Source organism: Streptomyces sp. NPDC030183 (assembly GCF_055573455.1).
Map to the genome: position 1 here is coordinate 57,672 of NZ_JBVIBK010000027.1, position 55,987 is coordinate 113,658.

Genomic DNA, 55,987 nt, shown 5'->3' on the forward strand with positions numbered 1-55,987 from the left:
ACTCCAGGAACGCGGCCGCGACACCCTCGACGCCAACCTCGAACTGGGCCTGCCCGCCGACGCCCGGGACTACGGCGCCGGCGCCCAGATCCTCCGCGACCTCGGCGTCCGCGGCCTGCGGCTGCTGACCAACAACCCCGAGAAGACCGACGCCCTCGTCCGGCACGGCCTCACGGTCACCGGCCGCGAGCCGATGCCCGTCCGCGCGGGCGAGCACAACCTCCGCTACCTGCGCACCAAGCGGGACCGGATGGGCCACGACCTGCCCTGGCTGGACACGGCCACCGTGACCACCTGCGGCGAGCAGTAACAAGCCGGACCACAAGAACCACCAGAACCACAGCACGACCGTCTCGTACCGAGATTCAGGAACCAAGGAGCAACGTGAGCGGCAAGGGCGCACCCGAACTGTCCGTCAGCAACGTCGGCGACCTGCGCGTCGCGGTCATCGCGGCCCAGTGGCACGAGAAGGTGATGGACGGCCTCGTCGACGGCGCCCTGCGCGCCCTGCACGACCTGGGCATCGACGAGCCGACCCTCCTGCGCGTCCCCGGCAGCTGGGAGCTCCCGGTCGTCGCCAAGGTCCTCGCCGGCCGCGGCTACGACGCCATCGTCGCCCTCGGCGTCGTCATCCGCGGCGGCACCCCCCACTTCGAGTACGTGTGCCAGGGCGTCACCCAGGGCCTCACCCAGGTCTCCGTCGACACCGGGGTCCCCGTCGGCTTCGGCGTACTGACCTGCGACACCGAGGAGCAGGCCCTGGACCGCGCCGGCATCGAGGGCTCCAACGAGGACAAGGGGCACGAGGCGGTGACCGCGGCCGTGGCGACCGCGGCCACGCTCCGCTCAGTATCTGAACCCTGGCGCTGAGGCAGGCCCGTGACGGCGTAGTGTGGGGCCCACCATGTCCAAGAAGACGTTCGAGGAGCTCTTCACCGAGCTCCAGCACAAGGCTGCCAACGGCGACCCCGCCACCTCCCGCACCGCCGAACTGGTCGGGAAGGGCGTCCATGCCATCGGCAAGAAGGTCGTCGAAGAGGCCGCCGAGGTCTGGATGGCCGCCGAGTACGAGGGCAAGGAAGCGGCCGCCGAGGAGATCTCGCAGCTGCTGTACCACGTCCAGGTGATGATGGTCGCCCGCGGCATCACCCTGGACGACGTGTACGCCCACCTCTGAGCCGTACCCCGCACACCCCTCCGCACCCACGAGAACGAAGGAAGCCCGCCTCATGCTGCGCATCGCCGTCCCCAACAAGGGTTCCCTGTCCGGCCCTGCGGGGGAGATGCTGCATGAGGCCGGCTACCTCCAGCGCCGGGAGTCCAAGGAACTGCGGATCGTGGACCCGGAGAACGAGGTCGAGTTCTTCTACCTCCGCCCCCGCGACATCGCGATCTACGTCTCCTCCGGCCGCCTCGACATCGGCATCACCGGCCGTGACCTGCTGATCGACTCCGGCGCCAACGCCGAGGAGATCCTGCCGCTCGGCTTCGCCCGCTCCACCTTCCGCTTCGCCGCCAAGCCGGGCACGGCGGGCGGCATCGCGGACCTCAAGGGCAAGACGGTCGCCACCTCGTACGAGGGGATCGTCGCGGGGCACCTCGCCGACCACGGCATCGACGCCTCCGTCGTCCACCTCGACGGCGCCGTCGAGACGGCCATCGAACTGGGTGTCGCCGAGGTCATCGCCGACGTCGTCGAGACCGGGACCTCCCTGCGCAACGCGGGCCTGGAGGTCTTCGGCGAGCCCATCATGAAGTCCGAGGCTGTCGTCATCCGCCGCGTCGACGCCGACACCTCCTCGGAGAACGAGCCCAAGGTCCAGCAGTTCCTGCGCCGCCTCCAGGGCGTCCTCGTGGCCCGCACCTACGTGATGATGGACTACGACTGCCGCGTCGAGCAGTTGGAGAAGGCCGTCGCCCTCACCCCCGGCCTGGAGTCGCCGACCGTCTCGCCGCTGCACAACGAGGGCTGGGTCGCCGTACGCGCCATGGTCCCGGCCAAGGAGGCCCAGCGGATCATGGACGACCTGTACGACATCGGCGCCCGGGCCATCCTGACCACCGCCATCCACGCCTGCCGCCTCTGAGTTCCGGGGAGTCGTACGCGATGTCGGATCTGCCCGCCCTGCCGGTCACCTTCCGGCCGGGGCGCACCCGGGCCGTCCTGCTGACCGCCGCCGCCGCGATCTTCGTGGTCATCACGGTGGTCGCCATGCTGCTGCCGACGCTCGGCCCGGGGGAGCGGCTCAGCTTCGTCTTCACGGCGGCCCTGCTCGCCGGGGTGCTGTGCCTGCTCTCCCGGCCCAAGGTGGTCGCCGACGAGTCCGGCGTGACCGTCGTCAACATCGCCGGCCGGCGCCGGCTCGGCTGGGCGGAGATCGTCCAGGTCAACCTGCGGGTCGGCGACCCCTGGGTCTTCCTCGACCTCACCGACGGCACCAGCCTGCCCGCGCTCGGCATCCAGCCCGGCATCGCCAAGCAGCACGCCATCGACGACGCCCGCACCCTCAGCGCGCTGGTCGAGGCCCGCTCCGCCACCGGGCCCGAGCAGTCCCGGGGCTGACACCGAGTGACCTCCGGCTGACAGGGAGCGCACCGGGGGCGACTCCGAGCCGGATCAGGACCCGCCCCGGGCAAGATCCGGGCCGACTCAGGGTGGTCGCCCCTGCCGTACCGGCCCATGTCTTGATTAATCTGTTGGCGGAGGCGTTTTCGTTGCGCCTCCGCCACTGTTGTGCCACCGGGTACGCCAGTGGCCCCCTGCTACTTCGAGGAGTGACTCCTTCCAGCGATGGACGGATCGTCCTGTAGTACCTGCGCCGCCCCCTCCCGACATATCGAGGTGGCGGCATGACCATCCCTCTGCTGCTGCTCGCAGCCGCCTTCCTGCTGATCCTCGCCAACGGCTTCTTCGTGGCCGCCGAGTTCGGCCTCGTGACGGTCGAGCGACCGGACGCCGAGAAGGCCGCGGCCGACGGCGACCGCCGGGCCCACAAGGTGGTGGACGCGCTGAAGGAGCTGTCCTTCCAGCTCTCCGGCACCCAGCTCGGCATCACCATCACGTCCCTCGTCGTCGGCATGCTCGCCGAACCGGCGCTGGCGGAACTGCTGCACGGCCCGTTCACCGCGATCGGCATCCCCGAGGGCGCGGTCTCCGGTGTCTCCGTCGTCGTCGGCATGCTGCTGGCCTCCGCCGTGCAGATGGTGATCGGCGAACTGGTGCCCAAGAACTGGGCGGTGTCGAGGCCGATGCAGGTCGCCCGCTTCGTCGCGGGCCCCCAGCATGTCTTCTCCCGTCTGTTCCGCCCGGTCATCGCCAGCCTCAACGCGGTCGCGAACCGGCTCGTCCGCGCCCTGGGCGTCGAACCGGCCGAGGAACTGGCCTCCGCCCGCACCCCCGACGAACTGGTCTCCCTGGCCCGCCACTCCGCGCAGGCCGGCGCCCTGGAACAGGACACGGCCGACCTCTTCGTCCGGACGCTGTCCCTCGGCGAGCTGACCGCGGAGAACGTGATGACTCCGCGCGTGAAGGTCAGCGCCCTGCAGTCCTCGGCCACCGCCGAGGACGTGGTCAACCTGACCCGCGCCACCGGTCTGTCCCGCTTCCCCGTCTACCGGGAACGGATCGACGAGATCGTCGGCATGGTCCACCTCAAGGACGCCCTCGCCGTCCCCGCCCACAACCGGCTGCACACCCCGGTCGGCCATATCGCCAAGGCCCCGCTGCTCGTGCCCGAGACGCTGCCCGTGCAGCCGCTCCTGGCCCGGCTGCGCAGCGAACAGCCCATCGCCGTCGTCGTCGACGAGTACGGCGGCACGGCCGGCGTGGTGACCCTGGAGGACATCGTCGAGGAACTGGTCGGCGAGGTGCGCGACGAACACGACGGGCAGGACCTGCCCGAACTCGCCGTGGCCCCGCCCGAGGACGGGCGCCCCGCCTGGGACGTCGACGGCAGCTGCCGGGTCGACGTCCTCCAGCGCATAGGCCTCGACGTCCCCGAGGGCCCCTACGAGACGGTCGCGGGCCTCGTCGCGGACCTGCTCGGCCGGATCCCCGCGCCGGGCGACAAGGCGGAGCTGCCCGGCTGGCGGCTGGCGGTGCGCCAGGTCGGGCACTACCGCGCCGAACGAGTGCGCCTCGTGCGCACCGCCACCGCCACCGAATCCCTCACCATGGCGGAGGCGGCCCGATGAGCCTGCTCCAACTCCTGTTCGCCCTGCTCCTCGTGCTCGCCAACGGGTTCTTCGTCGGCGCCGAGTTCGCCCTGGTCTCGGTCCGCCGCAGCCAGATCGAACCGCTCGGCACGGCACGGGCCCGGCAGGTCCTCCACGGCCTGGAGAACCTGCCGCGGATGATGGCGGCGGCCCAGTTCGGCATCACGATCTGCTCGCTGACGCTCGGCGCGGTCGCGGAACCGACCGTGGCGAAGCTGCTGGAGCCGGTGTTCGAGGCGATCCATCTGCCGCACGGCATGATCCACCCGCTGGGATATGTCATCGCGCTGGCCGTGGTGGTCTTCCTGCACCTCGTGATCGGCGAGATGCTGCCGAAGAACCTGGCGATGGCGGCGCCCGAGAAGACGGCGCTGTGGCTGAGCCCCGGCCTCGTGGCCTTCGCGCGCGTCTGCGGACCGGTCACGGTGGGCCTCGGCGCCTGCGCCCGCGTCATCCTGAAGCTGTTCAGCGTCGAGCCCAAGGACGAGGTGGAGGCGGTCTTCACCAGCGTCCAGCTCGGCCGGCTGGTCGAGGACTCGGGCCAGGCGGGACTGCTGGACCCCGAGGAGCAGGAACGCCTGGAGGACGCGCTGGAGCTGGGCTCCCGCCCGGTCACGGACGTCCTGCTCAAACGGGACTCGCTGGTGACGGTGGGCCCCTCGGTCACCCCCGCCCAGGTGGTGGCCCTGACGGCTCGCACCGGCTACTCCCGCTTCCCGGTGGTCGCGGAGACCGGCGCGTTCATGGGCCGCTACCTCCACGTCAAGGACGTCCTGGACGTGGAGGACTCCGACCGGGCCGTCCCCCAGCAGGTCTGGCGCCCCATGACCACGCTCCGCTCGGAGCTCCCGCTGGACGACGCGCTCACCGTCATGCGCCGCGCGGCCACGCACCTCGCGCAGGTCGTCGACGCGTCCGGCAAGGTACTCGGCCTGGTCGCCCTGGAGGACGTCCTCGAACTCCTCGTCGGCGAGGTCCGCGACCCGGCCCACCGTCAGGCTCCGCCGGTACGCCTGGCAGAACCGAGGACGACGGGATCCCCGGAGAACGTCCTGGCGAGCTGAGGGCAGAGCGCGGGTGCGGGTGCGTTGTGGTTTCTCGCGCAGTTCCCCGCGCCCCTGAAAAGCGACCGGGGCTGCGCCCCGTGCTTTTCAGGATGAAGTGCGGGCCGCAGGCCCGTTCCCTTCAGGGGCGCGGGGAACTGCGCGACCAGCCCCCCACGCACCCGCACCCGCCAACGAACCGCGCGCCCCCGAGCTACTAGGCACCCCAGCCCGCCCCGGAGGTCACCGGCCTGAAGGATCCTGCGGCCCCCGCCCCGACAAGACCTCCCCGTACGCCTGCATGAGATCCGGCAACCGCAACGTCGACAGGTCGTCCCGCGTCGGCACACTCGGATACCCCGACAACCGAAGATCCCGGTACGCGCAGCTCTTCTCGTACAGCGTCCGCAGGAACCGCCCGTTGCCCAGCTCGTCGATCCACCCCTGCTCGACGACATGCCCGGCGATCGAGCGCAGCTCCTCCAGCGCCTCCTCGTCCCACACGTCCCCGTTCTCCGCGGCGAGCACCTCACCGATCGCGGTGAGCTCCAGCGGCCGGTACGAGGGGAAGTCGACCCGCGTCGTGAACCGCGACGACAGTCCGGGGTTCGCGGCGAGCAGCCGGTCCATCCCCTCCGGGTACCCCGCGAGGATCACCACGAGATGGTCCCGGTTGTCCTCGGCCCGCTTCAGCAGCACCTGGAGCGCCTCGTCGCCGTACGCGTCGCCCTTGCCGTACCCGGAGTTGGACAACGAGTACGCCTCGTCGACGAACAGCACGCCGCCGATCGCCGAGTCGATCAGCTCGTTGGCCTTCACGGCGGTCTGGCCCAGGTACTCGCCGACGAGGTCCGCCCGCTGGGCCTCCACGAGGTGGTCGCCGCCCAGCAGTCCGAGTGCGTAGAAGACCCGGCCCAGTATTCGGGCGACGGTCGTCTTGCCCGTCCCGGACGGCCCGGAGAAGACGAAGTGACGCTTGGGGGGCTGCACGGGCAACCCCTGGCCGGCCCGCAACCGCGCCATGTTCAGCTGCGCGGACAACGCCTTGACCTGCCGCTTCACCGGCTCCAGCCCGACCATCCGCTCCAGCTCGGCGAGTGCCTCCTCCAGCAGCTCGGGATCGGTCGGCCCGGCCGGCAGCGGATCCACCCGCACCACGGACTTCTGCCGTACGAACGTGTCGCCCGCCTCGGGCGGCAGCCCGCCCGGCGGCACCGGGTCCGGGTCGGAGACCTTCAGGTCCCGACCGTCGGTGTCGAAGAGCGGGTCGAGACCGTCGCCCCCGTCGAGCGTGTCCTGCCCGATCCCGGCGAGCGCGATCGCCGCGAGGTCGGCCGCGTCGTCGTACCCGTCTCCCTCGGCGATGGCCGCGAGCCGCGCGGAGGTGTCCATGAAGGCCGGGTCGACCCGGTGCACGGCCCGGTACAGCGGCAGGGCGGCGGCGCTGCGCCCGGTGCCCTCGTGCGCCCGGGCCAGCCAGTACCGCAGTTCCTTGCGCTGCGGCTGCTCGCTGCGACAGCGCATCAGCGCCGCGGACAGCAGCGGCTCGGCCTGGCCGTACGTCTCCAGCCGGACCCGGGCCATCCCGCCGAAGAGGCCCGCCTCGATCCCGAGCAGGGGATCGTCGAGCAGGGGGTCGGTGTGCCGGACCAACTGCTCCCAGTCCTTGACGAGGTAGGCGCGGCATGCGTGCAGAAAGCGCACCTGGGAGTCGGCGTCCACCGGCGGCAGCCCCGCGAGGGCCCGGTCCAGTTCGGGGACGTGCCGTCCGTCCAGCCAGTGCGACGCATGGGCGAGGAGCAGGTCACGCGGGGTCTCCAGGACCGGCTGGACCCACCAGCCGAGCCAGTACCAGGAGTTGAGGGTGCGCCGATGGCGGGCGCGCTGCTCCCCGAAGCGCTCCCGGTGCCGGAACATCCGCAGGAGGGCGGTCGTCGTGTCCACCCGCAGTGCGTGCAGCCCCAGCCAGCCGTCGGCCATGCCCGGATCCATCCGCACCGCCGCGCGGAACTCCTCCTCCGCCTGCGGATACGCGCCCATGGTGTAGGCGTCCACGCCTCGCAGCCAGGCGAGGTCGGCCGGAGCCTCGGGGCCCCGCGAGCCGAAGTCCATCACGTCCCCCACAAACCGTGCCCCCGTGTGGAAACCGTACGGGCCGGTGCCCGTCGGCAGCCTTCTCGAACCGCTGTGCCGCGGACGGGAGTTGCGTGGTCACGTTGCCGCAACCGTCCGAAGGTCGCACCCAGGGCATCGTACCCGCGGGTCGGGCGCCCATCGAAGGGTGCCGCAGGGCTCGAATTGCGAGGTGGGAGCGGACGGGGCGCATAGCGCACGGTGACCGAGGGTGAAGGAATCGTGCTCCGCGGGGGCCCGGAACGCCGGATCAGGGCAGAACGAAGCCCCCGATCACGGGGGAACAACCGGGGGCTTCGCGTAGAGGGGCGGCTCTCATAGTCCGCACATTGAGAACGTAAGACCTGTACGGCCCCCCGGTCAAGCCGAGTTGAAGCACTCGGGGAACTTCTCCGGCAAGGCTCTTCACAAGTTCAGCACATTGCCGATGGGTCGTCACCCTGAGTGATGTCGGGCCTCGAACGTGCAGCTGTCCCGGGTCCCGCCAGCATCTCGTATCCCGTCCTTCCCCCGCGAACCAGAAGATCCGCGAAGGGCCGGGACGGGTCCGAGGCGAAGTGCCGGCGTTCCGCCCGGACCCATCCGGCCCAGAACTCACTCTGCTCCGCCCCGTCCCGCTGCCGCCCCCGCGCCCATGCCTCCTCGTCGGGCAGCTCCATCCACACCAGGCCCGCCAGATACGGCCGCAGCGCCCGGCGGCCCGCGCCGACCCCCTCGACGACGATCACGGGCTCCGGCGGCAGGGTGACGGCGGGGCCGAAGGCCCGCTCCCGCCAGTCGTACGGGGCGTAGCGCGCGGTTCCGCCGGTCCGCAGCGGTTCGACCACCTGGTCCAGCAGTCGACCGGTCCACGCGAACAGCTCCTCGTGGGTGGCGATGTCGTCCAGATGGAGCACCGGGGCGCCCCCCAGCGCGCGGGACAGCCGGCCGGCGAACGTGGTCTTCCCGGAGCCCGCGTGTCCGTCGACCCCGATCAGCCGGACCGGACCGCAGGAGGGCGGCAGCCCTCGCAGCCGGTCGGCCAGGTCGCGGACGGCGGGGTCCTCGGGGGTGGGGGAGGTGCGCATGGGGCGATTGAACACCGGGACGGGCGATACCGGAACGTGCCAGTGGTATCGACCAATATTGGAGGGCGTGGCGCGACGCGAGGTGCTGGCAGAAGTCCCCGTCCGGCGTCCATAGTTGGCGAACAGTCGTGCGTCTGAACTGTCTTTCCCGGACCACTGGGGGTCACCCGCCCATGTCGAGACTTTCCGAGCCGTCCCGCAGGACCGTCCTGACCGCAGCCGTCGCCACCGCCGCCGCGGCGGTCGGCGCGGCCGCCGTCCCGGCCACCGCCGCACCGCCGGTCCGCACCGAGGCCCCGGCGCGCGCGCCGGAGCGCCTCGTCGACCACCGCGGCTGGACGTCGTACGCCGACTGGTGCGGCGGCAGCGCCGAGGGCACCCGGGCGAAGGCGGGGAAGCGGCCCGGGCTGGTGATCGGCTCACCGGCCGGCATCACCGACTACACCGACCCGCACACCGGCCGCACGGCCACCTGGGAGTACGCGACCTGGACGTCGCCCGAGCACCGGCTCGCCGTGCCCGCCACCGAGGTCATCCCCTCCTGGAACGCGCACACCCCGGACGGCACCTGGATCCAGATCGAGCTGCGGGGCACCTACTCCGACGGCACCGACACGCCCTGGTACGTCATGGGGCGGTGGGCGGCGGGCGACCAGGACATCCGGCGGACCTCCGTCGACGGCCAGAAGGACGGCAGGAGCAGCGTCTGGACGGACACCTTCGCCATCGACGACCCGGCCACGGGCCTGCGCCTGGCCTCCTACCGGCTGCGTCTCACCCTCCACCGCACGCCCGGCACCCGTCTGACCCCCATGGTCTGGCGGGTCGGCGCCATGGGCTCCGACATCCCCGACCGCTTCACCGTCCCGGCCTCCACGCCCGGGCTCGCCCGTGAACTGGACGTCCCGCGCTACTCGCAGGAGACCCACAAGGGCCAGTACCCGGAGTACGACAACGGCGGCGAGGCATGGTGCAGCCCCACCTCCTCCCAGATGATCATCGAGTACTGGGGGCGGAAGCCCAGCGCCGAGGACCTGGCCTGGGTCAATCCGGAGTACGCGGACCCCCAGGTGTGCCACGCCGCCCGGTTCACCTACGACTACGCCTACGAGGGCTGCGGCAACTGGCCCTTCAACGCCGCGTACGCCGCCACCTACCGCGACCTCCAGGGTGTGGTGACCCGGCTGGGCTCGCTCACGGACCTGGAGAAGCTGATCGCGGCGGGCATCCCGGTGATCACCTCCCAGTCGTTCCTCGCCACCGAGCTGACCGGGGCGGGCTACGGCACGCCCGGCCACCTGATGACCGTGATCGGCTTCACCGCCGACGGGGACGTCGTCGCCAACGACCCGAACTCCCCGACCAACGAGGCGGTGCGCCGCGTCTACCGGCGGCGCGAGTGGGAGAACATCTGGCTGCGGACCAAGCGGTACAACGCCTCCGGCAAGGTCGTCTCCGGCACCGGCGGTGTCTGCTACCTCTACTTCCCGGCGCGGCCCACCGCCCGCCAGCGCGCGGCGCTCGCGGCGGTCGGGGTGCGTGTGTGACCAAGCTCTCGGCCGCGACCGCCCCGGCCGGTGGCAAGGTGGACGGACGGTAGGGGGGAAGTCCACCGCACAGCGATCACACCAGCGAGCTGCCATGACCGCGACCTCTGCCACCGCCGGCGTCCGTACCCGCACGGGCGGCCCCCAGGACGACGGCCCCGAGATCGTCGAACACATCATGGGCTGGACCCTCGTCGTGGTCGTCGCGATGCTGGTGGCTCAGCTGGGTCTGCTGTGACCCGCCCCCCTGCCGATCCCGAGGCCTGATCCACCGCCCGACCCTGTCGATTCGGAGTCGAACAAGCTGGTGGTGCGGGTCTGCCATACTGCGGGTTGTCCCGCTGGCAGTTGGAGACCAGGACCGAAATTGAATAGCAGTCAACAGCGTGGGATCGAACGTCCGCGGGCCCGGGGCACCGACCGATCCCTAGCGCGCCGCGCCGAACTCATCTCCATCGGGCGCAAGTTGTTCGCCGACACGTCGTACGACACGCTGTCGATGGACGACATCGCGAAGCAGGCGCATGTGGCCAAGGGACTGATCTACTACTACTTCAAGTCCAAGCGCGGCTACTACCTCGCGATCGTCGAGGACTCGGTGGCCGATCTCATCACCCACGCGGCCAGCGGTCTCCAACTGCCCCCGGTGGAGCGGGTGCAGCGCACCATCGACTGCTATCTGCGCTACGCCCAGGACAACCAGGCCGCCTACCGCACGATCGTCAGCGGAGGCGTCGGCTTCGACACCCAGGTGCACGCCATCCGCGACGGTGTCCGCGAGGCCATCGTCGCCACCATCGCCGAGGGCGCCTACGGCAGGAGCGACATAGCCCCCGTGGTCCGCATGGGCCTGTTCGGCTGGGTCTGCGGGGTCGAGGGCGCCACCCTCGACTGGATCGACCGCCCGACGCTGGACCGCGACACGATGCGCGAGCTGCTGGTCAAGATGCTGGGCGGGGCGCTGCGCGCCATCGAGGAGATCGACCCCGCCTACGCCGCCCCGGCGCCCGCCCGCCGCGACGGCTGACCCGCCGGACCCCGAGGACGGGGCGGAGGCCCCTGTCGGCCCTCCGCCCCCGGGTTCGGCGCCGTGGAGGTCACCTGATCGCCCTGATCAGCTCACCGTCCGGGGTGTCTCCGCTGAGCTCCCAGAAGAAGGTGCCGCCGAGCCCCTGTGCCTTCCTGTACTTCATCTTCCCCTTGATCGTCGCCGGGGTGTCGTAGCTCCACCACTCGTCCCCGCACGTGGCGTAGGCGGTGCCGCCCACCCTGCCGTTCGCCGGGCACCTGGCCTTGAGCACCTTGTAGTCCTCGTAGCCCGCCTCGTAGGTGCCCGGGGCGGGGCCGGTGGCGGTGCCGCCGGGCGTCGATGCGGTGACCCCCCTCCAGCCCCGCCCGTAGAAGCCGAGGCCGAGCAGCAGCTTGGAGGACGGGATGCCGAGGCTCTTGAGCTTGGCGATGGTCGACGCGGTGTTGAAGACCGGGTTCGCGATGCCGGGGTACGGATACAGCGGCGAGTGCGGGGCGGTGGTCGCGTCCCAGGCGCCGAAGTAGTCGTACGTCATCGGGTTGTACCAGTCGACGTACTTCGCGGCGCCCGCGTAGTCGGCCGCGTCGATCCTGCCGCCCTTCGAGGCGTCGGCCGTGATCGCGGCGGTGACCAGCTCCTTCTTGCCGAATCGTGTGCGCAGCGCCGCCATCAGCTCCGCGAAGGACTCCCTGCCGCTGGTGTCGCAGGTCAGGCCGCAGGCGTTGGGGTACTCCCAGTCGATGTCGATGCCGTCGAAGACATCCTTCCACCTGGAGTTCTCGACGAGGTCGTAGCAGGAGTCCGCGAACGTCTCGGGGTCCTTCGCGGCCTCGCCGAAGCCGCCGGACCAGGTCCAGCCGCCGAACGACCAGACGATCTTGAGGTTCGGGTGGAGCTTCTTGAGCTTGCGGAGCTGGTTGAAGCTGCCGCTCAGGGGCTGGTCGGCGGTGTCCGCGACGCCGTCCACGGACTCCTCGGCGGAGAACGGCTTGTCCGTGTCGGCCCAGGGGTCGCCGAGTGCGCACTTGCCGTCGACGACGTTGCCGAAGGCGTAGTTGATGTGGGTGAGCCGGTCCGCCGAACCGGATGTCTCGATGTTCTTGACGTAGTACTGGCGGCCGTAGATGCCCCAGTCGATGAAGTATCCGACGACCTTGGAGCGGAAGGCGGCCTGCCGAGCGGCCGCACCGGCCGTCGTTCCACCGGCGGACGCGGGCCCCGCGCCGGCCAGGAGCCCCGCGCCGAGGGCGGCGCAACACGCGGTGGAGATCAGCGCCCGGGATCGGGTGCGGGGGCGGGACGGTCCGAGCATGGGGTCTCCTCGTGAGGGAGCGGGGAGCGGGGAGCGGGGAGCGGGGAACGGGGAGCGAGCGGGGAGGTATGCCGACCTGCGGGTGCCGCGCAGGCGCCGCCCTCGCGCCGTCGACGGGGGCCCCGGCTTGGCATGGACGCGCCGGCGCGTTCCCGGAACAGTAGGAGGACTAGACCAATGGGTCAATGGTTTGGACCACCTGACTTGCGCGGATCGCGCGTCGGCGTTTCTTTTAATTAGCGGTCGTTAACTGGTGACTCGGTGCCGCCGATCGGGCATACTCCAAGCGCCACAGCCGCTGACCAGCACACTTCCGAGATCCGGAGGGGCAGCATCGGCCGCGGCCGTAAGACCCGGCGGAGCCACCCCATCCCTGGTGTGCGCCGCCGCAGTGCCCGACAGGGAGGAGAGCGTCGCCATGCCCGACCGCGCCCCGCAGCCGGTGGACCGTCAACTGCCCACGGAAGAGGCCCGGGATCTGATCTCGCTCGTCCGTGAGATCGCGCAGCGGGAGATCGCCCCGTACGCGGCCGAGGAGGAGGACGCCGGTCGCTTCCCCCGCGAACTCTTCGGCCTGCTCTCGGAGTCGGGACTTCTCGGCCTGCCCTACGACTCCGAGCACGGCGGCGGCGACCAGCCGTACGAGGTCTATCTGCAGGTCCTGGAGGAGCTGGCCGCGGCCCGCCTCACCGTCGGCCTCGGGGTGAGCGTCCACTCCCTCGCCTGCCACGCGCTCGCCACGTACGGCACCAAGGAGCAGCAGGTCGAGCACCTCCCGGCGATGCTCGGCGGCGGTCTGCTCGGCGCCTACTGCCTCTCCGAGCCCTCCTCCGGTTCGGACGCCGCGTCGCTGCGGACGAAGGCCGTACGCGACGGCGACGACTGGGTGATCACCGGTACCAAGGCCTGGATCACACACGGCGGGATCGCCGACTTCTACACGGTCATGGCCCGTACGGGCGGGGCGGGCGCACGCGGCATCACGGCCTTCCTGGTGCCCGGCGACGCCGAGGGCCTGAGCGCGGCGGCGCCCGAGAAGAAGATGGGCATGAAGGGCTCACCCACCGCGCAGGTCCACTTCGACGGGGTGCGGGTCCCCGACAGCCGGCGCATCGGCGAGGAGGGTCAGGGCTTCGCCATCGCCCTCGCCGCGCTCGACTCCGGGCGGCTCGGCATCGCGGCGTGCGCCATCGGCGTGGCCCAGGCGGCACTGGACGAGGCGGTCGCCTACGCCACGTCGCGGCAGCAGTTCGGGCGTCCGATCGCGGACTTCCAGGGGCTGCGCTTCATGCTCGCCGACATGGCGACCCGGATAGAGGCGGGCCGGGCCCTGTATCTCTCCGCCGCCCGGCTGCGGGACGCGGGCCGGCCGTTCTCCAAGCAGGCGGCCATGGCGAAGCTGCTCTGCACGGACAACGCGATGAAGGTGACCACGGACGCCGTCCAGATCCTCGGCGGGTACGGCTACACGGCCGACTTCCCGGCCGAGCGGTACATGCGCGAGGCCAAGGTGCTCCAGATCGTCGAGGGCACCAATCAGATCCAGCGCATGGTCATCGCCCGTCACCTCGCGGGTCCCGAGTCACGCTGAACGAATTGACGAAACCGGCGGACGAGACGTCGAAGGGGCCGTGGAACCCGAGGGCCGAGCTGCCGTAGGAGCTGCTCGTGGCGAACGGGTCCGCGGCGGCACCGAACTGTCCGAGGCCGCTCGGCGGCGCCGCCAGTCGCACCCACTCCGGGTCATGACGGCCCGGCAGGGTGCGGCCCCCGTCGGCCCACGTCCGCATCAGGGCCCGGTAGATGGGCGGGTCCTGAGGTGACGCCGCCCCTGGGGAACCGATTCTGCCGGGGCCGGGACGAAGATGTGGTGGCGACGTCCGGCCGCCGGATACGTAGGGGTCATACCGGGTCAACGCGACGCTGGGCTCAGCGGTCACCGCTCAGGTGAATCGTGCCTGCGTTCGCGAGGGTCCCGGCGGGTGGTATGTGTCCCCCCGCTCGACGTCGTCCCTCGCCGGCACCCTTCCAGGTCAGCGGGGAGCCCGCGGACGGTGAGCGCCGGCGGAGGGCCGGGACGGCTCGTGGATCAGGCGGCCTGGCGCCGCGTCATCGGCACCCGCATCGGGCGCGAACCCGGGCCGCCGACGTGCGAGAAGGGCTGGGTCCGCCAGTCGAGTCCCTGCGGGAGCGTCAACAGAAGGGCGGTGTCCTGCTCCTGCGGCTCCACGGACTCGTCCGCGGACCGGGCGTCGGCGGCCGAACGGCCCGTACCGGCGCAGACCGTGAGCCCGAACGGGTTCCACGGCGACACGACCTGAGCGTGCTCCGGCAGGGCGTCCTCGTCGGACAGCAGGGCGATGGGCTGAGCGCAGTCCGGGCAGATGACCCGGTACATCTCGAAGGTGTCGTACGCGTCGAACTCGTCGTCCGGTTCGACGCCCTCCGGCTCGGGCTCGATGACCGACTGGAGCCGCTTGGGCGCGGTACGACCAGGGCGCTTAAGACTCTGCATGGGATTCTCCCCCTCGGGCTGGGCCGTTCGGGCACTGCGGCCTCGACCACAGCAAGCACTTCCCGCCCCGTCTCGGCGGTAATCACGAGATCATCACGAAGCCTATTCGGTTACTGTGGTCTTCGTCACATGCCGCTCGCAGATGCTCCGCCCACCGGCCCGATCACCCCGACGGCTCACGGTGGGCCCGCAGCCACATCACGAACCGGGCATGACCTGCGCCGCTGAGGTATCCGAGGAGATCAACCGCCCTGTAGGTTCTTGCGTCATGGAGGAGCTGGACCGACAAATCGTGCAGCTGCTCGTCGCGGACGGGCGGATGAGCTACACCGACCTGGGCAAGGCCACGGGCCTGTCCACGTCGGCCGTGCATCAGCGCGTGCGCCGACTCGAGCAGCGCGGTGTCATCCGGGGCTATGCCGCGGTCGTGGACCCGGAGGCCGTCGGGCTGCCGATGACCGCGTTCATCTCGGTGAAACCGTTCGACCCCAGCGCCCCCGACGACATCGCGGAACGCCTCGCGGGTGTGCCCGAGATCGAGGCGTGCCACAGCGTCGCCGGCGACGAGAACTACATCCTGAAGGTCCGTGTCGCCACGCCTCACGAGCTGGAGGAACTGCTGGCCCGGCTGCGCTCCCTCGCGGGCGTCTCCACCCGCACGACCGTGGTGCTGTCCACCCCCTACGAGGCCAGGCCGCCGAGGATCTGACCAGGGGTCGGCCGACGCGGGCCTGTGCGTGATCCACACGACAGGCCCTCGGTGCGGCCGGGTCGGCGGCAGGCGCGAGACTGTCTCCATGAGTGAACGCACCGCCTCGTCGGAAACCGTGTTGCTGCGCGGGGGAGAGGTCCACAGCCCCGCCGACCCGTTCGCCACCGCGATGGTCGTGGAACACGGACAGATCGCCTGGGTCGGCTCCGAGGGCGCCGCCGACGCCTTCGCGGAGGGCGTCGACGAGGTGATCGACCTCGAAGGCGCCCTGGTCACCCCGGCGTTCACCGACGCCCATGTGCACACCACCTCCACCGGTCTCGCGCTCACCGGCCTCGACCTCTCGGCCGCCCCCACCCTGGAGGCCGCACTCGTTCTCGTCCGGGAATTCGCGGCCGCGCGTCCCGCCGACCGCGTCCTGCTCGGCCACGGCTGGGACGCCGCCCGCTGGCCCGGCGGCCGCCCTCCGACCCGCGCCGAACTCGACGAGGCCACCGGCGAACGCCCGCTGTACCTGAGCCGTATCGACGTCCACTCGGCGGTCGTCACCACGGCCCTGCTCGACCTCGTCCCGGGCGCCGACCGCTTCGACGACGGTCCGCTCACCCGGGACGCCCACCACGCCGTACGGGCCACCGCGCTCGGCGCCATCACCCCCGCCCAGCGCACCGAGGCGCAGCGCGCCGCCCTCGCCCGCGCGGCCTCGCTCGGCATCGGCTCGGTCCATGAGTGCGCGGGCCCGGAGATCTCCTCCGAGGACGACTTCACCGGCCTGCTGCGGCTCGCCGCCGAGGAGCCGGGACCCCGGGTCGTCGGCTACTGGGCCGAGCGTGACGTCACCAAGGCGCGGGCGCTCGGCGCCGTGGGCGCCGCGGGCGACCTTTTCGTCGACGGCGCCCTCGGCTCGCACACCGCGTGCCTGCACGAGCCGTACGCCGACGCCCCGCACACCGGCACCGCGTACCTCGACGCCGACGCCGTCGCCGCCCATGTGGTCGCGTGCACCGAGGCGGGTCTCCAGGCGGGCTTCCACGCCATCGGGGACGCCGCCGTGACCGCCGTGGTCGAGGGAGTGCGGGCAGCCGCGGAGAAGGTCGGCCTGCCCCGGGTGCGGGCCGCCCGCCACCGGGTCGAACACGCGGAGATGCTCACCCCCGACACGGTCGCCGCCTTCGCCGAACTCGGCCTCACGGCCTCCGTGCAGCCCGCCTTCGACGCCCTGTGGGGCGGCGAGGAGGGCATGTACGCCCAGCGCCTGGGCGCCGAGCGGGCCCGCGCCCTCAACCCGTTCGCCGCCCTCCTGCGGGCCGGTGTGCCGCTGGCCTTCGGCTCCGACAGCCCGGTCACCCCTCTCGACCCGTGGGGCACGGTCAGGGCGGCGGCGTTCCACCGCACGCCGGAGCACCGGGTGTCCGTGCGCGCGGCGTTCACGGCCCACACGCGGGGCGGCTGGCGGGCGATCGGACGGGACGACGCCGGCGTCCTCGTTCCGGGAGCGCCCGCCGACTACGCGGTCTGGCGCACCGGCGAGCTGGTCGTCCAGGCCCCCGACGACCGGGTCGCCCGCTGGTCCACCGACCCGCGCTCCGGCACCCCCGGACTGCCCGATCTCAGCCCCGGCTCCGACCTGCCCGTCTGCCTGCGGACCGTGGTGGCGGGACGCACCGTCTTCGTACGGCCGGGCGAGTGATCTCCACGTCGGGCGCGGGCCCGGGGGCGGCCCTCCCCGGCGCCGCACGACCTGCGCATCCTCGGCGCTGACCAGGCGATAGAGGAAAAAACCGCAGTTCAGGCGGCAGTTGACAGCGGGCGGCCGGGGGCCGGTAGGTTCGGCCGGGTCCACCACCGGACGTCCGACCGACGAGCTTCCGCGCGGTCGCCGAAGCGCCGCTGGGTCAGGGGTGGTGCGCCGCACCGGCGCACCGCCGCTGGCAGCCAGGCCCAGGGTCAGCGCTCGGCGAGGGAACGTTCCGGCCCGGTCGGGTAGGTGTGACCCGGGTGGGGCCCGGGAGCTCAGTAGACAACGGCTTTCGGTCGACCCGCAGCCAGCGGGTCCCAGGTCGGCCCGAAGGGCACCGGGCCCCCATCCGCCGCGGCGGACGCACACCCGGTCGCGCGGCGCCAAGGCCAAGACAGGGCGCGCTCCCGCACACCCCCCGTTCGAATCGACACTCCTCTGGACAGGAGGCGACACTCCAGCGCAGACCGCGGCCACTATGGTGGACCCCTGCGTACGGACTTGAAGGGGCAGCAGTGAACGACGGCGACGGGACCCTCGCGGCAGCAGGCCAGGAGAGGCGCTTCGGCCCGCTCGGCACGGCCTTGGTGATCATTCCGACCTACAACGAGGCGGAGAACATCAAGGCCATCGTCGGCCGGGTGCGCAAGGCCGTTCCCGAGGCGCACGTCCTGGTCGCCGACGACAACAGCCCCGACGGCACCGGCAAGCTCGCCGACGAGCTGGCCGCCGAGGACGAGCAGGTCCAGGTGCTGCACCGCAAGGGCAAGGAAGGACTCGGCGCGGCGTACCTCGCGGGCTTCCGCTGGGGCATGGAGCACGGCTACGGCGTCCTGATCGAGATGGACGCGGACGGCTCGCACCAGCCCGAGGAACTGCCCCGGCTGCTGACCGCGCTCAAGGGCGCCGACCTCGTCCTCGGGTCCCGGTGGGTGCCGGGCGGGCGCGTGGTGAACTGGCCCAAGTCCCGCGAGTTCATCTCCCGCGGGGGCAGCCTCTACTCCCGGGTCCTGCTGGACGTCCCCGTCCGTGACGTGACCGGTGGCTACCGGGCGTTCCGCCGCGAGACCCTCGAAGGGCTCGGCCTCGACGAGGTCGCCTCCCAGGGCTACTGCTTCCAGGTCGACCTCGCCCGCCGGGCGATCAAGGCCGGCTACCACGTCGTCGAGGTGCCCATCACCTTCGTCGAGCGGGAGCTGGGCGACTCCAAGATGAGCCGCGACATCCTCGTCGAGGCGCTGTGGCGGGTCACCGCCTGGGGCGTGGGCGAACGGGTCGGCAAGGTCCTCGGCCGCGACGGCAGGAGCGTGGACCCGGACGGGAAGAGCTGATCGTTCCCTTATCCCGTCCTGAGACGGCGGCAGGCACACTGGGGGCATGACGACTGGCACTTCGACTCCGACCTACCCCGCCCGGCCTCGGCGCTCCCGGCTGCGCACGTTCCTGCCCCTGGGGGTCGCCGCCTGGGTCGTGCTGGAGATCTGGCTGCTCACGCTGGTCGCGGGCGCGGCCGGGGGGCTCGCGGTGGTCGTGCTGCTGGTCGCCGGGTTCCTCGCCGGGTCCGCGGTGGTCAAGCGGGCCGGGCGGCGGGCGTTCCGGTCGCTGGCCGAGACACTGCAACGGCAGCAGGCCGGCGGCGGTGCGGCGTCGGGGACCGAGGCCGGCACGAACGAGGGCAACGGCTTCCTGATGCTGGGCGGGCTGCTGCTGATGCTGCCGGGCCTCGTCTCGGACGTGGTCGGGCTGGTGCTGTTGGTGCCGCCGGTGCAGAAGGCCCTCGGGCAGTACGCGGAGCGCACCTTCGAGCGGAAGCTTCGGGAGGCGGGGGCCGGAGGGCTCGGGGACGCGTACGCCCAGGCGCGGATCCACCGGCCCGACGGCAAGGTCGTCCCGGGCGAGGTCATCAGGGACGGGGCGCCGGGTAGCGCCGACGAGCCGAGGGACGCGCGACCGCCTCTCGGGTACTGAGGGTTCAGGCAGGCAGCGCACAAAGACCGCGGGCGCCGTACGTGATGTACGGCGCCCGCGGTCTTCAGTCGCGCTGGGTATGCCGCCCAGCCCCCATGGGGGCTACGCGGACTTGCGGCTGTCTCGCGGATGGACCGCGATGTTCATCGCGCCGGAGCGGAGGACGGCCAGGCGCTCCTCGAGGACCTCTTCGAGTTCCTCACGGGTGCGCCGCTCCATCAGCATGTCCCAATGCGTACGCGCGGGCTTGGCCTTCTTCTCCTCGGGGCCGTCGCCGTCCACGAGGAGGGCCTGGGCCCCGCAGACCTTGCACTCCCACTCCGGCGGGATCTCCGCCTCCACCGAGAAGGGCATCTCGAAGCGGTGCCCCTTCTCGCATGCGTACTCCACGGCCTGGCGCGGAGCCAAGTCGATGCCGCGGTCCGTCTCGTAGCTGGTCACCACGAGGCGCGTGCCGCGAAGAGCTCGCTCACTCATGAATCGTGCCTCCCGGGCTTGTCGCCCACAGGACAGGTGTCGCTGTCGTCGTCATCCGGTCAACGTCCGGTCGGCGGTAAAGATTCCCGTTCCGTGTCCCGTTCCGGGTCATGCGTCGCCGTCGTAGCCGCAGCCTTGTCAACCAGTGCAGTACCCACCGGCGCCCGGTTTGTCACATCTGACAGCAGATGTCACCCAGCGTTTCGGCATCTTTGACGCGCAGTAACGGTACGCCTGGCAGGCCAAACGCGTACACTACAGCCCTTTCGCCCCCGGTGCTAAATCCTCTCGGGCACGGGATTGCCCGCGTCGCTGATCGCCCGGCGCACCGGAACCCTCGCGAGCAGGGCGAACCCGAGGACGAAGAAGAGGACCAGGGAGATGATCGCGTCGCGATAACTTCCGGTCAGCTGGTAGGTCAGACCGAACAGCAGAGGGCCGAGCCAGCTCATCCCGCGGTCGCTCATCTCGTAGGCCGAGAAGTACTCGGCCTCCTTGCCGGGCGGGACGAGGTGGGAGAAGAGGGAGCGGGACAGGGCCTGGCTGCCGCCGAGGACCAGGCCGATGCCGGCGGCCAGGACGAAGAACCAGACGGGGGCTCCCGCCGGGAGGAAGTAGCCGACGGAAAGGATCAGCGTCCAGGCGATCAGGGAGCCGAGGATCGTGCGCTTGGCGCCGTACCGCCGGGCCAGCCGGCCCATGCCGAGGGCGCCGCACACCGCGAGCACCTGCACCAGCAGCACCGCCACGATCAGCGTGGACTGCCCGAGGTCCAGCTCCTCGGAGCCGTAGACCGAGGCCTGGGAGATCACCGTCTGGATGCCGTCGTTGTAGATCAGGTACGCCAGGAGGAAGGCGAGCGTCAGGGGATGGCGGCGCATGTCCCGTACCGTCGCCGCCAGCTGGCGCAGGCCGGGGGCGGTCGCCTCGCCGGTGTCCGCCACCGGATTGCGGCGGTCCCGCAGACGGCGCAGCGGGATCAGGGCGAAGGCGCCCCACCACAGGCCCGCCGAGGCCAGGCAGACGCGGACGGCCATGCCCTCGGAGATGCCGAAGCTGTCGTGCGAGGTGAACAGGACCAGGTTCGCCACGAGGACCAGGGAGCCCGACGCGTAGCCGAAGGCCCAGCCCCGGGAGGAGACGGCGTCGCGTTCCTCGGGCGGCGCGATCTGGGGGAGGTAGGAGTTGTAGAGCATCATCGCGACGGACTGCGCCGCGTTGGCGACGACGAGCAGCACGCCGCCGAGGAGATAGCGGTCGCCGTCCAGGAAGAACATCCCGGCGGTGGCGGTGGCGCCCAGATAGGCGGCCGCGCCCAGGAGGGGCTTCTTGCGGCCTGTGCGGTCGGCGGCGGCCCCCACCAGGGGCATGATCACCACGGCGACGATCACCGACAGGGACACCGAGTACGCGAAGAACGAGCCGGCGCGGACCGGGATGCCCAGCGGATGCACGTAACCGTCGGTGTCGGCGGCGGTCTTGGCGACCTCGGTCAGATAGGGGCCGAGGAACACGGTGAGGACGCTGGTCGAGTAGACGGAGCAGGCCCAGTCGTAGAAGTACCAGCCGCGCTGTTCGCGTCGCCGGTCCGCGGCCTCGTCGGCCTCGTCCGTCCGCACGGTGTCGGTGCCCACCCGTGCCCCCTCGCTTCCCCGGGAAGGGCCGCGCGACGGCTCAGACCCAGGTCCCCCGGTCTTCGAGCACCGTGCGCAGCGTGTCGATGTGATCGGTCATGATGCCATCGACGCCGAGGTCCAGGAGACGGTGCATACGTTGCGGTTCGTTCACGGTCCAGACGTGGACCTGGAGGCCGCGCGCGTGGGCGGCCCGCACGAACCGCTGGTCGACGACCGGCACCCCCGACTGCGACTCCGGCACCTGCGCGGCGATCGCCGAGCGGCGCAGCGGGGCGGGGAGCCCCCACGAGCGCAGCCGCAGCCCGAGGACGCCGCCGGTGCCGTACGAGGTGGCCAGGCGGGGGCCGGCCAGGCGCTGGGCGCGGGCCACGCGCGGCTCGGAGAAGGAGCCGACACAGACGCGGTCCCAGGAGTCGGTGCGGGCGATCAGGTTGAGCAGGGGGTGGAGCGCCGACTCCGCCTTGACGTCCACGTTCCAGCGGACGTCGGGGAAGGTCTCCAGGAGTTCCTCGAAGAGGGGGACCGGTTCGGCGCCCGCCACGCGCGCGTGCCGCACCTCCTTCCACGGCAGGTCCGCTATCCGGCCCGCTCCGTCGGTCACCCGGTCCAGGGTCGCGTCGTGGAAGGCGACGAGCTTGCCGTCGAGCGTGGCGTGCACGTCGGTCTCGATGTACCGGTAGCCCGACTCCACCGCCCGCCGGAACTGGACGGTGGTGTTCTCCAGGCCGTCCGCCGCCCCGCCCCGGTGGGCGAAGGCGATCGGGCCCGGATGGTCGAGGTACGGGTGGCGTATCAGGGCGGTCACCCGGGAAGTATGGCCCGCTCCGATGGACCGGTGGCAACGACCGTGCTGCCGGATGCCGAGGGAACGGCGAACAGGCGCAGGAACAGCTGGGCGAGCGGGCCGATGGAGACGGCGTAGAGGAGGGTGCCGACGCCGACCGTGCCGCCGAGGACGAACCCGGTCGCGACCACCGTCAGTTCGATGCCGGTGCGGACGAGGCGGATCGACAGGCCGGTGACCCGGTTGAGGCCCGTCATCAGCCCGTCGCGGGGGCCGGGGCCGAAGCGGGCGGCGATGTAGAGCCCGGTCGCGGCGCCGTTGAGGACGATCCCGACGACCATCAGGGCGGTGCGGGCGGCCCACGTCCGGGCGTCCGGCGTCAGGGCGAGCGTCGCGTCCATGGCGGCGCCGATCACCAGGACGTTGGAGACGGTGCCGAGGCCGGGGCGCTGGCGCAGCGGGATCCACAGGAGCAGGATCGCGGCGCCCAGCATGGTCAGGACGACCCCCATCGACAGGCCGGTCCGCTCGGAGAGCCCTTGGTGGAGCACGTTCCACGGCTCCAGACCGAGGCCCGACCGGACGAGGAGCGCGGAGCTGACGCCGTACAGGGTGAGACCGACGTAGAGCTGAAGCAGGCGCCGCGTGAGATGCCCTTGTGCGGACACGAGAATGCCCCCCTTGTTGGTGGTAGTGGCCTGTCGCATGTCACCCTGTGGCTTGAGGGGGCACGTCCTCCATGGCCAATTCGGGGAAGGTGGACTGGAAAACATGTCTCAGTGGACTTCCGCGGTCGGGGCCGCGCAGCTCGCTCGCATGCTCAACTCCCAGCAGGACCGCCCCAGTGGGCCCGGCAGCAAGCGCCCGCCCGCCTACCGCGCCCTCGCCGACGGCGTACGGCTGCTGGTCCTCGAAGGCCGGGTGCCGGTGGCGGCCCGGCTGCCCGCCGAGCGGGAGCTGGCGCTCGCGCTGTCCGTGAGCCGTACGACCGTCGCGGCGGCGTACGAGGCGCTGCGCACCGAGGGGTTCCTGGAGTCCCGGCGCGGTGCGGGCAGCTGGACCGCCGTACCGGCCGGGAAGCCGCTGCCGGCCCGTGGTCTGGAGCCCCTGCCCCCGGAGGCGCTCGGTTCGATGATCGACCTGGGGTGCGCGGCGCTGCCGGCCCCCGAGCCCTGGCTGACCCGGGCCGTGCGGGGAGCCCTGGAGGAGCTGCCGCCGTACGCCCACACGCACGGCGACTATCCGGCCGGACTGCCCGCGCTCCGCTCGATGCTCGCCGACCGGTACACCGCGCGCGGCATTCCCACGATGCCCGAGCAGATCATGGTGACCACGGGGGCCATGGGCGCCATGGACGCCATCTGCCACCTCTTCGCCGGGCGTGGCGAACGGATCGCCGTGGAGTCGCCCTCGTACGCCAACATCCTCCAGCTGATGCGGGAGGCCGGGGCCCGGCTGGTGCCGGTCGCCATGGCCGAGGGGCTCGCCGGGTGGGACATGGACCGCTGGCGCCAGGTGCTGCGGGAGGCGGCGCCGCGGCTCGCGTACGTCGTCGCGGACTTCCACAATCCGACCGGGGCGCTCGCCGACGAGGACCGGCGGCGGGGGCTCGTCGACGCGGCCCGGGCCGCCGGGACGGTGCTGGTCGTGGACGAGACCATGGCCGAGCTGCACCTCGACGAGGAGGTGGAGATGCCCCGGCCCGTCTGCGCGTTCGATCCGGCGGGGTCCACGGTGATCACGGTCGGCTCTGCCAGCAAGGCGTTCTGGGCGGGGATGCGGATCGGGTGGGTACGGGCGGCGCCCGAGGTGATCCGCAGCCTGGTGGCGGCTCGGGCGTACGCGGACCTGGGGACGCCGGTGCTGGAGCAGCTGGGCGTGAACTGGTTGATGAGCACGGGCGGCTGGGAGCAGGCCGTGGGGATACGGCGGGAGCAGGCGCGGGAGAACCGGGACGCGCTCGTCGCCGCCGTGCGCAGGGAGCTGCCGGACTGGGAGTTCACCGAGCCGCGGGGCGGGCTGACCCTGTGGGTCCGTACGGGTGGTCTGTCCGGCTCGCGGCTCGCGGAGGTGGGGGAGCGGGTCGGCGTCCGGGTGCCGTCCGGCCCGCGGTTCGGGGTCGACGGGGCGTTCGAAGGGTACGTCCGGCTGCCGTTCACCGTGGGTGGGGCGGTCGCGGAGGAGGCGGCGGTGCGGCTGGCCGCGGCGGCACGGCTGGTACGGAGCGGGGCGTCCGGGGGGAACGAGGGGCCGCGCACGTTCGTCGCGTGAGGGGGATGGGCGTGAGGGGCGTGGGTTCCGCCGCGCGGCGGTGACGAGGCGCCGCCGCACCCACCCGTGCCGGCCCAGCGGTGCGGATGCCGGGCCGCCGTGCGGTCAGTTGTCCGCTGGCGCCAGGTCCTTCATCTCGTCCGCCGGGGTCGTGTGGGGCGGGAGGAGGGCGAGGACGGACTCGCGGTGGGGCTCGGGGGTGTCGGGGTCGTGGGGGTCGGGCGTCGCGGGGACCTGGAGGCGGAGGACGGGGGCCGTGCCCAGGCGGGCGTAGCCGCGGCCCGGAGGGACGTCGGTCGTGGGCGTCGTGGGAGGTGGGGCCCCCAGGACGGATTCCAGCTGCTCGGCGGTGGTGGGGCCGAGGACGACTCGGGCGCGGGTATGGCGCAGCACGGCCTCGCCGAGGGTGTCCAGGTGGTCGAACTGCTCGGCCACGACGACCGTGACGTTAGCGGCCCGCCCGTGGCGCAGGGGGACCTGGAGGAGGGACTGCGGGTCGCGCCCGCCGTCGGCCGCCGCCAGATGTGCCAGCACGGTCGGGCGGTCGAGGAGCAGCCACAGGGGGCGCTTGGTGTCCTCCGGGGGCGGATGCCCGGCCTGGCGGGCGCGGTTCATGGCGATCAGACGGCGTTCCGTCTCCTGGGAGGCCCACTCCAGGCTCGCCAGCGCCCCGGAGAGGCCGCTCTCCACGGCCAGGACGCCGTCCCGGCCGGTCAGGCACGCGTGGTCGCCGCTGCCGGCGCCGTCGACGATGACGACGTCGCCGTGCTCCAGCGCCTGGAGGGCGATGGAACGCAGCAGCGTCGTCGTACCGCTGCCCGGTTCGCCGACGGCCAGCAGATGGGGTTCGGTGGAGCGGACGCCGGTGCGCCAGACGACCGGCGGTACGTCGCGCCGCTCCTCCCCGAAGGAGAGGGGGAGCGTGCGCTGCACCTGGGCCGGGTCGGTGAAACCGAGGACCGTCTCGCCCGGAGCCGTCACGAAGCGCTGGGCGGCGATGTCCGTGGCGAGGGGCGGCAGGACGCTGACGGACAGGGTGTTGCCCTCCTCGTCCCAGTCGAAGCGGTACTCGCGGCCGCGGCCGGCCTTGGCGTGCAGCAGGTGCTCGACGCGTGCCCGGGACTCGGCCTCACCGTCGGCGAAGTACGCCGGGTACTGGATCAGCAGTTGGCTGATCCGGCCGGTGCCGTCGAACGCGTAGGTGGGAAATGCCTTGTCCCAGGGGCCGCCGTGCGCGTAGAGCGGTTCGGGGTCCTCGGCGGCCGAGAAGCAGGGGACCAGGGCCTCGTAGAGGGAGCGCAGCCGCTGGGTCTGGGACTCGTCGGGGCCGGTGGGCTCGGGGATCGCGCCGTCGCGGCCCGCCCAAGCTGCCGCCGCCATCAGGGCGATGACGGCGAGCAGCGCTCCGTACGGCACGAGGGTCACCACCAGGACCACCGAGGCGGCGAGGAAGAGCAGTGATCCGCGCCGGTCCTTCGGTGTCTCCACCCATCTGCGCCGGCCGGCCGCGGCCAGTCGGCGCAGTCCACGGGTGATCGTGATCAGTGGGTGGAGGACGTCGGTGGCACCGTCGGCCGCCGTCCGGGCCAGCTCCCGGCTCTTGGCGATGTGCGCGCCGCCGCTGGTCAGAATGCGGGGGAGGGTGACCCGGGCCACGGCTGTCTCCTGGAGGTGCGTACGGATGGGGACGGGGTCAGAACTTGATCCCGCCGAGGAGGCTCGCGAGGCTTTCGCCGCCCGCCGTGATGCTCGGGGCGATACCCGTACTGGCCAGGTAGAAGCCGAAGAGCGTGACGACGATGGCGTGCGAGGCCTTGAGCCCGTCCTTGCGGAAGAAGAGGAAGACGATGACGCCGAGCAGGACGACGCCGGAGATGTTCAGGATCATGTGGGTTCTCCTGGTTGGTGGGGACAATCACCATGAGTTCTTCCAAGGTCACAGCATGTATCCATACGATTAAAGGTGCAAATGAGAGAAATTCTGGCGTTTTCACCTGGGTGGGGGAGCGGCCGTTGCGCCGTCCGAGCTGGGCTGTTGCGCCGCGCGTGACTCGATGTGATCTTTGCCTCGGCCAGGACCGCTCAGGTGGGCGAGAAGCCAGTACTCTGGCGATTCACCCGTACGGCGGCGTTGTCGTACGCTCCGGAAGCAGTGAGAGGTGGACCCGGCGATGAGCGAAGCCCCCGACCCCGAGGTCGTGGAGCTGGCGACCAAGATCTTCGATCTGGCCCGGCGGGGCGAGACCGAGGCGCTCGTGGCGTACGTCGACGCGGGTGTTCCGGCCGGTCTCACCAACGACCGCGGCGACTCGCTGGTGATGCTGGCCGCGTACCACGGCCACGCCGACGCCGTACGGGAGTTGCTCGCGCGCGGCGCCGAGGCGGGCCGCGTCAACGACCGGGGCCAGACCCCCCTCGCGGGGGCGGTCTTCAAGGGGGAGGCGGGTGTCATCCGGGTTCTTCTGGAGGGCGGCGCCGACCCGCTGGAGGGCACGCCGAACGCCGTCGACACGGCGCGGATGTTCGGCAGGACGGAGCTGCTCGAACTGTTCGGCGCACACTGATCCACATGTTCTGACCAGGTAAAACAGCACAGACGGGGGAGGCGGTAAAGGGCCGCCGGAAATATCGGTCGCGGCAGGAAGAACCGCCGGGTCATCATGACGTCGTGATTCACGGACGCGATGGCTGGGCAGGTGATGCCGCACCACGTGGACCGTGATGCGGTCCGCATGGGCCACTGACGAGAGGCAGAGGAAGATGGTCTACAGCAAGCAGGAAACGGCGGGCGCCCCGACGTGTTGTCACGCGGCCAGGTAGAGCAAGATCCCGGTTGCGTCGACGCTTGATGTGAGGCTGTTTCCCATGTTCGAACCGTTCATAGCGCCCAGCGGTACGCTGCTCGGCCTGCTGCAGCGGGGCCGTGGCGACGGCACGCTGCACGCGCTCACCGCCCCGCGGGCCGAGGCGCTCGCGGCACTGAACACCTGTGTGCTGAGCGACCCCCGCCATGACTGGCAGGTGGAGAACCGCTCGCTCTACTACGCCCGGCTCTACCTCGACCTGCACGGCGAACTCGACGAGATCGAACGACACCTGTTCGACGCCGAGGACGTGCTGGACACCGAGGAGTCCCGCACCGGACTCGCCCTCGCGGTCCTCGGGCATCTCGCCTCCTACGGCAGGCGGGACGCGCTCGAACTGCTGCGCAGGTACGCCGCCACGGGCACCAACTGGGCGTGGGCCCTGGACGAACTGGCCCTCAGGGACGACGACGAAGGGCTGCGCGCCCTCGCCGAACCCGTCCTCGCCCGCTTCACAACCGACCCGGAGGGCGAGGCCGAACTCGCCGCCACCGTCCGGGACGCCTTCGAACCCCGGCCCTGGCGGCTGTGGGCCGACGACCCCCGTGTGACGATCGCGGCACGCGTGCGTGCCGCCCAGGAGACCGGCTCCTTCGACCGCTGGCAGCGGCAGATGCGGCCCAGCGGACCCCGGCCGGGCTGGAGCGTCAGCGCCGTCTTCGAATGGGCCCGCCAAGGCATCGAACGCGGAGCCGTCCTCCATGTGCCGGCCGCGCGCTGCCTCACGGCCGTCGCCGGCCCCGAGGACCGGCCGGAGATCATCGAGGCCGCCCGGTCCGGCGACGACGCCGCCCGCTGTACCGCCTTGCGCTATCTCGCCGACGGCAACGATCCCGACGCCCTCGATCTCATCGAGGGCGCGGTGGCCGACGGCACCACGATGGTCGTGGAGGCCGCCGTCGACGCCTTCGAACGGATGCGCAGCGTGGCCGCCGTCGACCGGGCGCGCGGCTGGGTGCACCGGCCCGACGCGCTGGGCGCGGCCGCCGGGCGCATGCTCGCCTGCCGGGGCGGCGCACAGGACAGCGACCTGGTGCTGGGTGCCCTGCGCGAGGCCGTACGCGGCGAGGGCCCCGACGCGCCCACCCTGTGGACCCTCGTCGACGGCACCGGACGCCTCGGCATCGCCTGCGCGGCCCCCGTGCTGCGCCACATCTACCGGGAGACCGCCTCCTCCCACCTGCGGGGCCGCGCCGCCCGCGCGCTCGCCGCCACAGACCCCTCCTTCCCGGCCGGCTTCGCCGTCGAATGCCTCTGGGACTGCGAGGAGACCACCCGCGAGATCGCCGCCCGGCACGCCGAGACGGGCGACACGCGCGTCGTCGACCAGCTCCGCCGACTGGCCGCCGACCCGGCCGAGGAGGCCGAGGTCCAGACAGCCGTACGCAGCCGAATCGGTCCTGACATGCCCGCAATGTGAACAGCCCGTGACCCGGAGGTCAGGAGGGCATGGACACGGTCTGACCTGGACATGTGTGCAGCGCAACGCTCATGGGACGTTCCTCGTCCGGAAAGATCCACGTTGACGCGGCCACGTCCGGTACGACGACAACACCGGTATGCGTGTCGTCATCGTGACCGAGTCCTTTCCCCCCGATGTGAACGGCGTGGCCCACTGCGCCCTGCAGACCGCGCGGCACCTCGTCGCGCGCGGTCACTCGCCGCTCGTCGTGGCCCCGGCCACCGCCTCGGGAACGGGAGCGGGCGCCGACCTCCAGGCGCCGTGCCCCGTCGTCCGTGTCCCCTCCCTCCCGCTCCCGGGCTACCCCCAGGTCCGCGTCGCCCTGCCCAGCCGCCGGGTCGCCGGGGCGATCGTCGAGCACCGGGCCGACATCGTCCACCTGGCCAGCCCCTTCGTCCTCGGGGTGCGCGGCATGGCCGCCGCCGCGCGCCTCGGGGTGCCCGCCGTCGCCATCTACCAGACCGACCTCGCCGGCTACGCCCGCACCTATGTGCACGCCGGCGAGGCGGCCGCCTGGCGGCGCATCCGCTCCGTGCACGCCGCCGCCGACCTCACCCTCGCCCCGTCCGGTGTCGCCCTGCGTGACCTGGAGGCACACGGGGTGCCCCGGGTGAAGCTGTGGCAGCGCGGCGTGGACACCGTCCGCTTCCGGCCCGCCCTGCGCGACGAGGCGCTGCGCCGCGAGCTGGCGCCGAACGGCGAGCTGATCGTCGGCTACGTCGGCCGCCTCGCCCCCGAGAAGCAGGTCGAACTGCTGGCCGGGGTGTGCGGTCTGGACGGCGTACGCGTCGTCGTCGTGGGCGACGGGCCCAGCGAACCGGGGCTGCGCGAGGCCCTGCCCGGCGCCCTCTTCCTGGGCCGCCGCACCGGCGACGACCTCGCCCGGATCTTCGCCTCCCTGGACGTCTTCGCCCACACCGGCCCCTTCGAGACCTTCTGCCAGACCGTGCAGGAGGCCATGGCCAGCGGCGTACCCGTCGTCGCCCCCGCGGCCGGCGGACCGCTGGACCTCGTGGCACACGGACGTACCGGGCTGCTGGTGCCGCCGCGCGACGCCGCCGCCGTATGGGACGCGGTGTCGTCGCTGGCCGGCGATCCGGCGCTGCGGGCGGCCTACGGGGCCGCCGGGCGGGCCATGGTCGAGGGGCGCACCTGGGCGGCCGTCGGCGACCAGCTCATCGGGCACTACGCCGATGTCCTCGCGGCGCGGACGGCGGTGGCGGCATGAACGGGCCCACCTCCGGAGGAACCCGGAACGACGCCGCCCGCACGGGTCTGCGGATCGTCCGGCTCGCCAACTTCGTGGCACCCGCCTCGGGCGGACTGCGGACCGCCCTGCGGGAGCTGGGGCAGGGATACAAGGCGGCGGGCCACCACCCCGTGCTCGTCGTGCCCGGCGAGCGGTACACCGACCGCGAGACCGAGCAGGGCCGCGTCATCACCCTCCCCGGCCCGCTGCTGCCCGGCACCGGCGGCTACCGCGTCCTCACCGACAAGCGGCGGGTCGCGTCGCTCCTCGAATCCCTCGGCCCCGACCGGCTGGAGGTCTCCGACCGCACCACCCTGCGCTGGACCGGGGCATGGGCGCGACGGGCCCGGGTGCCCGCGGTGATGGTCTCCCACGAGACCGCCGACGGCGTCCTGCGGACCTGGGGGCTCTCCGAGGGGCTGGCCCGGCGGGCCGCCGACGCCCTCAACCTCCGTACCGCCCACACCTACTCGCGGGTGGTGTGCACCACCGAGTTCGCCGAGCGGGAGTTCGTACGGATCGGCGCCCGGAACGTCGTCCGCGCCCCGCTCGGCGTGGACCTCGTCGGCCGGAACCCCGCACTCCGGGGCCCGGGGCTGCGCGAGCGGCACGCGCGCGGGGACGAGGTGCTGCTGGTGATGTGCTCCCGGCTGTCGGTGGAGAAACGTCCCGGCATGGCGCTCGACGCCTTGGAGGCGCTGCTGCGGCGCGGGCGGCGGGCGGTGCTGGTGGTCGCCGGGGACGGACCTCTGCGCGGCCGGCTCGAACAGCGGGCCCGCGGGCTGCCCGTGACCTTCCTCGGCCATGTCGCCGACCGCCGTCTGCTCGGCGCCCTCCAGGCATCCGCCGACGTGTGCCTGGCGCCCGGGCCCGCGGAGACGTTCGGGCTCGCCGCGCTGGAGGCGATGGCCTGCGGTACGCCGGTCGTGGCCAGCTCCTCGTCGGCGCTGCCCGAGGTCGTCGGGTCTGCCGGGGCCACGGCGGCGGACAGCGGCGCGTCCTTCGCGGACGCCGTCGAGTCGCTTCTCGAGCGTCCCGAGCTGGAGCGCAGGGACGCGGCACGCGCGCGTGCCGAATGCTTCGGCTGGCAGACCGCCGTGGACGCCTTCCTCGCCGCCCACGACGCGAGCGTCGGCCGCCCGGCATGGGAGGGCGTCGGATGAGACCCCTGCGCTTCGTGGCCCTCGGCGACTCCCTCACGGAAGGCGTCGGGGACCCCGTCGCGGACGGCGGTCGGCGGGGCTGGGCCGCGCTGCTCGCCGACGGACTCGCCCCGGACGTGGAGTTCACCAACCTCGCCGTCAGCGGCTCCCAGACGCGCGACGTCCTGGAACGCCAGCTGTCCGCCGCGCTCGCGTTCCGCCCGGACATCGTCTCCGTCGTCATCGGCGTCAACGACACCCTGCGCTGCACCTTCGACATCCACGCCGTGGCCGCCCGCCTGGACGAGGTGTACGGAGCCTTCCGGGCCCAGGGTGCCGAGCTGCTCACCGCGTGTCTGCCCGACCCCGGCGCGATGCTCGGCCTGCCCGGAGCCCTCGCCCGTCCGCTCGCCCGGCGGCAGCGGGCCGTCAACACCGTCGTGCACGCCCTGTCCGCACGCCATGGAGCGGTCCACCTCCACGCCTGCGAGGGCGCGTGGCTGGCGGACCGCGCGATGTGGAGCGCGGACCGGCTGCACCCCGGCGAGCGGGGACACCGGCAGCTCGCCGTCCGCTTCCACGCGCTGCTCACGGAGGCCGGGCTCGCGACGGGCCCGGCGCCCTCGCCGGAACCCGGTTCCCCCGCGCCCACCCGCGCCGCCGGCCTGTGGTGGCTGGCCACGGCGGGCACGGGATGGGTGGCCCGGCGGTGCACCGATCTGCTGCCGCAGCTCCTCACCCTCGCCGCCGCCGAGGTGCGCCACAAGGCACGCGGCACCAGCGCCCGACTCGACCTGACCGCGTCCCACGCGGTGGCGTCGGCCCTCGCCGCGCTGACGGTCTCCGAGCAGCGGCCGGAGGTGGCGTGAGGCGACCGCGCCGACGTGCGGCGACCGCGCCGAGGAGAGCGGCTTCAGCTGCGGTGTCGTACCGCGATGAACCGCACGGGGGTGCCCGGTGTGGCCTGGGCCGCGGCCGGGAGGTCCGCCGGGTCGACGACCGCGATCACGGGATAGCCCCCGGTGGTCGGATGGTCGGCGAGGAAGACGACGGGGCGGCCGTCCGGCGGCACCTGGACGGCCCCCAGCACCATGCCCTCACTGGGCAGCTCACCGGGCCGCGCCCGTTCCAGGGCGGGGCCTTCCGTGCGCAGCCCGATGCGGTTGCTCGCCGACGACACGGCGTAGGGACGGGCGGTGAGGGTGCGGAGCGCCGCGTCCGTGAACCAGTCGTGCCGGGGCCCGAGGGTGACCCGCAGGACCAGCTCCGAGGGCGGCGCCGGATGCGGAACGACGTCCACGCACGCGTGCGCCACCGCCGGCCGCCCCAGGGGGAGCACGGTGCCGTCCGTCAGCGGGGGAGGCCCCAGACCCGACAGCAGGTCGGTGGAGCGGCTGCCGAGGACCGGCTCGACGGCCACACCACCGGAGACGGCGAGATAGGCGCGTACCCCCGCGCGTGCGGCCCCGAGGTCCAGCAGCGCGCCGCCGGGCACCCGTACGGGCGCTCCCCAGGCCGCCGGGCGGCCGTCCACGGTGACGGGGCAGGGCGCGCCTCCGACCGCGACGGTGACCGTCGCGCGGGGCCGTACGGAGCAGCCGTTGAGGGTGGTCTCCAGGACCGCCGCGTCCGGGGAGTTGCCCACCAGGCGGTTGACCAGGGCGGCGGCGGGCGCGTCCAGCGCTCCCGAGCGGGGAACGCCGAGGTGCGCGTGGCCGGGCCGCCCCCGGTCCTGGACGGTGGTCAGGGCACCGGCCCGGACGACGGCGAGGGCACGGTCGCTCACGGCGCCGCCACCGGTGTGAAGCGGACCCGGGTGCCCGGCGTCAGCAGCGCGGCCGGCACGCGCGCGGGGTCCCACAGCACCAGGTCCGTCGTACCGATCAGCTGCCAGCCGCCCGGCGAGGAGCGCGGGTAGACGCCGGTGTACGGGCCGGCCAGGGCCACGGAGCCCGCCGGGACGGCGGTGCGCGGCGTCGCCCGTCGCGGCACCTCGCGCGGCAGCCCGGTGAGGTAGCCGAAGCCGGGCGCGAACCCGCAGAAGGCCACCCGGAACTCGGCCGCCGCGTGGATGCGCGCGACCTCCGCCTCGTCGACGCCCCAGTGCGCGGCGACATCGGCGAGGTCGGGGCCGTCGTACCGCACGGGGATCTCGACGACGTCCTGCGTGCGCGGCGGGACGGGCGGCACCTCCCAGGAGACGAGCCGCTCGGCGAGCCGGGAGGGGGCGTCCAGGCCGTCCAGGAGGACCGTACGGGCCGCGGGGACCAGCTCCTCCACCGCCAGCTCACCCGTGGCCCGCCGGCGCAGCAGCTCGGCGTGCAGGGCCTCGGCCTCCTGGCCCGAGTCCACCTCGATCAGCAGCGCCCGATCGCCGACCGGCAGCGCCCTCATGCGAACGACTCCACGCGCACCCCCGCCGCCGCCAGCTCGGCCCGCACCCGGCGGGCCAGCTCCACGGCCCCCGGTGTGTCCCCGTGCAGGCACAGCGAGCGGGCGCGCACCGGGATGCGCTCGCCCGAGTGCGCGACGACCGTGCCGGTGCGGGCCAGTTCCACGGAGCGGCCGACCACCGCGTCGGCGTCCGTGATCACCGCGCCGTCCTCGCCGCGCGGCACGAGGGTGCCCCGCGCGGTGTACGCGCGGTCGGCGAACGCCTCGGTGACCGTCGGCAGTCCCGCCTTCGCCGCCAGGTCGAGGAAGCGGGAGCCGGGCAGGCCCAGGACCGGCAGCGAGGCGTCGGCGAGGACCACCCCGTCGACCACCGCCGCCGCCTGCGCCTCGTCGTGCACGACACGGTTGTAGAGCGCGCCGTGCGGCTTCACGTACGACACGCGTGTGCCCGCGGCGCGAGCGAAGACCTCCAGGGCGCCGATCTGGTAGGCCACCTCGGCCGCCAGCTCGGCGGGCGGCACGTCCATCGCGCGCCGCCCGAACCCCGCCAGATCGCGGTACGAGACCTGGGCGCCGACCCGCACGCCGCGCTCGGCCGCCAGTTCGCAGACCCGGCGCATGGTGGCCGCGTCCCCGGCGTGGAAGCCGCAGGCCACATTGGCGCTGGTGACGACGGTGAGCAACTGCTCGTCGTCGGTCAGCCGCCAGCGGCCGAAGCCCTCGCCCAGGTCGGCGTTGAGGTCGATCGAGGTCATGGTTCCCATTCTGCTCGTTCCGGGCTCTCGGTCGGGCCGCGCGGTACCGCTCGTCCTCAGGCCACGCGGTACTGCTCGTCGCGGGCGTCGGTCAGGAACATCCGCCCCGGCGCGTGGGTGATCGCGAACGGTGGGCGCGAGGCCGTCACGGCGGCCTGCGGGGTGACCCCGCACGCCCAGAACACCGGGATGTCGTCGGGCTCCATGGCGACGGCCTCGCCGAAGTCCGGGCGGGACAGGTCGGTGATGCCGAGGCCGGCCGGCTCCCCGCAGTGCACCGGGCCGCCGTGCACCGCGGGGAGCAGACTGCTCTCCCGGATCGCGGTGGCGAGGTGCTCGGGCGGTATCGGGCGCATCGACACCACCATCGGGCCGCGCAGCCGCCCCGCCGGACGGCACGGGCGGCCGGTGACGTACATGGGGACGTTGCGGCCCTGCTCGATGTGGCGCATCGGGACGCCGGCCTCGGTGAGCGCCCACTCGAAGGTGAAGCTGCATCCGATGAGGAACGACACCAGGTCGTCGCGCCAGACGTCGACCACGTCCGTCGGTTCGGCCACCAGGTCGCCGCGCTCCCACACGCGGTAGCGGGGGAGGTCGGTGCGCAGGTCGGCGCCCCGCGCGAGCGGGGTGGTCCAGGAGCCCGCGTCCGTCACGTCGAGCACCGGGCAGGGCTTCGGGTTGCGCTGGCAGAACAGCAGCATGTCGTACGCCCAGTCGGCGGGCACCGAGATCAGGTTGGCCTGGGTGTGGCCCGCGGCGACCCCGGCGGTGGGTCCCGACAGGCCGGCGCGGAACCGGGCGCGGGCCTCACCGGGGCTCCACGCGTGCGCGTGCGGCTCGACCAGGGGCACGGGACGGTCCTGTGCGGTCGCGGGGTTCATGCGAGCTCCTTCCCGCGCGTCTCCGGCAGGCCGAGGAGGGCGACGGCCGCCAGGGCGTAGCCGATCGCTCCGAAGACCAGCGCGCCGCCCACGCCCCAGCTGTCCGCCAGGAAGCCGACCGTCGTCGGGAAGACGGCGCCCACCGCGCGCCCGGTGTTGTAGGTGAAGCCCTGCCCGGTGCCGCGCACGGCCGCCGGGTACAGCTCGCTCAGGAACGACCCGAAACCGCTGAAGATCGCCGACATGCAGAACCCGAGCGGGAAACCGAGCACCAGGAGGAGGCCGTTGGCGCCGCTCGGTATGTTCGCGTACGCCAGGATGCACAGCGCCGACAGCACCGCGAAGAGCCAGATGTTCCGCCTGCGGCCCAGCCGGTCGGTGAGATGGCCGCCGGTGAGGTAGCCGACGAAGGCCCCGGAGATCAGGAACGTGAGATAGCCGCCGGTGCCGACGACGGACAGGTCGCGCTCGGTCTTCAGATACGTCGGCACCCAGGTCGCCAGCGTGTAGTAGCCGCCCTGGACGCCCGTGGACAGCAGCACGGCGAACAGCGTCGTGCGCAGCAGGCCGGGAGCGTCAGCGGTGCCGGGCCGGAAGATCGCGGCGAACGAGCCCTTCTCGGTGCTCCTCTCGCGCGCGGCGGCCGCCTCCGGGGCGTCCTCGACCGAGCGGCGCACCCAGACGACGAGCAGCGCGGGCAGGGCGCCGGTCCAGAACATCACCCGCCAGGCGAGGTCGTCGCCGAAGACGGAGAAGACCACTGTGTAGACGATCACGGCCAGCCCCCAGCCGACGGCCCAGGAGCTCTGGATCGCGCCGAGGGTGCGCCCCCGGTGCCGGGCGCTCGCGTACTCGGCGACCAGGATCGCGCCGACCGCCCACTCGCCGCCGAAGCCGAGGCCCTGGAGGGCCCGGAAGACCAGCAGAGTCTCGTAGTTGGGCGCGAAGCCGCAGGCCACGGTGAAGACCGCGTAGGTGATCACCGTGATCATCAGGGCCTTGACCCGGCCGATCCGGTCCGCGAGGACACCCGCGGCGGCGCCGCCGATCGCCGAGACGACCAGCGTGACCGTGGTGAACAGGCCCGTCTGGCCGCTGTCCAGCCCGAAGTAGGCCGCGAGCGCGACCATGCTCAGCGGCAGGGTGAAGTAGTCGTACGAGTCGAGGGCGTAACCGCCGAACGCGCCGCCGAAGGCGCGGCGGCCGCGCGGGCCGAGGGCGCGCAGCCAGCCGAACGGACCGTCGTCCGCGGCCTGTGCGCCCGCTGGGGGCCGAGCCCCCGCGGTCGTGGGGGTGGGTGAGGCCGAGGGGGTGGGGGAGGGAGGGGTCGAGCTCATGGGCACCTCGCAGTGAGAGAAACGGAGGGTGCGTGAGGGGTGAGCCGTGCCGTTGTGCCATGGGGTCGTGCCGTGCCGCCGTCGGTCGTGCCGTGCCGCCGTCGTGCGGTTCGGGGGCGCCTGTCCATGCAAGGTAGAGGATCGTTGAACGATCCTTCAATACCCATGTTGTTTCGTTCTGATGACTGGGGTTGAATCGCCGCATGGCCGCCGAACTGACGGGACTTGCCGACGACCGGGCCCTGCTGGGCCGCACCAGCACCGCCGAGCGGGTTTCGGACATCCTCCGGAGCCGGATCGCCGAGGGCTTCTTCCCGCCGGGCACTCGGCTGTCGGAGGACAGCATCGGCGGCGCCCTCGGTGTCTCCCGCAACACCCTCCGGGAGGCGTTCCGCCTGCTCACCCATGAACGGCTCCTCGTCCACGAGCTCAACCGAGGGGTCTTCGTGCGGGTGCTCACCGTCGAGGACGTCGAGGACATCTACCGCACCCGCCGACTCGTCGAGTGCGCCGTCGTCCGCGGGCTCGGCGAGCCGCCGTACGACCTCGACCGGCTCGCCGAGGCGGTCGACGACGGTCAGCGGCTGGCCCGGGAGGGCGACTGGAAGGGCGTCTCCACCGCCAACATCCACTTCCACCGGGAACTGGTCGCCCTCGCGGGCAGTGCCCGCACCGACGAGCTGATGCGCAGCGTCTTCGCCGAACTGCGGCTCGCGTTCCACGTCGTGGACAACCCGCGCAAGCTGTACGAGCCCTACCTGGCGCGGAACCTGCTGATCCTCCAGACACTCCAGCGGGGGGAACGCGACCGGGCCGAGGACATGCTCGCCGGGTACCTCGACGACTCGCTGAGGGGACTGGTCGAGGTCTACGGCCGCCGGGTGGCCGACGTCTCCTGACGGTGGAACGATTTGGGCCGCTGTCAGACCCAGGACCTAATCTGTGCACCGTGACTTCACCCGTATCGACGGACAGTGTTCCGCCCCAGCTCAGCGCGGGGTCGCGCCCGGCGCCGGGCCCGGCCGCCGACGAGGGGCTGGCGCGGCGGCTGCGCGCGCTCGCCTGCACCGCGCCGCTGCACGACCTGGACGCGCGCAAGGCCAACCTCGCGGGTGAGTACTCGGTGTACGGCATGGCGGAGGTCGCCCTCGCCGCCATCGACCTGGTCACGCTCAACATGGACTTCGACACCGGCGCCGACCACGACCAGATCGTCGCCCGGCTCGTCCCCCGCATCGCCGCCCAGGCCCCGCAGCGCCCCGTCGAGGAGCACGAGCGGGTGGCCCGCTGGGTCCTGGAGAACCTGATCAACGTCGGCAGCGTCGACCGCGGCTTCCGGGCGGTCTACGGCACCTTCGCCTCCGACGGCACCTATGTCCGCCGGGACTACGACTTCAAGCTGATCGAGGAGGTCCCCGGCTACGGGGGCGGGGTCTACCTCCGTACGACCGACGAGGCCGTCAACGTCCTCGTGGGCGCCCTCGACACCGACGTCACCAGCGCCCAGATCGCCGCCGAGGTCAAGCTGGAGGTCCTGATCAGCCGGGGCCGGCTCGCCGACGCCCAGCTCGCCGCCGAACAGGCGCGCTACCGGACCGTGCAGTACTCCGAGACGCTCCGCAAGGCCCTGGACGCCACCCGGCGCAATGTCCGCGCGGTGGACTGGCTCCAGGCCGTCCCCGACATGATCGCCGAGGCCCTCGACCACGTCGCCGACCGCTACCGCCACGAGAACGCCATCCTCACCAACATCCGCAAGGCCCGCGACGAGTCCGAGGACCCCGAGCAGAAGCGGCGCGCCGCCGAGCTCGTCGACATCGTCAAGGACTGCATCCGGCGGCACACCCAGTTGCAGTCCCGGCTGCTGGAGGCCGGGCCGCTGTTCCGCGCCGAGCAGGACCGGCAGGCCTTCGCCACCCCCATGACGACGTCGGGGACCGACCTCTACGGCCATCTGCTGGCACCGCTGCTGCCGCTGCCCGTGGAGCAGGCCCGGCGGGTGACCGACGCGTTCTTCGCGCGCGGGACGGGGCTGCGCACGCCCGGGTCGGTACGGATCGGGGATCTCGTCGACCTCCTGTTCACGCCCCCCGTGGAGCGGGAGCACCTGGGTGCGGAGATGCCGGAGCCGGACCTGATCGCCACCCCGGACGACAGCCGGTTCAGCGAGGAGCAGCTGGCCGCGGCGATGCGGCTGCTGGACCTGCCCGCGGACGCGCCCCGACGGCTGTCCGGACTGCTCGCGGAGGCGCGGCGTTCCGACCCCGAACTGCCCTACCTCGTCGCCCTGCTGGCCGTGCACGCGGCCAGCCCCCCGGTCGGCACGGCCTACCGGCAGGGGGAGGAGAAGCTGCTCTTCGCCGTGGACGACGGGACGGAGCTGGACGATCCGGAGTTCGGCGGCGCCGACCTCATCGTGGGGACCGCGCTGCTGGACGCCGCCGGAATGGCGGCGGACCGTTCGGAGGCGGCATGAGACCGCCGCCGGCCCCCCGGACGGGCCCCGGCCGAGGGCGGCCCGCGGCCGGTCGCAGACCTCCCCGCCTACCTGAACCTGCTGCCGCTGCCGCTGCCGCAGTCACTGTCCCCTGTTCCGAGACCGAGGAGTCCTTGCCGTGAGCGAGCACGTCGAGTGGAGTGAGCCGGAAGTCGCCGCCGCTCCGGTGGCCGCCGCCGCCACTCCCGCCGACGCCGCCGACGCGGCGCGGCTCGTCGCCTTCGGGCTCCAGCCCAAGCTCCAGCCCGCCCGCGACCAGGAGTACGGCGATCTGCTGCGCCGCTACCGCGAGGACCCGGCGTTCGCCCGGCTCGCCGACGCCGTCGCCACCGGACTCGGCCTGGTGGTGCTGGAGGTGTCACCGCGCGCCGGGATGGCGGTGACGGCCGCCGAGGACTCCGTCTTCGCCGTGCGGATGGGCGACTACGCGCGGCGCACCTCGGCCGACTCGGTGGACCGGTTCCTGCACGGGCTCGCCCACCTCGCGGTCGCCGCGATGGCCTTCCCCCGGCCCGAGGACCTCGCGGACGACGGATACATCGGGCGCGTGTCGGTCAACGGCGTCGACTCGTTCGTACGGCAGGCCTGCCGGCGGCTGGAGGAGCGCGCCGAGGAGCAGGGCGAGAACACCGACCCGGCGACGGACGCGCCCGGACTGGAGGCCGCCTGGCGGATCTGGGCCAGGCGCAGCTCCACCGGGGCCACCAAGGACGCCCGCAGGCTGGCCGGTTCCACCACCGGCATCGTCGGCAAGGCGGTGGGCTTCCTCACCGACTCCGGCTTCCTCCAGCGCACGGGCGACGACAACGGCGGCACGTACCGCACGACCGCGCGCTACCAGCTCCAGGTGCGGGACATGGCGGGCAGTGCCGCGATGGCCGAGCTGCTCGAGCTGGGGATCGTCCCGGTCACCGACGGCACGGCCACCCTGCTGCCCCCCGAGGACACCGACGACCTGGAGCTGGTGGCCGACGCCGGGTTGCCGTTCCACTCCTGACCCGCCCGCACCCGCCCCGACCCGCAGAGCGCCCGCACCCGCCCCGACCCGCAGAGCGCCCGCACCCGCCCCACAGACACCGCCCGCACCGACACCGCCCTCGCCCGCCCCGACCGGTTTCCACCGCCCGCACCACGTCTCCGCACGAACCACCCTCACGACCGCGAAAGTCCCCCACCATGTACGAGCTGTCCCGGGTCCGCCTCTACTCCATCGGGCCGGCCGGTGCGCGTTACGCCGACACCGTGCTGGACCTGAGGGGTGTCGGCGAGCCCGTGCCCGACCCGGCGCCGCAGCAGGCGGAGTTCTTCGAGGAGGAGCCCACCGGGCCGCCGCGCCGGCCCGCGCCCGCGGGCGTGCTCTTCCTGGAGAACGGCGGCGGCAAGTCGGTGCTGCTCAAGCTGATCTTCTCGGTGATGCTGCCGGGCCACCGCAACACCCTGGGCGGGGCCAGCTCGGGCGTGCTGCGCAAGTTCCTGCTCGCCGACGACTGCGGACACGTCGCGCTGGAGTGGCAGCACACGCTCACCGGCGAGTGCGTGGTCGTGGGCAAGGTGAGCGAGTGGCGCGGGCGCCAGGTCTCCAACGACCCCCGGAAGTTCGCCGAGGCGTGGTACTCCTTCCGGCCCGGCCCCGGCCTCAGCCTCGACAACCTTCCCGTCGCCGAGTCCACCGCCGTCCGGCCGTCCGTCGAGGGCGCCTCCGGCGCGCAGGGCCGGCGGCGGACCATGAAGGGCTTCAGGGACGCCCTCACCGAGGCGGGCAAGGCGTACCCGCACCTCGAAGTGCACTGGGAGGAGATCCACGACCGCTGGAACGAGCATCTGACGGACCTCGGGCTCGACCCCGAACTCTTCCGCTACCAGCGGGAGATGAACGCCGACGAGGGCGAGGCCGCCGGTCTGTTCGCGGTGAAGAAGGACTCCGACTTCACCGACCTGCTGCTGCGCGCGGTCACGGACACCCGGGACACCGACGGGCTCGCCGACCTCGTCGGCGGATTCGGCAACAAGCTCGGACGGCGGGCCGAGCTGATCGCCGAACGCGACTTCACCGCCGGGTCCGTGGACCTGCTCGGCCGGATCGTGGAGGCCGCCGAGGCGCGGTCACGCGCGCGTGACATCCACACGGCGGCCGAGCGGCGGACCCGCACCCTGGCCCGGCGGCTCTCCGCGCGGGCCACCCAGGAACGGGTCAGGGGCACCGACCTGGCCCAGCGGGTCACGGCCGCCGCGTACGCGGTCACCCACGCCGAGGGCGCCCGGGAGCGCAGCGCGCTGATCGCGGCGGAACTCGCCTACCGGCACGCCTCCCTCGCGCTGGCCGCGGCCGAGAAGTCGGCCGCCGCCCAGAAGCGGGAACTGGCCGACGCGCGCACCCTGCTCTCCGCCTGGCAGGCCGCCGAGGCCGTCCTCAGACACCGCGCCGCCGCCGACCGCGTGGCGCGTGTGGCCGCCGCGATCCAGGAGGCCGAGCGGGACGCGGCCCCCGCGCTCGCCGCCCGCGCCAAGGCCGCCGTCGACCTCGTACGGGCCCTGCACGCGGCCGCCGAGAGCGCCGAGAACCTCGCCAACGAGGGCGAGGAGCGGTCGGCCACCCTCCAGGAGGCCGGCGAGGCCGCCCACCGGGACGCCACCGCCGCCGCCACCGAGGCCCAGCGCGCCCGCAGCGAGATCGGGCACCTGAAGCAGCGGCTCAGCGAGGTCGAGCAGGAGACCGCCGAGGCCGTCCGGGCCGGTTGGCTCGACGACAGCGCGCCCGACGCCGACCCGGCCCGGGCCGCCCTCGCCGCCAGCGACGCCGAGAAGAGTGCCGTCGCCGCCTGGGACACCGCCCGGGAGGCGTCACGACGCGCCTCCGAGCACGCCCGGGAGGCGGCCTCCGCCGAGTCCCGCGCGGAGCTGACCGCCGCCCGTGCCGCGGACGCCGCCCTCGCCGCCGAGCGTGCTCATGACGGGGAGCGGCGCACCGCCGAGGCTCTCGCGGCGGAGGAGCGCCTCGCCGAGCTGCTGAGCCTGCCGGGCGCGTCCCGCAGGAACCGCGCCGGCGTCCCCGTGCCCCGCGCCGCCGGCGACGACCCGGGGAGCGCGACGGCCGGGTCCGCCGAACCGGAGCGGCGGGGACCGGCGGCCGGCGCGACCGACGGCCCCGGCGCCTCCGGGGCCACGGGCGATGCCCCCCTCACCGCCGAGGAGCTGGACCGCTTCGCGGACGAGCTGCGCGAACTGCTCGACGAGAACGTGGCCTCCGCCGAGCGCCACCTCTTCGAACTGCGCACTGCCGCAGCCGACGACTCCCGGATCCTCGGCGCCCTCGGCGACGGCGGACTGCTGCCGCCGGGCCCCGACGTGCTGGCCACCGTCGAGTTCCTCGGCGAACACGGCATCCCCGCCCTGCCCGGCTGGCGGTACCTCGCGCAGGCCGTCGATCCCGCCGACCACGCGCGGGTGCTCGCCGCCCGCCCCGAGCTGGTCGACGGCGTCATCATCACCGACCCGGACTCCCACATCCGCGCCCGTGAGGCGCTCGGCGACGCGGCCCTCCTCCCGCGGTCCGCCGTCGCCGTCGGCACGGCCGCCGCCCTGCTGGCCCCCACGCCGCCCCTCGACGCGGGCGACGGCACCTCCTCCGAGGTGTTCCTCGTCCCGCCGAACCCGGCCATGCACGACGAGCGCGCCGCCGACGAGGAGCGCCAGGCCCTGCGCGCCCGCGCCACCGAGCGTGACGAGGAGATCCGCGTCCTCGCGGCACGGCTCGGCAAGGACCGTGAGCTCGCGGCGCGCCTCGCCTCCTGGCGCACGGGCTGCCCGGCGGGCCGGCTCACCGAGCTGGCCACGGCCGCGCGGGAGACCCGCGCGTTCGCCGAGGAGGCCGAGGCGGAGCTGGCCGAGGCCCGTACCGTGCGGGCGGAGGCCGAGGAGGCGGCGGCCGAGGCCGCCCAGGTGCGGGACGAGCGCCAGGAGGCCGCGCAGAAGGCCCGCCGCGCCGCCGACGCCCTCGCCGGACTCGCCTTCCGGCTGCGCGAACGCGCCGGCTGGCAGGTCAAGCTCCGCGAACTCGCCGACGAGGCCGCCGAGTCCGAGGCCCGCGCCCAGGCGTGCCTGGAGCGGGCCCGCGCCGCCGACGAGGACCGCCGCGCCACCCAGCGTGCCGCCGACGACGCCCGCCGCACGGCGCGCGCCCTGCGCGCCGAGCGCGCGGAGATCGCGGGCGCCCCCGACGACGTACCGGAAGCCGAATCCGACGCGCCCAAGCAGCCCCTCGCCGCGCTCCGCGAGGCATACCGCGCCGCCTCCCAGGTGTACGAGAAGGTGGGCGTGGGCGCCGACCTGCGGGCCGAGCAGGCCCGGGCCGAGAGCGACGAGAGCGCCGCCCGGGCGGAACTGGACCGGCTCAGCAACAAGGTCCGCAACCGCGCCGAGCAGCTCCTGCAGTCGCCCGACGGCTCCGACGGCCCCTCCCGGCAGGCCGCGGCGGCCCGCGCGGAGGAGCTGGTGCAGGTCCTGGAGACCCGTGTGTCCACGGCGAGCGAGCAGCTCGGACGGCTGCGCGGCGAGGCCGAGCGGCACGCACCCGAGGACGGCGGGACCCACACCGAACTGCCCGAGGAACTGGTCCCGCGCGACGCCGACCACGCCCAGGCCCTGCTGCGCACCGCCACCGCCGAACTCGCCTCCCGTACCGAGGCGCTGGCCCAGGCCCGCGAGGCCCACGCGGAGCTGCTGACGGCCCACCGCGCCGCCGAGGACGCCGCCGGCGGCTTCGACGAGACCTCCGCCCTGCTCAGGGACCTTCTGCGTGACCACACCCCGGACGACGACCAGGAGGAACCCGAGCCCTACCCCGGCGGCCTCGAAGAGGCCCGCAGGGCCGCCGCCGAGGCCCGCCGCTCCCTGCGCGGCTGCGCCGCCGACCTCTCCGCCGCCGAGGGCGCGGTACGCGAGGCGAGCGACATCCTCGTCCGGCACGCCAACTCCACCCGCTACGAGCAGGTGCGCACCCCGGCCCGTCAGCAGATCCGGGAACTGCCCGCCTCCGCGCTGCCCGAGCACGCCCAGAAGTGGGCGGACGCCTTCGCGCCGCGGCTGCGGGTGCTCACCGACGAGCTGGCGCAGCTGGAGCGCAACCGCGACTCGATCGTGGACCGGCTGCGGGGTCTGGTGGAGTCGGCGCTCGCCACCCTGCGCTCGGCCCAGCGGCTGTCCAGGCTCCCCGAGGGCCTGGGGGAGTGGTCCGGCCAGGAGTTCCTGCGCATCCGCTTCGAGGAACCCGACCAGGCGACGCTCACCGAGCGGCTCGGCGAGGTCATCGACGAGGCGACCCGCGCGGCCGTGAAGAAGAACTCCGACATGCGGCGGGACGGCATGTCCCTGCTGCTGCGCGGGGTCGCCGCCGCCCTCCAGCCCAAGGGCGTCGCCGTCGAGATCCTCAAGCCCGACGCGGTGCTCCGCGCCGAGCGCGTCCCCGTCGGACAGATGGGCGACGTCTTCTCCGGTGGCCAGCTGCTCACCGCCGCCATCGCCCTGTACTGCACGATGGCCGCGCTCCGCAGCAACGACCGGGGCCGCGACAAGCACCGCCACGCCGGCACGCTGTTCCTCGACAACCCCATCGGCCGGGCCAACGCCACCTACCTGCTGGAGCTCCAGCGGGCCGTGTCGGACGCCCTGGGCGTCCAGCTCCTCTACACGACCGGCCTGTTCGACACGACCGCCCTGGCCGAGTTCCCCCTGGTCATCCGCCTCCGCAACGACGCCGACCTCCGGGCCGGCCTGAAGTACATCAGCGTCGAGGAACACCTCCGCCCGGGACTGCCGCAGCAGCCCCGGGCGGGAGAGGCGGTACACAGCGAGATCACGGCGACGAGGATGTACAAGAGGCCCGCGGCGAACCCCGCTTGAAACGCCCTGAGGGGCGCGGGGGACGCCGGGCGGCCACGACGGACACGCGGCCGCCCGGCGTCCCCGGACACCCCACCCCTCAGGAGTCGGCCTTCAGCAGGTCCGCGCACTTCTCGCCGATCATCATCGTCGTGATGCACGGATTGACGGTCACCAGATCCGGCATCACCGACCCGTCGGCCACCCGCACCCCCTCGACCCCCTTGACCCGCAGTCGCGCGTCGAGCGGCGCCGAGGGGTCGTCGTCGGCACCCATCTTCACGGTGCAGGCCGGGTGGTAGACGGTGTTGTGCGTCTTGCGGATGTAGTCGAACAGCTCGTCGTCGGTCCGCACATCGGGCCCGGGCGCCAGTTCGGCCCCCTTCCACCCGCTCAGCGCCGGCTGCGCGGCGATCTCACGGGCCAGCCGCAGCCCGTACGTCATCACCCGCACATCGTGCTCGTGGGTGAAGTACCGCGGGTCGACCTTCGGCTTGTCCCGGTAGTCGCGGGTACGCAGCCGCACCGTGCCCCGCGACTTCGCCCGCGTCACGTTGGGCGTCAGACAGAACGCGTTCTCGGTCGTGGGGTAGCCGTGCCGGGCGGTGTTCATGTCGAACGGCACCGACCCGTAGTGGAACATCAGGTCGGGGCGGTCCAGGCCGGGCTCGGTGTCGTAGAAGATGCCCGCCTCCCACCACTGGTTGGACGTGGTGGGCATCGGCTGCGCGGCCTCCCACATGATGACGCCCTCGGGGTGGTCCTGGAGGTTCTCGCCGACGCCCGCCGAGTCGACGACCACGTCCACGCCCACCTCGCGCAGGTGCTCGGCGGGGCCGATGCCGGAGAGCATCAGGAGCTTCGGCGTGTCGATGGAGCCGCAGGAGACGATGACCTCGCGCCGGGCCCGGACCGTGCGGGTGTGGATCAGGTCAGGGTCCAGGTACTCGGCGCCGACGCAGCGCCGCCCCTCCAGCACCAGCTTCTTGGCGCGGACGCCCGTGCGGACCTCCAGGTTGGGCCGCTTGCCCATGATCGGGTGCAGATACGCCACCGAGGAGGACTGCCGGATGTTGTTCTCGTCGGAGTTGATCTGGAACCAGTTGGCGCCCCGGACCACCGTCGTACCGGTGTTGAAGGGCGTCGTCGGTATCCCGGCCTGGGCGCACGCCTCCAGCAGGGCGGTGCCGCACGGGTCGTCGCTCTTGATCGTGCGGAGTTTGACCGGCCCGCTGCGGCCGTGGTGGTCGCCGGGGGCGTCGTTGTTCTCCAGCCGCTGGTAGAGCGGGAAGAGGTCGGCCGCCGACCAGCCCTTGCAGCCGGCCGCCGCCCAGTCGTCCAGGTCCTCCGCGGGGGCCCAGAAGGCGATGCAGGAGTTGTGTGAGGAGCAGCCGCCGAGGACCTTCGCTCGGGCGTGCCGCATGAAGCTGTTGCCGCTGGACTGCGGCTCGACGGGGTAGTCCCAGTCGTAGCCGGACTCCAGCAGGCCCATCCAGCGTTCCAGTCTCAGGACGGCGTCGTCGCCGACGTCACTGGGCCCCGCCTCCAGGACGCACACCGTGACCGACGGGTCCTCGGAGAGCCGGGCCGCCACCACGTTGCCCGCGGTGCCGCCGCCGACCACGACGTAATCGAACTCTTCTGTGTTCATGGGGAGTTGATCGCTCATGGGGAGGTGTCCTCCTTGCGTTGCATGCGTCCCCGGCGGATCGGCGCCGGGGACCGCGTGGTGCGAGGTGCGTGCTGCGTGCTGCGCCGTTGTGTCAGTCGACGGCGGGGGAGGCGACGGGCGGCGCGGGGGGTGCCGTCGGGCCCGACGGCGCGGTGCCGGCGGCCGTCATCGCGTGCTCGGCGAGCACACCGGTCTTGTGCCGCTGGACGAACCAGTAGTAGGCGAAGCCGCCGCCGGCGATGAGCGCGACGAACAGGACCGCCCCCCAGCGCAGGTACCAGTGGAACGGCTCGGTCGCGTTGTAGACGGACGCCCGGGGCCAGATCAGGTTGAGGGTCATGCCCGTGCCCCACAGGACGGCCAGGGCGTTGACCAGGACGCCCCAGCGGCCCAGGGAGAACCTGCCGTCGCCCGCCGGCTGCCACCTGCCGCGCAGCCGCGCCACCAGCATCGGCACGGTCACGCCGAGGTAGGCGAGGTAGATCATGATGATGCCGATGCTGGTCACCACGGTGAAGATCTGCGGCTGGCGGATGTTCACGAGCAGGATCGAGAGGGCCAGCACACCGATGATCACGGCCGGGAGGACCGGGGTCTGGAAGCGCGGGCTGACCTTGGCCAGCAGCGAGGACGCGGGCAGGTTGTTGTCGCGGGCCATCGCGAAGGCCAGGCGGATCGCCGCCGTGTGCACGGCGAGCGCGCACACCGTGACCGCGATCAGCACGCACCAGAGCATGGCCTTGCCGGCCGTCGGACCGAGCACGTCGAGCACGACGTACTGCAGACCGTCCGTGGACAGCTTCTCGCCCTTCAGGCTGGAGACGCTCATCAGCGCCAGCAGCAGGATCAGACCGCCCAGCACGAAGGAGGCGACGATCGCGCGGATGATGGCGCGCGGCGCGTTCCGGGACGGGTCCAGCGACTCCTCACCGAGCGAGGCGGCCGTGTCGAAGCCGTACATGACGTACGCCGACGCCAGCGACGCCACGAGAAACGCGCCCAGGTACCCGGCGCCGCCGTACCCCTCACCCGTGCCGTTCGTCTCCAGGACGACCTGCGGGCCGCGCGTGATGTGCACGGCGAACAGGGCGATCAGCACGACAGTGGCGATCAACTCGATGAAGACGCCCGCCGTGTTGATCGTGGCCATCAGCTTCACGCCGAAGGCATTCACCAACGTGGTGAACAGGATCAACACCGCGGCCAGGATGACCGCGTTGGTCGCCACGTCATAGGTGCCGGTGCCGTCACCGACGAACTGGAACCAGTCGGAGATCTGCGGCAGGGTCAGCTGGTAGGCGAGCGCCACCGCCGCGATCGACACGATCGACGCGGTCAGCATCATCCATCCGGCGAGCCAGCCCAGATGGGGATTGCCTATCTTCTTGGACCAGTTGTAGACGGAGCCCGCCACCGGGTAGCGCGCCGCCAGCTCGGCGAAGCAGAGGGCGACCATGAACTGGCCGACGAACACCATGGGCCACGACCACCAGTAGGCGGGGCCGCCGCTGCTGTAGCCGAAGTAGAACAGCTGGAAGGTGCCGGTGAGGATCGAGATGTAGCTGATCCCGGCGGCGAAGGTGTGGAAGTTGCCGAGCGTGCGCTTGAGTTCGGGTTTGTAGCCGAACTCGGCGAGCTCGGCGTCGTCGTTCGACTTCTGCGGTCCGTTCGGCGTCTGCGGTCCGTTCGGCGTCTGCGGTCCGGTCGAATCCTGGGGGTCGGTCGAATCCTGTGGTCCGGTCGGTTGCTCGATGGTCGTCATGAGCGGACTCCTGGGGGCCTTGGGGGAAAGGGGGAGCGGCTCTCACGGGTGCCGGGATGGGGTGCCCGTCGGGGCAGGCGGGGGAGGGGGAGGGAAGGGGGTGTGTGCGGGAGAGGGGGCAGGTGCAGGGAGGGGGGCCGCATCCGCGGACGCGGAGGAGGAGTCATACGTACGCCCCAAGTCCCCACGGAAGGAGGGGAGTTACGCGAACCAGCCCTGGGGGGAGGGGTCCGTGTTGCGCCAGATGTGCTTCGTCTCGCGGTACTCGGCGAGCCCCGCGGGCCCGAGCTCACGGCCGAAGCCGGACTGCTTGTAGCCGCCCCACTCCGCCTGCGGGACGTACGGGTGGTAGTCGTTGATCCACACCGTGCCGAGCCGCAGCCGCGCGGCGACCCGCCGGGCCCTGGCCTCGTCCGACGTCCAGACGGCGCCGGCCAGACCGTAGATCGTGTCGTTGGCCAGCCGCACGGCCTCGCTCTCGCCGCTGAACCGCTCCACGGTCAGCACGGGCCCGAAGGACTCGTCCTGGACCACGGACATCGTGCTCGCGCACTCGTCCAGGACGGTCGGCAGATAGTAGAAGCCCTGGTCGTACGCCTCGCCGGACGGCCGCGCGCCGCCGCAGCGCAGTACCGCGCCCTCCGCGAGGCCCTTGGCCACGTACTCCTCGACCTTCGCGCGGTGCGCCGCCGAGATCAGCGGCCCGGTCTGCGCCCGCTCGTCGAACGGGCCGCCCAGCCGGATCCGCTCCGCCCGGCGTACGAGTTCGTCGACGAACCGGTCGTGCAGCGCGTCCTCGACCAGCAGCCGGGCTCCCGCAGAACACACCTGGCCCGAGTGCAGGAAGACGGCGGTGAGGGCCATGTCCACGGCGGCGTCGAAGTCGGCGTCGGCGAAGACGATGTTCGGGTTCTTGCCGCCGAGCTCCAGCGCGACCTTCTTCACGCTCGCGGCGGCGTTGGCCATCAACCGCCGACCGGTCTGGAGGCCGCCGGTGAACGAGACGAGGTCGACGTCCGGGTGTTCCGAGAGGGGGGCGCCCGCCTCGGGACCGGCGCCCAGGACCAGGTTGGCCGCGCCCGGCGGCAGCCCGGCCTCCTCCAGCAGCCGCATCAGATGGATCGCGGTGTGCGGGGTCAGCTCGCTGGGCTTCAGCACGAAGGTGTTGCCGGCCGCGAGGGCGGGGGCGACCTTCCAGGCCGTCTGCAGGAGCGGGTAGTTCCACGGGGTGATGAGCGCGCACACGCCGACCGGCTCGTGCACGACCCGGCTGTCGACACCCTCCTGCCCGGTGTCCACGACCCGGCCCGTCTCGGCGGTGGCCGCGTGACCGAAGTAGCGGAAGCAGTTCGCGATGTCGTCCATGTCGTACTCGCTCTCCACCAGCCGCTTGCCGGTGTCGAGCGACTCGGCGCGGGCCAGCGCGTCCCTGTCGCGTACGAGCAGGTCGGCGACCCGCAGCAGCAGGGCGCCCCGCTCGGCGGCGGGGGTCGTGGGCCACGGGCCCTCGTCGAAGGCGCGACGCGCGGCGGCGATCGCCTCGACGGTGTCCTCGGAGCCGGCCTCGTCGACGACGGCGACCAGGCTGCCGTCGGCGGGACAGCGGATCTCACGGGTCCGCCCGTGGAGCGCGGGGCGCCATGCTCCGCCGATGAAAAGTTCGGGCATGTCTCTCGTTCCTCCTGGTCAGCGCCGTGTCACAGGCGCCCTTGCGGCTGAGCGCATAACCGGAAGGCTGCGTTCTATGCATGGCGTCCGGCCGATGTGACGGTTGACACGCCCGGCCAGGAGGAACGAGAGGACAGGCCGGACCTACGGGTGCGACAGCTGACCGGCGCCGCCCCGGCGGCGTATCCGCGCCTGCGCGCGCTCCGCCACGCGGGCGTCGCGGCGTACCCTCCGCCGCTCACGCCGCAGCGCGCGCGCCGTGCTGCTCGGGGTGGACACCACGCCGTTGCGCTGGCTCCACACCTGCCGGGTCACCCAGACGTCCAGCGCGCCCCAGGTCGCCGCGATCGTACTGCCGACGCTGCTCAGGACCATGGGGAAGGCCAGCCAGGAACCGGCCAGCGTGCACAGCACGGCCACCATCGCCTGAATGAGCGTCACCGCGATGATGAGGACCGCGCGCACCGCCGCCGTCCGCACCGGATCGGGCAGTCGGCGCCTGCGCGCCGGCTCCTCGATCCACAACGGCCGGCCGTACGGTCGCTCCTCGTCCAGGGCGGACAGCTTCTTCTCCTCCACCGCGACACCCCCGTCGGCGCGGAGGCCGCGCTCGGGTGCCCGAACGGCCGTGGCCGCAGCCTGTGGTGTCGCCTCCTCAGGTATCACCTCGTCATTCTCGAGCGTTATCTGCCGCTCCGCCGTGCCCATCAACTTTTGTCACTCCCCACCGCCGGTGGACCAAGAGCTCCGGGATCACGAGACCCGGCCCCCCTCTGGTGCCCGACTTCCTCCGAATTACGCCACCCGGGGGCGGCTTGCGGGGCCTGTCGCCCCTTTCCGTCCCCCATTCCCGTACAGAAAGACGATCGAGGTGCGCGGAAAGATTCCCAAGGAACGCAAAAATCCGGCCAACCGGCCAACTTCTCCGACGGGATGCCATGGGTTCAACTGCCCGACAGGGGGAGGCAATCTCCCCCAATGAACGGACAACTCCCCATGTCTGGTTCGCCATGGGCGACTGGTGCCTGCGGACAGCCCTTCGAGATACCCGCGTGTCGGTAGTAGGCTCACGCCGTTTGTTGACGCACATGTGTGCCCCCGGGCCGGCGGGGGATGAGCTGGGGGAGGCCATGCGCTTTCGCGGGAAATCGATCCGCCGGAAGATCGTGGCGCTGCTGCTCGTGCCCCTGATCGCCCTCACGAGCGTCTGGGCCTTCGCCACGGTGCTCACGGGACGCGCGGCGAGCGACCTCTTCCGAGTGGCCGACATCGTCGAGGAGATCGGCTTCCCCACCGAGGACACCATCCGCGTCCTCCAGCAGGAACGCCGCCAGACCCTCGTCCACCTCGCCGATCCGCGCGGCTCCGACGCCGCCGAGGCCCTGGAACGCAGCCGCGGCGCCACCGACAAGGCCGTCGCGCAGTTCCGCGACCACGCCACGGACACGGAGCTGCGGGAGAAGATGGGCGAGGCCACCTCGCTACGGCTCACCGCCATCCTGGACGCCCTCGACGGCCTCCCGGCCCTGCGCACCGGCGTCGACGACGGCACCGTCACCGTCAGCCAGGGCCTCAAGTTCTACAACGAGCTGGTGGACCCCTGCTTCGCCCTGCTGTCCAACCTCCCCGCCCTGGACAACGTCGAGATGGACAAGCAGGGCCGCGCCCTGGTCAACCTCGGCCGCGCCCGTGAGCTCCTCTCCCGCGAGGACGCGCTGTTCAGCGCCGTCCTCGTCGCCGGCCGGATCACCCGCGACGAGATCCGCGACTTCTCCGACCTCGTGGCACAGCGGACCCTGCTGTACGACATCACCCTGCCGTTGCTGCCCCCCACCGAGCGCGACCGCTTCTCCAGCTACTGGCGGAACGCGAACACCGCGCCCCTGCGCTCGGTCGAGCAGGACGTCATCGGCTCCGTCGCCGGACAGCGCGCGGGCGTCAGCGCCAAGAGCTGGGACAGCGCGGTGGAACCGGTGCTCTCCCACCTCCGCGACCTCAGCATCGAGGCGGGCGACCGCTACCAGGACCGGGTGCGCCCCCTGGCCACCCATGTCATCCTCAGGGCCGTCATCGCGGGGGCCCTCGGTCTCCTCGCCCTCCTGGTCTCGCTGTTCATGTCCGTGCGCATCGGCCGCGTCCTCATCCGCGACCTCCGCCGGCTGCGCCAGGAGGCCCACGAGACGGCCGATGTGCGACTGCCCAGCGTGATGCGCCGGCTCGCCGCGGGCGAACAGGTCGACGTCGAGACCGAAGTGCCCCGCCTGGAGTACGACAAGAACGAGATCGGCGAGGTCAGCCAGGCCCTCAACACCCTCCAGCGGGCCGCCGTCGAGGCCGCCGTCAAGCAGTCGGAGCTCCGCAGCGGCATCTCCGAGGTCTTCGTCAACCTCGCCCGCCGCAGCCAGGTCCTGCTCCACAAGCAGCTCACCCTCCTCGACACCATGGAGCGCCGGACCGACGACACCGAGGAACTCGCCGACCTGTTCCGCCTCGACCACCTGACCACCCGTATGCGCCGGCACGCCGAGGGCCTGGTCATCCTCTCCGGCGCCGCCCCGTCACGTCAGTGGCGCAAGCCCATCCAGCTGATGGACGTCGTCCGCGCCGCCGTCGCCGAGGTCGAGGACTACGAACGCATCGAGGTCCGCCGGCTGCCCCGGGTCGCCGTCACCGGCCCCGCCGTCGCCGACCTCACCCACCTCGTCGCCGAACTCCTTGAGAACGCCACGGTGTTCTCGCCCCCGCACACCGCCGTGCAGGTCCTCGGCGAGCGCGTCGCCAACGGCTTCACCCTGGAGATCCACGACCGGGGCCTCGGCATGGCGGCCGAGGCGCTCCTCGACGCCAACCTGAAGCTCGCCGAGACCCCCGACTTCGAACTGTCCGACACCGACCGGCTCGGCCTCTTCGTGGTCAGCCGGCTCGCCCAGCGGCAGAAGGTCCGCGTCTCCCTCCAGCCCTCGCCGTACGGCGGCACCACGGCCGTGGTCTTCATCCCGGACGCGCTCCTCACCGACGACGTCCCCGACACCAACGGCATCGGCTTCCGCCTCGACCGCGCCCACCCCACCCGGGAGGCCCAGCTGGAGGAGGAGCGCAACGCCGCCCTCTCCCAGGTGCCGGTCCGTCTGCCCGGTCTGTCCGCCGCCATCCTCGACGGCCCCGTGGAGCTGGAGGCACCGGTCGAGCTGGACCCCCTCGGCGGCTTCCCGACCACCCTGGGCGACGACGGCGAGGGCGGCGAACTGTTCCGGCCGCGCCGCCCCCTCACCGGGGTCGAGGGCGACCCACGGACCGCGTACGACGGGGAGGAGCGGCGGACGCCCCTCACCGACCCCGACCCGACGGTCGGCCCCGTACCGCTGCCGCAGCGCCGGACACCCCACCTGGTCAGCTCGCACGGCCGCCCGGTGACGGGACACAAGCCGCGCCGCCCGGAGGACGAGCCACCGCAGGGCAGCGACGCCGAGATCACCGACTCCCGGCCGTTCACCGCCCTGCGCGGGGACCGCGCCGAACCCCCGGCGCTGCCCCAACGCCGACGCACGACCGCGGCCGACGACCCGGCCCCCCGCGCGCCGAGGCCCGTCCCGGGCACGCCCGCCCCCCGTACGGACGTGACGGCCGACCCGGCGGAAGCAGCTCCGAGCCCGCTGCCCCGGCGCGTCCGCCAGGCCAACCTGGCCCCGCAGTTGAAGGACGGCCTCGCCCGGCGGGTCGAGCGCGAGAGGGCTCGGCCCGACCGGCCGGACACCGCCGAACGCGACGCCGACGAAGTACGCAGCCGTATGGCCTCCCTCCAGCGTGGCTGGCGGCGAGGCCGCGAGGAGAACGCCGAGGGCGACGACGCCCGAGACGTCTCAGCACCAAGAGGAACGACAGAGGGGGACGGTCGATGACCGCACCGAAGGCCGAAGGGCCCACCGCGACCGGCACGTCCGGCGAGCTGAACTGGCTCCTGGACGATCTGGTGGAGCGCGTCGCCAGCATCCGCAAGGCACTCGTGCTCTCCGGCGACGGACTGCCCACGGGCGTCTCCAAGGAGTTGACCCGGGAGGACAGCGAGCACCTGGCCGCCGTCTCCTCCGGTTTCCACAGCCTCGCCAAGGGCGTCGGCCGCCACTTCGAGGCGGGCAACGTCCGGCAGACCGTCGTCGAACTCGACGAGGCGTTCCTCTTCGTCACGGCCGCCGGCGACGGCAGCGCCCTCGCCGTCCTCGCCGACGCGGAGGCCGACATCGGGCAGGTCGCCTACGAGATGACGCTGCTGGTCAAGCGGGTCGGCGTACATCTGGGCTCCGCCCCACGCACCGATCTGCCCCAGGGCGGGTAGTGGGATGGCATGAGCCGAGACGGTCAGGGAAGAAGCCACTGGTTCGACGACGAGGCCGGACCGGTGGTCCGTCCGTACGCCATGACGCGTGGCCGGACCAGCCACGCGGTGCAGCACCGCCTCGATCTGATCGCCGTGGTCGTCACGGAACCGCACGTCGACGATCCGGAGGACGACAACTCGCTGTCCCCGGAGCACGTCCGCATCGTGGAGATGTGCCGTGACACCCCGCAGTCGGTGGCCGAACTCGGCGCCGAACTGGACCTGCCCGTCGGAGTGGTCCGGGTCCTCGTCGGCGACCTCGTCGACGAGGAACTGGTCCATGTGAATCGTCCAGTTCCGCCTGCCGAACTGGTGGACGAGAGTATTCTGCGCGACGTGATCAACGGCCTCCGGGCGCTGTGAGCAGGCCGCGGTCCGCCGTCGCGCGACAACCATCCAGCAGGAGAAGAGACCGATGATCCTCGGGCGCACTGAGCGCGGCACACCTCCGGTCGAGCCCGTCACGCTCAAGATCCTCGTGGCCGGCGGCTTCGGCGTGGGCAAGACGACCCTCGTCGGCGCGGTCAGCGAGATCAAGCCGCTGCGCACCGAGGAGGTGCTGACCGAGGCGGGCCGCCCGGTCGACGACACCACCGGTGTGGAGGGCAAGCACACCACCACCGTGGCCATGGACTTCGGTCGCATCACCCTGCGCGAGGACCTCGTCCTGTACCTCTTCGGCACGCCCGGCCAGGACCGCTTCTGGTTCCTCTGGGACGAGTTGGCCTCCGGCGCCCTGGGTGCCGTGGTGCTCGCCGACACCCGCCGCCTGGAGGACTGCTTCGCCGCCGTCGACTACTTCGAGCGCCGCTCGATCCCCTTCGTGATCGGCGTCAACTGCTTCGACACCGCGGCGCATTACCCGGCGGAGACGGTCCGCCAGGCCCTCGACCTCGACCCCGAGGTCCCCGTCGTGCTGTGCGACGCGCGCCGGCGGGAGTCCGTCAAGGACGTCCTGGTCTCCGTCGTCCGGCACGCGATGGCGTACACGGCGGAGCACCGCCAGACCGTCACGACCTGAGCCCGGCCCGAGCACGACCCGTACCCCCGCCGACCGGGGTACGGGCCGTGGCCTCGGGACGCGCGCTCAGCCGGCGTCCTCCTCGTGCCAGCCGAAGCTCTTCTCCACCGCCTTGCGCCAGTTGCGGTACTCGCGGTCCCGGACGGAGTCCTCCATGGCCGGCGTCCACTCGGCGTCCTTGCTCCAGTGCGACTTCAGCTCGTCCAGGTCGTTCCACACCCCGGTCGCGAGCCCGGCCGCGTAGGCGGCGCCCAGACAGGTCGTCTCGGAGACCTGAGGACGGATCACCGGTACACCGAGGACGTCCGCCTGGTGCTGCATCAGCAGATTGTTCTTCGTCATGCCGCCGTCGACCTTGAGGGTGGTGATGCGCACCCCCGAGTCCTGGTACATGGCGTCCACGACCTCGCGCGTCTGCCAACTCGTCGCCTCCAGCACCGCCCGCGCCAGATGCGCCTTGGTGACGTACCGCGTCAACCCGGTGACGACGCCGCGGGCGTCGGAGCGCCAGTACGGCGCGAACAGCCCGGAGAACGCGGGCACGATGTACGCCCCGCCGTTGTCGTCGACGCTCGCGGC

The 55,987-nt window shown here is 72.6% G+C and carries 49 protein-coding genes (2 of these 49 only partly in view); 29 read left to right on the forward strand and 20 right to left on the reverse strand.

The genetic code is table 11. The features are described from left to right. From ACZ4Z2_RS29250 to ACZ4Z2_RS29280, 7 genes are all read left to right on the forward strand, one after another. Positions 1–310 carry the 3' portion of a bifunctional 3,4-dihydroxy-2-butanone-4-phosphate synthase/GTP cyclohydrolase II gene (locus tag ACZ4Z2_RS29250; protein WP_468080019.1) on the forward strand. 980 nt of this gene lie to the left of the window's left edge, so only the last 310 of its 1,290 coding nucleotides appear in the window; its start codon lies off the left edge, out of view; it ends in the stop codon at positions 308–310. Positions 311–384: 74 nt separating this feature from the next. Next, the gene (ribH, locus tag ACZ4Z2_RS29255) at positions 385–870 is read left to right on the forward strand and encodes a 6,7-dimethyl-8-ribityllumazine synthase (RefSeq protein ID WP_055537205.1); all 486 of its coding nucleotides are present in this window, start codon (positions 385–387) and stop codon (positions 868–870) included. A gap of 34 nt (positions 871–904) precedes the next feature. Next, a complete protein-coding gene (locus ACZ4Z2_RS29260; protein WP_128378439.1) occupies positions 905–1,177 on the forward strand; it encodes a phosphoribosyl-ATP diphosphatase in 273 nt (90 codons plus the stop codon). A 52-nt stretch (positions 1,178–1,229) separates the two neighbouring features. Continuing rightward, entirely contained in the window at positions 1,230–2,087 is an 858-nt protein-coding gene (gene hisG / locus ACZ4Z2_RS29265) for an ATP phosphoribosyltransferase (protein WP_468080021.1), read from the forward strand. 20 nt (positions 2,088–2,107) lie between these two features. After that, positions 2,108–2,563: a PH domain-containing protein gene (locus ACZ4Z2_RS29270; RefSeq protein ID WP_468080023.1), complete on the forward strand. Its 456-nt coding sequence runs from the start codon at positions 2,108–2,110 to the stop codon at positions 2,561–2,563. A gap of 287 nt (positions 2,564–2,850) precedes the next feature. Next, entirely contained in the window at positions 2,851–4,194 is a 1,344-nt protein-coding gene (locus ACZ4Z2_RS29275) for a hemolysin family protein (protein ID WP_468080025.1), read from the forward strand. Continuing rightward, positions 4,191–5,279, forward strand: coding sequence for a hemolysin family protein (locus tag ACZ4Z2_RS29280; protein WP_468080026.1), 1,089 nt, complete (start codon positions 4,191–4,193; stop codon positions 5,277–5,279). Before ACZ4Z2_RS29275 ends, ACZ4Z2_RS29280 begins: the two co-directional genes overlap by 4 nt. Positions 5,280–5,501: 222 nt before the next feature. On the opposite strand, the gene ACZ4Z2_RS29285 is transcribed toward ACZ4Z2_RS29280, so the two are convergent. Continuing rightward, positions 5,502–7,370, reverse strand: coding sequence for an AAA family ATPase (locus ACZ4Z2_RS29285; RefSeq protein ID WP_468080028.1), 1,869 nt, complete (start codon positions 7,368–7,370; stop codon positions 5,502–5,504). A 434-nt stretch (positions 7,371–7,804) separates the two neighbouring features. Further along, positions 7,805–8,458 carry a uridine kinase family protein gene (locus ACZ4Z2_RS29290; RefSeq protein ID WP_468080030.1) on the reverse strand — a complete coding sequence of 218 codons (654 nt, stop codon included), beginning with the start codon at positions 8,456–8,458 and terminating at the stop codon, positions 7,805–7,807. A 173-nt stretch (positions 8,459–8,631) separates the two neighbouring features. Here ACZ4Z2_RS29290 and ACZ4Z2_RS29295 point away from each other — a divergent pair, with 173 nt between their 5' ends. The 3 genes from ACZ4Z2_RS29295 to ACZ4Z2_RS29305 all read left to right on the forward strand — a co-directional run bounded on the left by ACZ4Z2_RS29295 (position 8,632) and on the right by ACZ4Z2_RS29305 (position 11,032). Further along, positions 8,632–10,005 (forward strand): peptidase C39 family protein, encoded by a 1,374-nt coding sequence (locus tag ACZ4Z2_RS29295; RefSeq protein ID WP_468080031.1) that lies wholly within the window; start codon positions 8,632–8,634, stop codon positions 10,003–10,005. 94 nt (positions 10,006–10,099) lie between these two features. Then, on the forward strand, positions 10,100–10,243 hold the full coding sequence (locus tag ACZ4Z2_RS29300; RefSeq protein WP_468080032.1) for an SCO1431 family membrane protein: 144 nt from the start codon (positions 10,100–10,102) through the stop codon (positions 10,241–10,243). A gap of 129 nt (positions 10,244–10,372) precedes the next feature. After that, the gene (locus tag ACZ4Z2_RS29305) at positions 10,373–11,032 is read left to right on the forward strand and encodes a TetR/AcrR family transcriptional regulator (protein WP_468080033.1); all 660 of its coding nucleotides are present in this window, start codon (positions 10,373–10,375) and stop codon (positions 11,030–11,032) included. Positions 11,033–11,102: 70 nt separating this feature from the next. Here ACZ4Z2_RS29305 and ACZ4Z2_RS29310 read toward each other — a convergent pair whose 3' ends face one another. Then, positions 11,103–12,347 (reverse strand): glycoside hydrolase family 18 protein, encoded by a 1,245-nt coding sequence (locus ACZ4Z2_RS29310; protein WP_468080034.1) that lies wholly within the window; start codon positions 12,345–12,347, stop codon positions 11,103–11,105. Between the two features lie 418 nt (positions 12,348–12,765). Here ACZ4Z2_RS29310 and ACZ4Z2_RS29315 point away from each other — a divergent pair, with 418 nt between their 5' ends. Next, positions 12,766–13,938: an acyl-CoA dehydrogenase family protein gene (locus tag ACZ4Z2_RS29315; RefSeq protein ID WP_468080036.1), complete on the forward strand. Its 1,173-nt coding sequence runs from the start codon at positions 12,766–12,768 to the stop codon at positions 13,936–13,938. Positions 13,939–14,436: 498 nt separating this feature from the next. Here ACZ4Z2_RS29315 and ACZ4Z2_RS29320 read toward each other — a convergent pair whose 3' ends face one another. Then, complete coding sequence (locus tag ACZ4Z2_RS29320; RefSeq protein ID WP_468080038.1) at positions 14,437–14,862, reverse strand: hypothetical protein; 426 nt, start codon at positions 14,860–14,862, stop codon at positions 14,437–14,439. 268 nt (positions 14,863–15,130) lie between these two features. On the opposite strand from ACZ4Z2_RS29320, the gene ACZ4Z2_RS29325 reads away from it, so the two are divergent. The 4 genes from ACZ4Z2_RS29325 to fxsA all read left to right on the forward strand — a co-directional run bounded on the left by ACZ4Z2_RS29325 (position 15,131) and on the right by fxsA (position 19,280). Continuing rightward, entirely contained in the window at positions 15,131–15,571 is a 441-nt protein-coding gene (locus ACZ4Z2_RS29325; protein ID WP_033532524.1) for an Lrp/AsnC family transcriptional regulator, read from the forward strand. A gap of 88 nt (positions 15,572–15,659) precedes the next feature. Then, positions 15,660–17,264 (forward strand): amidohydrolase, encoded by a 1,605-nt coding sequence (locus tag ACZ4Z2_RS29330; RefSeq protein ID WP_468080039.1) that lies wholly within the window; start codon positions 15,660–15,662, stop codon positions 17,262–17,264. Between the two features lie 563 nt (positions 17,265–17,827). Then, positions 17,828–18,643 carry a polyprenol monophosphomannose synthase gene (locus ACZ4Z2_RS29335; RefSeq protein ID WP_468080041.1) on the forward strand — a complete coding sequence of 272 codons (816 nt, stop codon included), beginning with the start codon at positions 17,828–17,830 and terminating at the stop codon, positions 18,641–18,643. Positions 18,644–18,689: 46 nt separating this feature from the next. Then, entirely contained in the window at positions 18,690–19,280 is a 591-nt protein-coding gene (fxsA, locus tag ACZ4Z2_RS29340) for an FxsA family membrane protein (RefSeq protein ID WP_468080043.1), read from the forward strand. A gap of 102 nt (positions 19,281–19,382) precedes the next feature. Here fxsA and ACZ4Z2_RS29345 read toward each other — a convergent pair whose 3' ends face one another. From ACZ4Z2_RS29345 to yczE, 4 genes are all read right to left on the reverse strand, one after another. Next, positions 19,383–19,757, reverse strand: coding sequence for an RNA polymerase-binding protein RbpA (locus tag ACZ4Z2_RS29345; RefSeq protein WP_003977404.1), 375 nt, complete (start codon positions 19,755–19,757; stop codon positions 19,383–19,385). 278 nt (positions 19,758–20,035) lie between these two features. Next, entirely contained in the window at positions 20,036–21,391 is a 1,356-nt protein-coding gene (locus ACZ4Z2_RS29350; RefSeq protein WP_468080044.1) for an MFS transporter, read from the reverse strand. Positions 21,392–21,431: 40 nt separating this feature from the next. Beyond that, positions 21,432–22,199 carry a glycerophosphodiester phosphodiesterase gene (locus ACZ4Z2_RS29355; protein WP_468080046.1) on the reverse strand — a complete coding sequence of 256 codons (768 nt, stop codon included), beginning with the start codon at positions 22,197–22,199 and terminating at the stop codon, positions 21,432–21,434. Next, positions 22,196–22,885, reverse strand: a complete 690-nt coding sequence (gene yczE, locus ACZ4Z2_RS29360; protein ID WP_468080048.1) for a membrane protein YczE — start codon at positions 22,883–22,885, stop codon at positions 22,196–22,198. Before yczE ends, ACZ4Z2_RS29355 begins: the two co-directional genes overlap by 4 nt. Before the next feature lie 64 nt (positions 22,886–22,949). Between yczE and ACZ4Z2_RS29365 the strand changes: the two genes are divergently transcribed. Further along, the gene (locus tag ACZ4Z2_RS29365; protein ID WP_468080049.1) at positions 22,950–24,449 is read left to right on the forward strand and encodes an SCO1417 family PLP biosynthesis transcription factor; all 1,500 of its coding nucleotides are present in this window, start codon (positions 22,950–22,952) and stop codon (positions 24,447–24,449) included. A gap of 105 nt (positions 24,450–24,554) precedes the next feature. Here ACZ4Z2_RS29365 and ACZ4Z2_RS29370 read toward each other — a convergent pair whose 3' ends face one another. Together ACZ4Z2_RS29370 and ACZ4Z2_RS29375 are read right to left on the reverse strand one after the other, a co-directional pair. Further along, a complete protein-coding gene (locus tag ACZ4Z2_RS29370; protein WP_468080051.1) occupies positions 24,555–26,105 on the reverse strand; it encodes a hypothetical protein in 1,551 nt (516 codons plus the stop codon). Positions 26,106–26,142: 37 nt separating this feature from the next. Further along, a complete protein-coding gene (locus tag ACZ4Z2_RS29375) occupies positions 26,143–26,337 on the reverse strand; it encodes a hypothetical protein (protein ID WP_055540730.1) in 195 nt (64 codons plus the stop codon). A 283-nt stretch (positions 26,338–26,620) separates the two neighbouring features. On the opposite strand from ACZ4Z2_RS29375, the gene ACZ4Z2_RS29380 reads away from it, so the two are divergent. From ACZ4Z2_RS29380 to ACZ4Z2_RS29400, 5 genes are all read left to right on the forward strand, one after another. Beyond that, a complete protein-coding gene (locus tag ACZ4Z2_RS29380; protein ID WP_468080052.1) occupies positions 26,621–27,013 on the forward strand; it encodes an ankyrin repeat domain-containing protein in 393 nt (130 codons plus the stop codon). A 301-nt stretch (positions 27,014–27,314) separates the two neighbouring features. Next, the gene (locus ACZ4Z2_RS29385) at positions 27,315–28,733 is read left to right on the forward strand and encodes a HEAT repeat domain-containing protein (RefSeq protein WP_468080054.1); all 1,419 of its coding nucleotides are present in this window, start codon (positions 27,315–27,317) and stop codon (positions 28,731–28,733) included. 139 nt (positions 28,734–28,872) lie between these two features. After that, on the forward strand, positions 28,873–30,003 hold the full coding sequence (locus ACZ4Z2_RS29390) for a glycosyltransferase family 4 protein (protein WP_468080056.1): 1,131 nt from the start codon (positions 28,873–28,875) through the stop codon (positions 30,001–30,003). Then, a complete protein-coding gene (locus ACZ4Z2_RS29395) occupies positions 30,000–31,187 on the forward strand; it encodes a glycosyltransferase (protein ID WP_468080058.1) in 1,188 nt (395 codons plus the stop codon). Before ACZ4Z2_RS29390 ends, ACZ4Z2_RS29395 begins: the two co-directional genes overlap by 4 nt. Beyond that, complete coding sequence (locus tag ACZ4Z2_RS29400) at positions 31,184–32,035, forward strand: SGNH/GDSL hydrolase family protein (RefSeq protein ID WP_468080059.1); 852 nt, start codon at positions 31,184–31,186, stop codon at positions 32,033–32,035. The genes ACZ4Z2_RS29395 and ACZ4Z2_RS29400 overlap by 4 nt, the downstream gene beginning before the upstream one ends. Before the next feature lie 44 nt (positions 32,036–32,079). Here ACZ4Z2_RS29400 and ACZ4Z2_RS29405 read toward each other — a convergent pair whose 3' ends face one another. From ACZ4Z2_RS29405 to ACZ4Z2_RS29425, 5 genes are read right to left on the reverse strand one after another with little or no spacing between them, the layout of a single operon-like run. Next, positions 32,080–32,952 (reverse strand): 5-oxoprolinase subunit C family protein, encoded by an 873-nt coding sequence (locus ACZ4Z2_RS29405; RefSeq protein ID WP_468080061.1) that lies wholly within the window; start codon positions 32,950–32,952, stop codon positions 32,080–32,082. Next, on the reverse strand, positions 32,949–33,560 hold the full coding sequence (locus ACZ4Z2_RS29410; RefSeq protein WP_468080062.1) for a 5-oxoprolinase subunit B family protein: 612 nt from the start codon (positions 33,558–33,560) through the stop codon (positions 32,949–32,951). Before ACZ4Z2_RS29410 ends, ACZ4Z2_RS29405 begins: the two co-directional genes overlap by 4 nt. Beyond that, positions 33,557–34,315 carry a LamB/YcsF family protein gene (locus tag ACZ4Z2_RS29415; protein WP_468080063.1) on the reverse strand — a complete coding sequence of 253 codons (759 nt, stop codon included), beginning with the start codon at positions 34,313–34,315 and terminating at the stop codon, positions 33,557–33,559. Before ACZ4Z2_RS29415 ends, ACZ4Z2_RS29410 begins: the two co-directional genes overlap by 4 nt. Before the next feature lie 56 nt (positions 34,316–34,371). After that, positions 34,372–35,199, reverse strand: a complete 828-nt coding sequence (locus ACZ4Z2_RS29420; RefSeq protein ID WP_468080064.1) for a putative hydro-lyase — start codon at positions 35,197–35,199, stop codon at positions 34,372–34,374. Then, positions 35,196–36,536: an MFS transporter gene (locus ACZ4Z2_RS29425; protein WP_468080065.1), complete on the reverse strand. Its 1,341-nt coding sequence runs from the start codon at positions 36,534–36,536 to the stop codon at positions 35,196–35,198. Before ACZ4Z2_RS29425 ends, ACZ4Z2_RS29420 begins: the two co-directional genes overlap by 4 nt. Before the next feature lie 203 nt (positions 36,537–36,739). On the opposite strand from ACZ4Z2_RS29425, the gene ACZ4Z2_RS29430 reads away from it, so the two are divergent. From ACZ4Z2_RS29430 to ACZ4Z2_RS29445, 4 genes are all read left to right on the forward strand, one after another. Then, a complete protein-coding gene (locus ACZ4Z2_RS29430; RefSeq protein ID WP_468080066.1) occupies positions 36,740–37,435 on the forward strand; it encodes a GntR family transcriptional regulator in 696 nt (231 codons plus the stop codon). Positions 37,436–37,485: 50 nt separating this feature from the next. Further along, positions 37,486–39,012 carry a hypothetical protein gene (locus ACZ4Z2_RS29435; RefSeq protein ID WP_468080067.1) on the forward strand — a complete coding sequence of 509 codons (1,527 nt, stop codon included), beginning with the start codon at positions 37,486–37,488 and terminating at the stop codon, positions 39,010–39,012. A 139-nt stretch (positions 39,013–39,151) separates the two neighbouring features. Next, complete coding sequence (locus ACZ4Z2_RS29440) at positions 39,152–40,030, forward strand: hypothetical protein (RefSeq protein ID WP_468080069.1); 879 nt, start codon at positions 39,152–39,154, stop codon at positions 40,028–40,030. Between the two features lie 179 nt (positions 40,031–40,209). Then, on the forward strand, positions 40,210–44,931 hold the full coding sequence (locus tag ACZ4Z2_RS29445; protein ID WP_468080070.1) for a hypothetical protein: 4,722 nt from the start codon (positions 40,210–40,212) through the stop codon (positions 44,929–44,931). 79 nt (positions 44,932–45,010) lie between these two features. Here ACZ4Z2_RS29445 and ACZ4Z2_RS29450 read toward each other — a convergent pair whose 3' ends face one another. The 4 genes from ACZ4Z2_RS29450 to ACZ4Z2_RS29465 form a co-directional block, all read right to left on the reverse strand. Beyond that, a complete protein-coding gene (locus ACZ4Z2_RS29450) occupies positions 45,011–46,561 on the reverse strand; it encodes a GMC family oxidoreductase (protein ID WP_468080096.1) in 1,551 nt (516 codons plus the stop codon). A gap of 112 nt (positions 46,562–46,673) precedes the next feature. Beyond that, positions 46,674–48,344 (reverse strand): APC family permease, encoded by a 1,671-nt coding sequence (locus ACZ4Z2_RS29455; protein WP_468080071.1) that lies wholly within the window; start codon positions 48,342–48,344, stop codon positions 46,674–46,676. Positions 48,345–48,545: 201 nt separating this feature from the next. After that, entirely contained in the window at positions 48,546–50,012 is a 1,467-nt protein-coding gene (locus ACZ4Z2_RS29460; RefSeq protein ID WP_468080073.1) for an aldehyde dehydrogenase family protein, read from the reverse strand. Between the two features lie 144 nt (positions 50,013–50,156). Next, positions 50,157–50,720, reverse strand: coding sequence for a hypothetical protein (locus ACZ4Z2_RS29465; RefSeq protein WP_468080074.1), 564 nt, complete (start codon positions 50,718–50,720; stop codon positions 50,157–50,159). Between the two features lie 422 nt (positions 50,721–51,142). Between ACZ4Z2_RS29465 and ACZ4Z2_RS29470 the strand changes: the two genes are divergently transcribed. The 4 genes from ACZ4Z2_RS29470 to ACZ4Z2_RS29485 are packed head-to-tail and all read left to right on the forward strand — an operon-like array spanning position 51,143 to position 55,408. Further along, positions 51,143–53,911: a nitrate- and nitrite sensing domain-containing protein gene (locus ACZ4Z2_RS29470; protein ID WP_468080076.1), complete on the forward strand. Its 2,769-nt coding sequence runs from the start codon at positions 51,143–51,145 to the stop codon at positions 53,909–53,911. Then, positions 53,908–54,345 carry a roadblock/LC7 domain-containing protein gene (locus ACZ4Z2_RS29475; RefSeq protein ID WP_055717220.1) on the forward strand — a complete coding sequence of 146 codons (438 nt, stop codon included), beginning with the start codon at positions 53,908–53,910 and terminating at the stop codon, positions 54,343–54,345. Before ACZ4Z2_RS29470 ends, ACZ4Z2_RS29475 begins: the two co-directional genes overlap by 4 nt. Before the next feature lie 9 nt (positions 54,346–54,354). Next, a complete protein-coding gene (locus ACZ4Z2_RS29480) occupies positions 54,355–54,750 on the forward strand; it encodes a DUF742 domain-containing protein (protein ID WP_468080078.1) in 396 nt (131 codons plus the stop codon). A 52-nt stretch (positions 54,751–54,802) separates the two neighbouring features. After that, positions 54,803–55,408, forward strand: a complete 606-nt coding sequence (locus ACZ4Z2_RS29485) for a GTP-binding protein (RefSeq protein WP_468080079.1) — start codon at positions 54,803–54,805, stop codon at positions 55,406–55,408. A gap of 66 nt (positions 55,409–55,474) precedes the next feature. Here the strand turns inward: ACZ4Z2_RS29485 and glpK are convergent, their stop codons facing one another. Beyond that, on the reverse strand, positions 55,475–55,987 hold the 3' end of the coding sequence (glpK, locus tag ACZ4Z2_RS29490; RefSeq protein WP_468080081.1) for a glycerol kinase GlpK. 1,008 nt of this gene lie beyond the right edge of the window; only the last 513 of its 1,521 coding nucleotides appear in the window; the start codon falls outside the window, past its right edge — the gene reads right to left on this strand; its stop codon occupies positions 55,475–55,477.

What these genes read in the sequence shown, in the direction of transcription:
- ACZ4Z2_RS29260 (WP_128378439.1), top strand. Translation starts at nt 905, where the DNA reads ATGTCCAAGAAGACGTTCGAGGAGCTCTTCACCGAGCTCCAGCACAAG.
- hisG (WP_468080021.1), top strand. Translation starts at nt 1,230, where the DNA reads ATGCTGCGCATCGCCGTCCCCAACAAGGGTTCCCTGTCCGGCCCTGCG.
- ACZ4Z2_RS29270 (WP_468080023.1), top strand. Translation starts at nt 2,108, where the DNA reads ATGTCGGATCTGCCCGCCCTGCCGGTCACCTTCCGGCCGGGGCGCACC.
- ACZ4Z2_RS29275 (WP_468080025.1), top strand. Translation starts at nt 2,851, where the DNA reads ATGACCATCCCTCTGCTGCTGCTCGCAGCCGCCTTCCTGCTGATCCTC.
- ACZ4Z2_RS29280 (WP_468080026.1), top strand. Translation starts at nt 4,191, where the DNA reads ATGAGCCTGCTCCAACTCCTGTTCGCCCTGCTCCTCGTGCTCGCCAAC.
- ACZ4Z2_RS29285 (WP_468080028.1), bottom strand. Translation starts at nt 7,370, where the DNA reads ATGGACTTCGGCTCGCGGGGCCCCGAGGCTCCGGCCGACCTCGCCTGG.
- ACZ4Z2_RS29290 (WP_468080030.1), bottom strand. Translation starts at nt 8,458, where the DNA reads ATGCGCACCTCCCCCACCCCCGAGGACCCCGCCGTCCGCGACCTGGCC.
- ACZ4Z2_RS29295 (WP_468080031.1), top strand. Translation starts at nt 8,632, where the DNA reads ATGTCGAGACTTTCCGAGCCGTCCCGCAGGACCGTCCTGACCGCAGCC.
- ACZ4Z2_RS29300 (WP_468080032.1), top strand. Translation starts at nt 10,100, where the DNA reads ATGACCGCGACCTCTGCCACCGCCGGCGTCCGTACCCGCACGGGCGGC.
- ACZ4Z2_RS29310 (WP_468080034.1), bottom strand. Translation starts at nt 12,347, where the DNA reads ATGCTCGGACCGTCCCGCCCCCGCACCCGATCCCGGGCGCTGATCTCC.
- ACZ4Z2_RS29315 (WP_468080036.1), top strand. Translation starts at nt 12,766, where the DNA reads ATGCCCGACCGCGCCCCGCAGCCGGTGGACCGTCAACTGCCCACGGAA.
- ACZ4Z2_RS29320 (WP_468080038.1), bottom strand. Translation starts at nt 14,862, where the DNA reads ATGCAGAGTCTTAAGCGCCCTGGTCGTACCGCGCCCAAGCGGCTCCAG.
- ACZ4Z2_RS29325 (WP_033532524.1), top strand. Translation starts at nt 15,131, where the DNA reads ATGGAGGAGCTGGACCGACAAATCGTGCAGCTGCTCGTCGCGGACGGG.
- ACZ4Z2_RS29330 (WP_468080039.1), top strand. Translation starts at nt 15,660, where the DNA reads ATGAGTGAACGCACCGCCTCGTCGGAAACCGTGTTGCTGCGCGGGGGA.
- fxsA (WP_468080043.1), top strand. Translation starts at nt 18,690, where the DNA reads ATGACGACTGGCACTTCGACTCCGACCTACCCCGCCCGGCCTCGGCGC.
- ACZ4Z2_RS29345 (WP_003977404.1), bottom strand. Translation starts at nt 19,757, where the DNA reads ATGAGTGAGCGAGCTCTTCGCGGCACGCGCCTCGTGGTGACCAGCTAC.
- yczE (WP_468080048.1), bottom strand. Translation starts at nt 22,885, where the DNA reads ATGCGACAGGCCACTACCACCAACAAGGGGGGCATTCTCGTGTCCGCA.
- ACZ4Z2_RS29365 (WP_468080049.1), top strand. Translation starts at nt 22,950, where the DNA reads ATGTCTCAGTGGACTTCCGCGGTCGGGGCCGCGCAGCTCGCTCGCATG.
- ACZ4Z2_RS29375 (WP_055540730.1), bottom strand. Translation starts at nt 26,337, where the DNA reads ATGATCCTGAACATCTCCGGCGTCGTCCTGCTCGGCGTCATCGTCTTC.
- ACZ4Z2_RS29380 (WP_468080052.1), top strand. Translation starts at nt 26,621, where the DNA reads ATGAGCGAAGCCCCCGACCCCGAGGTCGTGGAGCTGGCGACCAAGATC.
- ACZ4Z2_RS29385 (WP_468080054.1), top strand. Translation starts at nt 27,315, where the DNA reads ATGTTCGAACCGTTCATAGCGCCCAGCGGTACGCTGCTCGGCCTGCTG.
- ACZ4Z2_RS29390 (WP_468080056.1), top strand. Translation starts at nt 28,873, where the DNA reads ATGCGTGTCGTCATCGTGACCGAGTCCTTTCCCCCCGATGTGAACGGC.
- ACZ4Z2_RS29395 (WP_468080058.1), top strand. Translation starts at nt 30,000, where the DNA reads ATGAACGGGCCCACCTCCGGAGGAACCCGGAACGACGCCGCCCGCACG.
- ACZ4Z2_RS29400 (WP_468080059.1), top strand. Translation starts at nt 31,184, where the DNA reads ATGAGACCCCTGCGCTTCGTGGCCCTCGGCGACTCCCTCACGGAAGGC.
- ACZ4Z2_RS29410 (WP_468080062.1), bottom strand. Translation starts at nt 33,560, where the DNA reads ATGAGGGCGCTGCCGGTCGGCGATCGGGCGCTGCTGATCGAGGTGGAC.
- ACZ4Z2_RS29415 (WP_468080063.1), bottom strand. Translation starts at nt 34,315, where the DNA reads ATGACCTCGATCGACCTCAACGCCGACCTGGGCGAGGGCTTCGGCCGC.
- ACZ4Z2_RS29420 (WP_468080064.1), bottom strand. Translation starts at nt 35,199, where the DNA reads ATGAACCCCGCGACCGCACAGGACCGTCCCGTGCCCCTGGTCGAGCCG.
- ACZ4Z2_RS29425 (WP_468080065.1), bottom strand. Translation starts at nt 36,536, where the DNA reads ATGAGCTCGACCCCTCCCTCCCCCACCCCCTCGGCCTCACCCACCCCC.
- ACZ4Z2_RS29430 (WP_468080066.1), top strand. Translation starts at nt 36,740, where the DNA reads ATGGCCGCCGAACTGACGGGACTTGCCGACGACCGGGCCCTGCTGGGC.
- ACZ4Z2_RS29445 (WP_468080070.1), top strand. Translation starts at nt 40,210, where the DNA reads ATGTACGAGCTGTCCCGGGTCCGCCTCTACTCCATCGGGCCGGCCGGT.
- ACZ4Z2_RS29450 (WP_468080096.1), bottom strand. Translation starts at nt 46,561, where the DNA reads ATGAACACAGAAGAGTTCGATTACGTCGTGGTCGGCGGCGGCACCGCG.
- ACZ4Z2_RS29455 (WP_468080071.1), bottom strand. Translation starts at nt 48,344, where the DNA reads ATGACGACCATCGAGCAACCGACCGGACCACAGGATTCGACCGACCCC.
- ACZ4Z2_RS29460 (WP_468080073.1), bottom strand. Translation starts at nt 50,012, where the DNA reads ATGCCCGAACTTTTCATCGGCGGAGCATGGCGCCCCGCGCTCCACGGG.
- ACZ4Z2_RS29465 (WP_468080074.1), bottom strand. Translation starts at nt 50,720, where the DNA reads ATGGGCACGGCGGAGCGGCAGATAACGCTCGAGAATGACGAGGTGATA.
- ACZ4Z2_RS29470 (WP_468080076.1), top strand. Translation starts at nt 51,143, where the DNA reads ATGCGCTTTCGCGGGAAATCGATCCGCCGGAAGATCGTGGCGCTGCTG.
- ACZ4Z2_RS29475 (WP_055717220.1), top strand. Translation starts at nt 53,908, where the DNA reads ATGACCGCACCGAAGGCCGAAGGGCCCACCGCGACCGGCACGTCCGGC.
- ACZ4Z2_RS29480 (WP_468080078.1), top strand. Translation starts at nt 54,355, where the DNA reads ATGAGCCGAGACGGTCAGGGAAGAAGCCACTGGTTCGACGACGAGGCC.
- ACZ4Z2_RS29485 (WP_468080079.1), top strand. Translation starts at nt 54,803, where the DNA reads ATGATCCTCGGGCGCACTGAGCGCGGCACACCTCCGGTCGAGCCCGTC.